Genomic DNA, 56522 nt, shown 5'->3' on the forward strand with positions numbered 1-56522 from the left:
CCCTCGCCGCCTGGTGCACCCCCGAGCACCCCGAGGCGTGACCCGCGACGAGGCCGCCCGCCTCCTGGGCGTCGCCCCCGACGCCACCGCGACCGAGGTCCGCACCGCCTTCCGGGTCGGGGTCCGCCAGCAGCACCCGGACCGCTCGGGCCGACCCGGCTCGGTCGCCGTCAGCCGCCTGGTCGAGGCCCGCCGCACCCTCCTGGCCCCGGTCGTGGCCGCCGCGCCCCGGCCGGCGCCGGCCCCGCCCCGTCCGGCCGTGCCCCTGGATGCACGGGTGGAGGGTGACACCCTCCTCGTCCGCGCCGACCTCGACACGGTCGTCGCTCGCCTCGTGGAGGCCGGGCACGCCCTCGGGGAGATCACCTACCTCGATCGCAGCGCCGGGCTGGTCGAGGTCCTGCTCCAGGTCCAGGAGGAGGGCGACCTCGCGCCGGCGGCGTGCTCGCTCGTCGTCTCGCTCCAGAGCCGCCTCGACGGGGTCGAGGTCTTCGCCACCGTCGAGCGCCTCGACGGCCACCTGCCGCCGCCGGTCGCCCCGATCGTCGCCGCCCTGGCCACCGCCATGGGCGTCGCCCCGACCTGACCCGGAGGCGGGGTCAGCAGGCGCCGATGGGCTCGGTGGTCGTGGTGGTGGTGGCGAGGCCCGGACGCTCGACCTCCTCGGGCGGCGGCGGGCCGGGGAGGCCGGTGCCCCCCTCGCTCGGGAGGAGGAAGTTGCGGGGGTTGACCGGGACGCCCTTGAGGCGGGTCTCGAAGTGGACGTGGGGCCCGGTCGAGAGCCCGGTGCTGCCGGCCAGGGCCACGACGTCGCCCCGCTTGACCTGCTGTCCGGGCTGGACGAGCAGCTCGGAGCTGTGGGCGTAGACGGTGCCCAGGGACGAGCCGTGGGCGATGACGACCGTGTTCCCGTACCCGCCCCGGGGGCCGGCGATCAGCACGATGCCGTCGGCCGCCGCCTCCACCGGCTCGCCCGTCGAGGCCCCGATGTCGACGCCGGCGTGGAGGCGGGTGATGTTCAGGATCGGATGGGCCCTCTGCCCGAACTCCGACGAGATGGGCGTGCACGGCACCGGGCTCTGGAAGTGGAGGGCGCCGGGGGTCCACGGGGGGTCGTCGGCCTGGAACGACGCCAGGGCCTGCGCCACGCCGTCGGCGGCCAGGTCGAGGCTGACGATCCGGGCCTCGATGGCGACCCGGCGGGACTGGATGTCGAGGATGAGCTGGGCCTGGCGGTCACGCTCCTCGGCCGCCTCCCGGGCGAGGCGCGCGGCCTCGGCCAGGGCCTCAGTGGCCTCGGCCCGCAGGGCCTCGACGTCGTCGCGCTGGCGGGCCGCGTCGGCCGTGGCCGCCTCGGCCTCGTCCTCGAGGCGCGCCTGCTCGCTGCGGGCCTCGACCAGCAGGTCGATGGCCCGACCCTGCTGGTCGTCCACGGACTGCCGGTACCCCGAGCGCACCAGCGAGTCGTCCTCGCCCTCGAGCACGGCGAGGATGTCGTTCAGGTCCCCGACCGCCCCCTCGGTCATGTAGGCGCCGACGGCGAACCGCCGCAGGGTGTCCTCGGCGTCGGCCACGTCCTCCTCCGCCGCTTCGAGGGCCCGCTCGGCCGCCGCCTCCTCCTCCCGCCGGGTGGCCAGGTCGGTCTCGGCGTCGACCAGGGCCGCCTCGGCCGCCTCGGTGGCGGCCTGGGCCTCCACCACGTCGGCCATCAGCTCCTCGAGCCGGGCCGTGGAGAGGTCGTAGGCGACGAGGAGGTCGGCCTCGGCCCCCACCAGCTCCTCGTACTCCTCGCGCAGCTCGTCCGGGTCGATGGCCCCGGGATCCTCCTGCGCCGGCGCCGGCGGGGCCACGGCCAGCGCGAGACCCAGGACGAGCGCGATGGCGACGGCCGTGGCGGCGGGCCTCCGGGGGGCGCGCCCGGGTCGTGGTGAGCGGTCGGTCGTCATGTGCATGGTCCCCCCCAACCCGTCGGCAGCATACGGCCCGACCTGCAGGGATCGCCCTCGCGCCCGGGCCCCGGGGGCGACTCCGGTTCGCCCGCTCCCCGGGGGGGTACCGTCGCGTGGTCCCCGACTCCCCCATCGATCCTCCGTGCGCACCCATCCTCTGCCGCTCTCCGCCGCCCTCGCCTCACCCGCCGCCCTCCTCGAGGTGCTCCCCCACGGCGTCGCCGTCCTCGACGCCTCGGGCATCGTCGTGGCGACCAACCGTCTCTGGGACCAGGGCCTCGGCGAGGACGACCCGCTGGTCCACCCGATCGGCCAGCCCCTGGTCCAGGCCCTCCACCGGCCCGGTCGGGCCCCGTCCGCGGTGGCCGAGCACATGGCCGACGGCCTGGGTCGCCTGCTCGACGGCCGGGGGCGGAGCTTCCAGGTCCAGTACCAGCTGGCACCGATCGACGAGCTGGCCGAGCCCCGGTGGTTCCTCATGGCCGCCGAGACCCTGCCCGACGGCGGCGTGGTCGTGACCCGCACCGAGACGACGGTCCACCACGGCGTCAACGAGGTGCTGGCCGAGCTGGCGTTCCACGACGATCTGACCGGCCTCCCCAACCGGGGCCTCCTGCTCGACCGCATGCGGATGGCCCTGATCCGGGCCCAGCGCCTGGCGCTGCGCCCCCTGGTCGTCTTCATGGACCTCAACGGGTTCAAGGCGATCAACGACAACCACGGCCACGAGGCCGGCGACGGAGTCCTGGTCGAGGTCGCCCGCCGCCTGACCGGCGCCGTGCGCGACGGCGACACCTGCGGGCGCTGGGGGGGCGACGAGTTCGTGCTGGTGGTCGAGCTGGGCGACGCCGACGCCGCCCGCAAGGTGATCCAGCGCGTCGTCGACGCCATGGCCGACCCGTTCGTCCTGCGCGACGGCTCGGCCCACGCCATCGGGCTCAGCATCGGCGCCGTCGTCGCCGACGGCCACGAGCGCGTCGAGTCCCTCATCGCCACCGCCGACCGGGCCATGTACGAGGCCAAGCGCGACGGGCGGGGCCCGGTGGTGGTGCTCCCGGCGCCCTAGGCCGTCGCAGCGTCGGCGCCGAAGGCGAGGGCGGCCACCAGGGCCAGCACGAGCAGGGCGCCGATCACCAGCAGGATGATGAGGCGCACCCGTCGGGCCTCGACGGCGGGCGTGGCGGGCGTCGCCGGGTCGGTGGCCGGCGTCGCCCCCGGGGCCTCGGCCGGCGATCCCTCGCTCTCCTGGTCCCCGACGCCCACGTTGGCCAGCGCCGTCTCCAGCGCCGAGGGCTCGGCCACCGCCGCGGCCGGGGCCGAGCGACGGCCCGGGCGCGTCGGCAGCGGGGCGGGGGGCTCGGGCCGTCGGGGGGCCAGCGGCGGGTCGACGCGGGCGGCCTCGCCCGTGGTGTCGGGGACGGCGCTGCCGTCGTGGGCTTCCGTCGGGTCGGGTTCCTCGGGGGCGACGTCGGGCACCGGGTCGGGCTCGGGCGGCGCGGCGGAGGCCGGCGCCGGGGCCGGGGCCGTCGATGACCCGAGGTTGTCGAGGGCCAGGTTCTCGACCACCATGCGGTCGGCGGCCAGCTCGGCGGCCGAGAGGGCGTCGGGGTCGGTGAAGGTCCCGTCGAGGGTGAGGGTGACGGCCTGCCCGGCCATCACGCTGCGGGGAAGGGGTGAGACGCCCTTGACCGCGGCCCGCCCCGAGGCGACGACGAGGAGGGCCTCGAGGTCGTGGACCTCGAGCAGCCCGGCCCCGGCCCGCACCTGGACGCTGGCCGCCCCGTGGGTCACGGTGACGCCCGGGCCGTCCTCGCCGGCCCGGATCCACAGCGCCCCCCGCCGGAGCTCGATGCGGGGCCCGGAGCGGTCCACGGCGACCACGTCGAGCTCGGCGTCACGGTGGCGCAGCAGGACCGACGGCGCCGGTCGCAGCTCGACCAGCTCGCTCGTCCCGTCGTCGCTTCCCATCGGGTGTGGCCTCCGTCCCTGGTCCCGCCCCCGGAGGCTACCCGGCGACCACACCGGGTAGCAGCCATCCCCAGCCGGCGCACGGTGCGTGCCTCACCGGTCGGGGACCTCGTGCCTGACCACCTCGAGGTCGGTCGTCGACCCCGGCGTCGCCGTGCGGGCCATCGAGCGGTACCGGCGCGCCGCGATGCGCCACCCCTCGGAGGTGCGGACGTAGCGGTCGTGGTAGCAGCCGTAGGCCACCGATGCCCGCCCGTCGTGGTCCTGGCGGACCTCGGCCAGGTACAGGCGGCCGGTGGCCCCGTCACCGTCGGGCGCCACCACCTGGTTGAGGATGGTGAAGAGGAACAGCTCGAAGCGGCTGACGGCCTGCTCGACGAACGCCACCAGCTCCACCGGTCCGAGCACCCGGGGCTCGCCCCGCCCCAGCTCGAGGGTCACGGTGGCCTCGGGGACGAAGAGGGCGACCACCGCGGGCCAGTCCTGGCGGGTGACGGCGTCGCCGTAGGCCGACTGCAGCGCCCTCAGGGCGACCTGGTCGGCGGCCGAGTCGGTGTCCACGGCGGCGACCCTACCGAGCGGCCTACCCTCGATGTCCGTGCACGACATCGTGATCCGCAACGGCACCGTCGTCGACGGGAGCGGGTCGCCGCCGGGGGTGGCCGACGTCGCCCTCGACGGGGACCGCATCGCCGCGGTCGGTGGCGAGGTGGGCGCCGGCCGCCGGGAGATCGACGCCGACGGTGCGCTGGTCACGCCGGGGTGGGTCGACATGCACACCCACTACGACGCCCAGGCGACGTGGGACCCGGACCTCACCCCGTCGGGCTGGCACGGCGTCACCACCGTCGTGATGGGCAACTGCGGGGTCGGCTTCGCCCCGGCGGCGCCGGACCGGCGGGACTGGCTCATCCGCCTGATGGAGGGTGTCGAGGACATCCCCGGCGCCGCCCTCACCGAGGGCATCCAGTGGGAGTGGGAGTCCTTCGAGGAGTACCTCGACGCCCTCGACCGGCGCCGGTGGGTGATGGACGTCGGCACCCAGGTGCCCCACGGCGCCCTGCGGGCCTACGTCATGGGCGACCGCGGGGCGGCCAACGAGACCGCCACCGCCGCCGACCGGGCCGAGATGCAGCGCCTGGCCACCGCCGCCCTGCGGGCCGGCGCCCTGGGGGTGTCGACCTCGCGCACACCGCTGCACCGATCGGTCGACGGCGAGCTGGTCCCCGGGACCGAGGCCGACGAGGACGAGATCATGGCCCTGGGCGACGCCCTCCGCGCCGCCGGCCACGGCGTGTTCCAGGGCGCCCTCCACCACCCCGACGTGCCGGCCTCGTTCGGGTGGATGCGCCGCCTGGCCGAGCGCTCGGGCCGGCGGGTCACCTTCAACTTCCAGCAGACCGACGCCGCCCCCGACCTGTGGCGCGACGTCGTGGTCCTGCTCGACCAGGCCCGGGCCGACGGGGTCGAGGTCTACGGCCAGGTCCACGGTCGGCCCGTCGGCATCTTGATGGGCTGGTCGGCGACCATCCACCCGTTCTCGACCTCGGCCGGGTGGGGGCCGGTCGCCTTCCTCTCCCCCGCCGAGCGGGTCGCCCGGCTGCGCCAGGACGCCGAGGCCCGGGCCGCCCTGGTGCACGGCGAGCGGGCCGACCTGGGTCCCTTCGTGGCCTCGCTGACCTCGTCGTGGCACAAGATGTTCCCGTTCCGGGGCGAGACCGACTACGAGCCGCCGGCCGACCAGTCCGTCGCCGCCATCGCCGAGCGCGAGGGGCGGGACCCGGCCGAGGTGGCCTTCGACGTGCTCATGGAGGACGAGGGCCAGGGCCTCCTGTACTACCCGCTGTTCAACTACAGCGACGGCAACCTCGACGCCCTGTGGGAGCTCCACCAGCACCCCCGCACCCGGATGGGGCTGGCCGACGGCGGCGCCCACGTCGGGTCGATCTGCGACGGCTCCACGCCCAGCTTCATGGTCGCCTTCTGGACCCGGGACCGGCTCCGGGGCCCGCGCCTCCCGCTCGAGCTGGTGGTCCGCCGCCAGACCCGCGAGACGGCCGAGCACTACGGGCTCCTCGACCGCGGCCTGCTGGCCCCCGGGCTCCGGGCCGACGTCAACGTCATCGACCACGAGGCCCTCGCCATCGACCGGCCCCGCATGGCGTGGGACCTGCCCACCGGCGCCCGCCGGTTCGTCCAGGGGTCCACCGGCTACCGGTTCACCATCGCCGGTGGCGAGGTGGTGCGCGAGGACGACGCCTTCACCGGCGCCCGCCCCGGCCGTCTCCTCCGCGGCCCGCAGGGCGTGTGACCAGCCGCCTGTGCGCGGCGAACGGTCCGGCTGTGCGCGGCGAACGGTCCGGCGAGCCCTAGCCCCGGAGGACGGCCTGGGTCTGGGTCGTCAGGCTGACCCGCCGGCCCTCGGCGTCGCGGACGTCGGTCTGGACGACGATCGTGGTCCGCCCGGCGTGGAGGACGGTCGTCGTCGCCGTGGCCGACCCCTCCCGGAGGGCCCGGAACAGGTTCGTCTTGGTCTCGATCGTCGTGGTGCCGACCGCCCCCTCGGGCAGGTTCAGGTAGGCGAGGATCGCCCCCAGGCTGTCGGCCAGGGTCAAGAGCGCGCCCCCGTGCAGCACGCCCCCGACGGTGCAGCGGTCGGGGGCCCAGGCGAGCGTGCCCACCACCTCGTCGACGGAGGCGGAGGTGAGCTCCACCCCGTTGGCCACGGCGAACGGCATGGAGGAGATCAGCGCGTCGAGGTCCACCCCCGCAGCATCACGCGCCGACCGATCCCGCGCCACTACCCCGGAGGTCATGTCCCCGCTTCCCGGAGCGTGGGTACCGTCGGGCCATGGACGACCGCACCCCACCCCTCGGGGTCCTGCTCCGCACCTGGCGGGGCCGCCGCCGCATCAGCCAGATGGACCTGGCCCACCGGGCGGGCGTCTCGCCCCGCCACCTGAGCTTCGTGGAGACGGGGCGGGCCAAGCCCAGCCGGGAGATGGTCCTCCACCTGGCCGAGCACCTCGAGGTCCCCCTGCGCGACCGCAACGGCATGCTGTTGGCCGCCGGCTTCGCCCCCGCCTTCCGGGAGACCGACCTCACGTCGTCGTCGATGGCCCCGGTGCGGGACGCCCTCGAGCTGGTGCTGGCCGGGCACGAGCCGTACCCGGCGGTCGTGGCCGACCGGCGCTGGGAGCTGGTGATGGCCAACGCCGCCGCCGGGCTGTTCCTGGAGGGCGTCGACCCCCAGCTGCTCGAGCCGCCGGTCAACGTCCTGCGCCTCACGTTCCACCCCGACGGGCTGGGGTCGCGGCTCGTCAACCTGGGCGAGTGGGCCGACCACACCTTGGGCCGCCTCGGCCGCGAGGCCATGGTCACCGGTCGCCAGGAGCTGGTGGACCTGGAGGCCGAGCTCCGCGACCTGGTCGCCGCCCAGGGCGCCTACACGCCGGTGCCCGAGCACGACCCGCTGCCCGCCATCACCCTGCGGCTGGCCACCGACGAGGGCGAGCTGGCGTTCATCGCCACGGTCGCGACCTTCGGCACCCCGGTGGACGTCACCCTCGACGAGCTGGTCATCGAGGCCTTCCTGCCCGCCGACCGGCGCACCGCCGAGGTCCTCGCCGAGCGGTCCCGAGCCCTCCAGCCCTGACCGGCCGGGGCCCAGTCCTCAGGCCGGGGCCGGGGCGGCCGATGAGGGCGGGGTGACCGCCGTGCTCGAGACGACCGCGACCGCCCCCACGGTGCGGCGCCTGCGCTTCGAGTGGCCCGAGGACCTCGAGCCCGACTGGTCGCCGCAGACGCCGGAGCTGGCGTGCGTGGCCAACGCCGTGTCCATGCTCATGCCCCACGTCGAGCCCTACGTCGTCCGGTCGGTGCGGACCGCCATCGACGACCTCGACGACGGGCTGCGGGCCGAGGCCGAGGCGTGGGTCGGCCAGGAGACCGCCCACCACGGCGCCCACGCCCGCTTCAATCGCATCCTCCTGGCCCGCCGGCCCGCCCTCCGCCGGGTCGACCGGTGGATGGCCCTCACCTACCGGTGGCTCGGCCGCCGCTCGGACCGCTTCGGACTGGCCTACGCGGCCGGTGCCGAGACCGTCGCCTTCATGGTCGCCCGCTGGGTCGACCGCCGCTCGTCGACGCTCTTCCGCGGGGCCGACCCCACCGCGACCACCTTGTTCCTCTGGCACCTGGCCGAGGAGGTCGAGCACAAGAACGTGGCCTTCGACGTCCACCGGGCCAAGGGCGGCGGCCGGCCCTCGTTCGCCCTCGGCATGGTCACGGCCATGGTGGTGATGGCCTGGTTCACGACCCTCGGGACCCTCGTCGGCCTGGCGTCGTCGCGCCGCATCCTCCACCCCGCCGCCCACCTCCGGATGCTGGGCTGGACGCTCGGCTTCTGGTTCGAGCTGGGCCCGGCCATGGCCGGCGCCGTGCTCGCCGGCCACCACCCAAGCGCCATGGCCGACCCGGTCTTCCTGCCCTCCTGGCTGCGCTGCTACGACCCCGAGACCCGCACCATGCCCGAGTGGTCGATGGACGTCGCCCGCCCCTGACCGACCCGGACCGATGCTGATCGCATCACGTGGTGGGACGGGCCCATGCGCCCCACCGGCACGACCAGCGACGTCGGCGGGCAGATCGGGGTCTCCCGCACCTTCCCGTCGCCCCCGGACGAGGCGTGGGTCGTGATCACCGACGGGCCGGGCCGGGCTCGGCGGCTGAGCGGTCGCTACTGGCCGGGGTGCCAGAGGCCCACCTCGTAGTCGGCCTCCAACGACGCCTCGATCTCCTCGGCGGTGGCCTCGGTGATGCCGGCGTGGGACCTGAAGATGGCACCGGGCGACGGGCGGTCGTCGGGGTCGGGCCAGCTCGCGGGATCCCAGAGCTGGGAGCGGCGGAAGGCCTTGGCGCAGTGGAGGTACACCTCCTCGACGTCGATCCCCAGGGCGGCGGTGGCCCGCACCCCGGGGAACGACACCGCGTCCAGCACGTCGGGGGCGGTGGTGAGCGACGCCGTCCCGTTCACCCGCAGGGTCTCCCCCAGCCCCGGCACCAGGAAGAGCAGGCCGACCCGGCCGTCCTCGATGACGTTGGTGTAGCTGTCGAGCCGCCGGTTGCCGATCAGGTCGCCCAGGGCGATGCGCTTGGGGTCGAGGACCGCCACGAACCCGGGTGGCCCGCCCCGGGGGGACACGTCGCCCCCGCCGGACCCGTAGGTGCCGAGGGCGACGAACGGTGACCGGGCGATGAAGTCGGCGGCGGTCTCGTCGACGTGGTCGATCGCCTTGTCGACCACGATCGGGTGGGGCTCCGGGTAGATCGCCCGGAGCCCGGCGAGGTCGGTGATCACGTCGTCGAAGGGCATCGGGCGAGCCTAACGACGGGCGTTCGCGGCCTCGGCCGTGCACCGGGCAGAGTGGCTCGGTGACGGAGCTGGTCGAACCCGCCGAGGCGTCCGCGCCGGTCCGCCCGCCGGGCGACGGGCTGTGGGCTCCCCACCGCCGCCGGCTGACGGTCGGGCTGGTGATGACCATCACCCTCGTCGCCTTCGAGTCCCTCGCCATCGCCACGGTCATGCCCACCGTCGAGGACGACCTCGGCGGGCGGGCCCTCTACGGCTGGGTCTTCAGCGGCTTCTTCCTGGCCAGCCTGGCCGGGATCGTCGTCACCGGCATCCTCACCGACCGACGGGGGCCGATGCTGCCCTTCGGCGCCGGGCTGGCGCTGTTCTCGGTCGGCCTGGTCGTGGGCGGGCTCGCCCCGTCGATGCCGATCCTGGTCGCCGCCCGGCTGGCCCAGGGGTTCGGGGCCGGCGCCATCCCGGCGTCGGCCTACGCCAGCGTGGCCCGGGGCTACCCGCCCGCCCTCCGGCCCCGCGTCTTCGCCGTGTTCTCCACCGCCTGGGTGATCCCGGGCATCACCGGCCCGTCCATCGCCTCCTTCGTCGAGGGGGCGGCGTCGTGGCACTGGGTCTTCCTCGGTCTGCTGCCCCTCGTCGGCGTGGCCGGGATCATCGCCGTCCCCGCGCTGGGCCGCCTGGCCGCCGGCGAGGCCCGGGCCGTCACCGACGCCGCGACCCGGCGGGCCGACCGCACCCGCCTGGCGCGGGTGGCGATGCTGGTCGCCGGGGTGGGGCTGGTGCTGGCCGGGGGGACGGCCGGTCGCCCCGTCGCCACGCTCGTCCTCGTCGCCCTGGGGCTGCCGCTGGCCGTCCCCGCCTTCGTCCACCTGGTCCCCGTCGGCACGACCCGCCTCCGACCCGGGCTCCCGGCCATCGTCGCCGTGCGGGGCATCTTGACCTGGGCGTTCTTCGGGGTCGACGCCTACGTGTCGCTGACCGCCACCGAGGGCCCGGGCGGCTCGACCTGGCTGGCGGGCCTGGCCCTCTCCGTCACCGCGGTGCTGTGGACCGCCGGGTCGTGGTGGCAGGAGCGGATGGTGGGTCGGCTCGGGCCGCGGCGGCTCGACCGCGCCGCCTTCGCCCTCATCGCCACCGGGTCGACCGGCATGCTCGTCGCCGCCCTGTGGCTGCCGGCGTGGGCCACCGTGCCGGCCTGGGGGGTGGCCGGCATCGGCATGGGCCTGGGCTACGCCCCGCTGTCGGTCAGCGCCCTGGGGTCTGCCGAGCCCGGTCGGGAGGGGCAGGCCACGGCGTCGCTCCAGCTCTGCGACACCCTCGGCGTGTCCCTGGGCACCGGAGCCGGCGGTGCGCTGATCGCCCTGGCCGACAGCCGGGGGTGGGCGGCCTCGACCGGCGTGGCCCTGGCCTTCGCCCTGGGGATCGCCGCCGCCCTGGCCGGCCTGGTGGCCGCCGGCCGCCTCCCTGCGTCCGTCCCCGGCCTCGAGGTCGACGCCGGCTGACGGGACGGCCGCTACCGTCCGGCCCGATGGACCTGCGGGGCGCGACCGACGAGGGGTTGGTCGACCGGGGGTGGTGGCGGCGCCGCCAGGACGACTACCTGGCCGCGGCCACGGCGGTGCGCCACCCGGGGTCGGTGCTGAACGTGCTCGACCACCTCGAGCGGGCCCGGCGCGACGGCCGCCGGCCCGACCTGGCCGACGTCACCCCCTCCGTGGTGGCGGGCTGGTGCCGGCGCATCGACGGCTGGCTCGACTGCGCCGACTTCGACGTCCTCCGCCTGCTCCTGCTCTGGTCCGCCGACCGCGACGCCCTGCCCGACCACGTCGTCGAGGCCCTGCGGGCCCGGTTCATCGGCTTCCGCTACTGGTACACCGACCCCGGACCGGCCCCGGGCGAGGCGGTCGACGCCCGCTGGTACTGGTCCGAGAACCACCGGCTGATCTTCCACACCGTCGAGCACCTCGCCGGCCAGGCCCTGCCCGACGAGCTGTTCACCGCCGCCGGCCTGACCGGAGCCGAGCACCGGGAGCGGGCGGCCGTCGCCCTGGCCGCCTGGTTCGACGAGAAGGCCGCCGACGGGTTCAGCGAGTGGCACTCCGACGCCTACTCCGAGAAGGACCTCGTCCCGCTGCTCGCCCTGGCCGAGGGGGCCGACGACGCCGCCCTCGCCGAGCGGGCCGCCACCTTCGCCGACCTCGTGCTGGTCGACCTGGCCCTCCACTCGCACCGCGACAACCTGGGGTCGACCCACGGCCGCTCCTACATGCGGTTCAAGGCCACGGGCCCCACGCAGACGACGTTCTCGGCCCTGAAGCTGTGCTTCGACCGCACCGACGCCGCCTGGCCCCTCGACGACGGCGACGACGGCGAGCTCCTGCCGGCCACCGAGGGGGCGTCGTTCCTCGCCCGGTGCCACCGGTACCGGCCCCCGGCCATCGTGCGGCGGATCGCCACCAGCACCGACGAGCTCCTCGACCGCGAGGGCATGGGGACCGAGCTCGACCCGGCCGAGGCGCCGGGGCCTTCGTGGGAGGTGCCCGCCCGGGCCGACGGCCTCTCCTACACCGACCCGGCGATGGTCCCGTTCTGGTGGGACCGCGGCGCCCTCACGCCGTGGCAGCTGGTCCCCCTCACCCTCGACGCCCTCGACCGCCACCACCTGTGGGACGGCCACCTGTTCGCCCACATCCGGTCGGTGCGCGACGCCCTGGGCGACGACCGCCCCACCCTCCAGGCGCTCGCCTACGGGCTGCACCGGATGGTCAACGCCGGCCTCCTCACGCGGGTCGACACGTGCACGTGGCGCAACGGTGACGGGATGCTCTCGACGGCGCAGGGCTACCGGCCCGGGTGCACGGGCTACCAGCACCACGTCTGGCAGGCCACCCTCGACGAGCGCGCCGTGGTGTTCACGACGCACCCCGCCCACGGTCCGACCGCCCGGGCCGGCGACTACCTCGACGGGGACCGCTACTGGACCGGCAGCGCCACCCTCCCCCGCGCCGTCCAGCACGGGCGGGCCGTCGTCGTGCAGTACGCACCCGGGTTCGCGGCGCCGGACCTCGACGTCCTGGCCGGGTTCGGCTACGCCGACGAGACCCACGCCTACCTCCCGACCGAGCGCTTCGACGAGGTGGTGCGGGACGGCCCCTGGACGCTGGCCCGCCGGCGCGACGGCTACGTCGCCCTCTGGTCGTGGCGGCCGGTGGCGTGGCGGGTCCACGACCCGGCGACCACCTTCACCAACGGCCTGGTCGAGCCGTTCGACCTGGTCGCGACGGGTGGCCCCGACGACGTGTGGGTCTGCGAGGTCGGCGACGCCGACCGGTGGGGCTCGTTCGCCGCCTTCGCCGCCGCCGTCACGACCGCTGCGGTCGAGGTCGAGGATCACGGCTGGGGCGACGACGGCGCCCATCGCGGCTTCGCCGTGGCCTACACCTCCCCCGCCGAGGGCCACATCGAGGTCGGCTGGGAGGGCCCCCTGCGCGTCGACGGCCGGGAGGTGGCGATCACCGGCTACCCCCGCATGCAGAACCGCTACGTCGAGGTCCCGACCGGCGGCACCACCTTCGCCCTGGCCGACGAGCACGGGTCCTGGACCCTCGACCTCATGGCCGGCACCCGCCGCCCGGCGGGGCGGGGACCACCGCCACCCCGTTCTGACGCGCCCAGGCGTCATCGGTGACGCCTCACCGCGACAGAACGGCGGAGGCGCCCACCCGGTCGTCGGCCGACCCCGCCGGTGGAGGCCCTACATGCGCTCCGGGGCCTGGATGCCGAGGAGGCCGAGACCGGTGGCGAGGGTGCGGGCGGTGAGGTCGCACAGGACCAGGCGGCTGGCCCGGGTGGCCTCGTCGTCGGCCTTGAGGACGGGGCAGGCCTCGTAGAACGCGGTGAACGTGTGGGCCAGGTCGAAGAGGTACCCGCACAGGCGGTGCGGCTGGCAGGTCTCGGCCGTCTGGCGCACGATCGGCTCGAAGCCGAGGAGGGCCACGGCCAGGGCCCGCTCCTGCGGCTCGGCGAGGGCGAGGGCCGAGGGGTCGAGGGTGGCCGGGTCGATCTCCCCGCGGCGGAAGATCGACCGGATGCGGGCGTGGGCGTACTGCATGTACGGCCCGGTGTTGCCCTCGAAGGCGAGCATCCGGTCGAAGTCGAGGACGTAGTCCTTGACCCGGTCGCTCGACAGGTCGGCGTACTTGATGGCCCCGATGCCGACCGCCTGGGCCACCGCCGCCCGCTCGTCGCCGACGAGGTCGGGGTTGCGCTCGGCGATGGTCGCCTCGGCCCGCTCGACGGCCTCGTCGAGCAGGTCGACCAGGCGCACCGACGTGCCCGACCGGGTCTTGAACATCTTGCGGTCGGCCCCCAGCAGGTTGCCGAAGGGGATGTGCTCGGCCTGGACCTCGTCGGGCAGCCACCCCGCCATGCGGGCCACGGCGAACACCATCTCGAGGTGGTCGCGCTGCGGGGCGCCCACGACGTAGAGGATCCGCGCCGCGTGGGTGTCCTCGACCCGGTGACGGATGGTGGCCAGGTCGGTGGCGGCGTAGCCGTAGCCGCCGTTGCGGTTGCGCACGATCATGGGCTGGGGCTGGCCGTCGCGCCCGGTGAACCCGGGGGGGAACACGCACTCGGCCCCGTCGTCGAGCACCAGCAGGCCCTGGGCGTCGAGGTCCTCGACGATGCCGGCGAGGGCGTCGTTGTAGGAGCTCTCGCCGACGATGTCGTCCGGCGTGAGCAGGACGCCGAGACGGTCGTAGACCAGCTGGAAGTACGCCGCCGACTGGTCGACCAGCAGCTGCCAGAGGCGCAGCGTCTCGGGGTCGCCCGACTGGAGCAGGACGACCCGCTCGCGGGCCCGCTCCTTCATGTCGTCGGAGGCGTCGAAGCTCTGGCGGGCCTCCTGGTAGAAGCGGTTGAGGTCGCCGACGGACAGCTCGGCGACGGCCTCGTCCTCGCCCACGTCGACCAGGTGCTCGATGAGCATCCCGAACGGCGCGCCCCAGTCGCCCACGTGGTTCTCGCGGACGACGGTGTGGCCGAGGTGCTCGAGGACCCGGACGATGGCGTCGCCGATCACCGTCGAGCGGAGGTGGCCGACGTGCATCTCCTTGGCCACGTTGGGCGCCGAGTAGTCGACCACGGCGGTCCCGGCGTCGGGGTCGGGGGCGACGCCGAGGCGGTCGTCGCCGGCGGCGGTGCGGGTCAGGGCGGCGATGGCACCGTCGGAGAGGGTCAGGTTCAAGAACCCGGGGCCGGCGATCTCGACCTCGTCGACCAGGTCGGCCACGTCGACCCGGTCGAGGACGGCCTGGGCGACCTCGCGGGGGTTGCGGCCCAGCCGCTTGGCCAGGGCGAGGGCCCCGTTGGCCTGGAGGTCGGCCCGGTCGCTCCTGCTCACGGTGGGCGGCGCCGGCACCTCGGCGGGGTCGGTGCCGGCGGCGGCGCAGACCTCGTCGCGCACGGAGGCGAAGGCCGGCGCGAGCCGGTCGGTCAGGAGAGCGACGAGATCGGCCACGCCGCATCGTCCAGGGTGGGCCGACGCCCGGTCAAGACGGTCCGGACCGGCCGGGGCGGTCAGGCGGGGACGGGATCGCCGAGCGCGGCCTTGACGTGCTCCGGCACCGGCGCCTTGGTGGTGGTGTGCGGGGCCACGCAGACGTAGGTGATGAGGGCGGTGAACACGGGTCGCTCCCCCACGGCGCCCCGGTAGCGGAAGGCGAACGAGGTGGTGCCCCACCGGGCCACCTCGGCCGCGACGGTGATCGTGTCGCCGTAGGTGGCCGAGCCGTGCCAGTCGATCTCGGCGCGCACGAGCATCCAGTCGAAGTCGTCATCGGCGCCGGTCCACCCGAACACCTCGCCCATCCACGCCGCCGACGTCTCGTCGCAGTACGCCAGGTAGTGGGCGTTGAACACCACCCGCTGCATGTCGCACTCCTGGTACCGCACCCGGATGTCGTGGGTGAAGGCGTGCGGGCCGGGTCGCTCGCGGCGCTCGCTCATGACGCCGGGAGGCGGGCCTGGTCCGCGTGCACGCGGGACGTGAACCGCTCCCGCTGGGCGGCGACGGCGGCGGGGCCACCGCCGCCCCGGGTGGTGCGCCGGGTGACGGGGACGCCGGGGGCGATGAGGGCGGCGGCCTCGGGGCCCAGGCGGTCGTCGGCGGCGGCCAGGTCGGCCAGGGCGCCGTCGCCCGCCAGGGACCGGCGGACGAGCTCGCCCACCACGGCGTGGGCGTCGCGGAAGGGCGTCCCCCGGGCGACGAGCCACTCGGCCAGGTCCGTCGCCGCCGCCGCCGGGGTGTCGGCCGCGGCGGCCATGCGGTCGAGGCGGAACGTGGCCGTGGCGATCATCCCCTGGAGGGCCGAGAGGGCGAGGGTCACCTGCTCGACCGAGTCGAACAGCGGCTCCTTGTCCTCCTGGAGGTCCCGGTTGTAGGCCAGGGGCAGGCCCTTGAGCGTCACCAGCAGGGCGGTGAGGTTGCCGACGAGGCGGCCCGTCTTGCCCCGGGCCAGCTCGGCGATGTCGGGGTTCTTCTTCTGGGGGAGCATCGAGCTGCCGGTGGCGTAGGCGTCGTCGAGGGTGACGAAGCCGACCTCCTCGCTCGACCACAGCACCCACTCCTCGCCGATGCGGCTGAGGTGCACCCCGACGAGCGCGAGGACGAACAGCGCCTCGGCCACGAAGTCGCGGTCGCTGACGGCGTCGAGGCTGTTGTCGAACACCGACGCGAAGCCGAGGTCGAGGGCCGTGCCCTCGGGGTCGAGCGGGAGCGACGACCCGGCCAGGGCCCCGGCGCCGAGGGGCGAGACGTCCCCCCGCTCGCGGGCGGCCAGCAACCGGTCGTAGTCGCGGGCCAGGGCCCAACCGTGGGCCAGCAGGTGGTGGGCCAGGAGGACGGGCTGGGCCTGCTGCAGGTGCGTGTAGCCCGGGAGGTAGGCGTCGCCGACCTCGTCGGCCCGGGCGGCCAGGGCCTCCTGGAGGGCCAGGACGCCGGCGGCCACCGACGCGAGGGCCTGCTTGGTCCACAGGCGCAGGTCGGTGGCGACCTGGTCGTTGCGGCTGCGGCCGGTGTGGAGCTTGGCCCCGGCCGGGCCGGCGATCTCGGTGACCCGGCGCTCGACGGCGGTGTGGATGTCCTCGTCGCTCTCGACGAAGGCGAAGGCGCCGGCGGCGAGCTCCTCCTCGACCTGGTCGAGGGCGGCCAGCACGGCGCCGGCCTCCTCGCCGTCGAGCAGCTCGCTGCGCACCAGGCCCCGGACGTGGGCCCGCGACCCGGCGATGTCGACGGCGGCCAGGCGCTGGTCGAACGGCAGGCTGACGGTGAAGGCCATCAGGGCCTCGCTCGGCCCCCCGGCGAACCGCCCGTGCCACAGAGTTCGAGCCCCAGCCGGCTCGCGGTCGGAGTGGGTCTGACCCACACCGACCGCGGGGTCCTCCGCCATCAGTCCTTCATCCGGTCGGCGCCCTGGCGGGCGGCCCAGGTCTCGATGCCCAGGCCCCACAGGCGCACGAAGCCAGCCGAGTCCTCGTGGCGGAACGAGTCCTCGGAGTCGTAGGTGGCCAGGCCGTAGTCGTAGAGCGAGTGCGGGCTGCGCCGGCCGGTGACGGTGGCGTTGCCCGGGCTCATGCGGATCCGCACCTCGCCGGTGACGAACTCCTGGCTGCTGTCGATGAACGAGTCGAAGGCCTGCTTCAGGGGGCTGAACCAGAGGCCGTCGTAGATGAGCTCGGCGTAGCGGGGCTCGATGCGGGCCTTCTCCCGGTCGAGGTCGCGCTCGAGGCAGATCGACTCCAGGTCCTTGTGGGCCATGATCAGGGCCAGGGCGGCCGGGCACTCGTAGGTCTCCCGGCTCTTGATGCCGACCCGCCGGTTCTCGACCATGTCGATCCGGCCCCAGCCGTAGCTGCCGACGACGGTGTTGAGCCGCTCGATCACCTCGAGCATCCCGAGCCGGTCGCCGTCGATCGAGACCGGCATGCCGTGCTCGAACCCGATGACGATGTCCCGGGGCTCGGTCTCGGTCGGCTTGGTGAGCAGCCACACCCCGGGCGGGGGCACCGCCCACGGGTCCTCCATCTCGCCGCACTCGATGGCCCGGCCCCAGAGGTTGTCGTCGATCGAGTACACCTTCTCCTTGGTCGCCACGATCGGGATGTCGTGGTCGTAGGCGTAGTGGATCGAGTCCTCGCGGGTCATGCCCCACCCCCGCACCGGGGCGATCACCTCGAGGTCGGGCGCCAGAGCCCGGGTCGACACCTCGAAGCGGACCTGGTCGTTGCCCTTGCCGGTGCAGCCGTGGGCGACGGCCTGGGCACCGTGGTAGCGGGCCGTCTCGACCAGGTGCTTGACGATCACGGGCCGCGACAGGGCCGACACCAGCGGGTAGCGGCCCTCGTACATGGCGTTGGCCTTGAGGGCGGGGGCCACGAACTCCTCGGCGAACTCCTGGCGGGCGTCGACGACGATGGCCTCGACGGCGCCGGCGGCGCGGGCGCGCTCGCGGACGACGTCCCAGTCGTCGGACGCCTGGCCGACGTCGACGGCGAGGCAGACGACCTCGACGCCGAGCTCCTCGATCATCCACTTGACGGCCACGGAGGTGTCGAGTCCCCCGCTGTAGGCCAGGACGACGCGCTTGGGCATGGATCAGCTCTCAGTCTTCGGTGTGCGGGTGGGGTGGACGGGGGTTTCAGCCCGGGTCAGCCCGGGTTGGGGTGGGCCAGCCCGGCCAGGTCCCGCAGCCGCTCGGCGAGAGCGGCGGCGGGGCCGGTGACGGGGCGGTCGGGGTCGGAGACCACGACGAAGAGGGTGTCGTCGCCGGCCACGGTGCCGGCGACCTCGGGGAGGTCGGCCCGGTCGAGGGCGGACCCGACGACGTGGGCCGAGCCCGGCGGCGTGCGCAGCACGACGATGTTGTCGGTGGTGTTCACCTCGACCACCCAGTCGCCGAAGATCCGGCGGAGGTGGTCGTCGGGCGCCTTCTGGGCGTGGGGCTGCTCGGGGATGGCGTAGGTCGAGTCGCCGTCGCCGGCGCGGACCTTGATCGCCCCCAGGTCGACGAGGTCCCGGGACACGGTCGCCTGGGTCGAGGAGACGCCCTCGGCGGCGAGCAGGTCGACCAGCTGCTCCTGGCTCGTGACCCGGTGGGCGGCCAGGAGGCGGGTGACGATGTGCTGGCGCTGGGTCCGGCCCATCTTCGAGCTGCCGTCCCTGGCCGGGGTCGGCCGGGGCCCGCCGTTCACGGCCGCACCCCCAGGAGGAAGGCCAGCACGGCGCGGGCGGCGTGGAGGCGGTTGGCGGCCTGGGGCCAGACCCGCGAGGCCGGTCCGTCGAGCACCTCGTCGGTGACCTCCTCGCCCCGGTGGGCGGGGAGGCAGTGGAGGAAGATGGCGTCGGGCGCGGCGGCGGCCATGAGGGCGGCGTCGACCTGGTACGGCGCGAACAGGGGGCGACGGGTCGCGGCCTCGGCCTCCTGGCCCATCGAGTACCAGGCGTCGGTCGACACGGCGACGACACCGTCGACGGCGGCGGTCGGCGTGTCGGCCACGTCGATCGTCCCCCCCAGGGCCCGCACCCGGGCCAGGTCGGCGTCGGTGGGGCCGTAGCCCTCGGGCGAGGCGACCCGCACCTCGATGCCGACCAGGGCCGAGGCGATGGCGAGCGAGCGGGCGACGTTGGAGAAGTCTCCGACCCAGGCCAGCGCCGCCCCCGAGAGGCCGACGTGGGACCCGATCGTCAGCAGGTCGGCGACGGCCTGCAGTGGGTGGGCGGCATCCGACAGCAGGTTGACGACGGGGACGTCGCCGGCCCCGGCCATCCGCTCGAGCACGGCGTGGTCGAAGACCCGGGCGCAGATGGCGGCGTGGAACTGGGACAGCGTGCGAGCCAGGTCCTCGGCCGTCTCCCGGGTGTCGATGCCGACCTCGTCGGGCCGCACGTACACGGGGTGCCCGCCCAGCTGCACGACGGCCATCTCGGTCGAGTGCCGGGTCCGGGCCGACGGCTTCTCGAACAGCAGCGCCGCACCGCGGCCCTCCATCACCCGGTGCAGGGTCTGGCCCTGGCCGAGGACGAGGACCTCCTCCAGCTCGGCGGGCGTGAGGTCGTCGACCTCGAGGAAGCTGCGGGCGCTCATCCGACGACCTCCAGGGTCTGGGCCAGCACGCCCCGGAGGACGGCGACGGCCTGGTCGATCTCGGCGTCGGAGACCGTGAGGGGCGGGGCGAACCGCAGGGCGGTGGGGGTGACCGGGTTGACGATCAGCCCGGCGTCCAGGCAGGCCCGGGCGACCTCGCCCGAGGCGATCCCCGGGTCGAGCTCGGCGGCCAGGAGGAGGCCCAGGCCCCGCACCGAGGCGACGCCGGGCAGGTCGGCCAGGGCGTCGGCCAGCCGCGCACCCCTCTCGGCCGCGAGCCGCGGGGCGTCGATGGCCTCCAGCTCGGCCAGGACGGCCCGCGCCGCAGCGGTGGCGAAGGGCTGGCCGCCGTAGGTCGAGCCGTGGTCGCCGGGGACGAAGACCTCGGCCACCTCGGCCCGGGCCCAGCACGCCCCGATGGGGACGCCGTTGCCGAGGGCCTTGGCGAAGGTGACGACGTCGGGCACCACACCGAGGTGGTGGTGCCCGAACCAGCGCCCGGTGCGGCCCAGGCCGGTCTGGACCTCGTCGACCATGAAGAGGATGCCCCGCTCGTCGCACAGTCGCCGCACGCCCTGGAAGAAGGCGGCCGGGGCCGGGTTCACGCCGCCCTCGCCCTGGAGGGGCTCGAGCAGGACGGCGGCCACGGACGGGTCGAGGGCGGCCTCGAGGGCGTCGAGGTCGTCCCACGCCACGTGGCGGAACCCCTCGGGCATGGGGTGGAAGGGCTCGTGCTTGGCCGGCTGGCCGGTGGCCGCGAGCGAGGCGAGGGTCCGGCCGTGGAACGAGCCCAGGGCGGACACGACGACGTGGCGTCCCCGGCCCCCGAACCTCCGGGCCAGCTTGATGGCGCACTCGTTGGCCTCGGCGCCGGAGTTGGTGAAGAAGACCCGACCCCGGGGGGCCTCGCCGGTCCAGCCGTCGGCCCAGGCGGGCGTGCCGAGCAGGCGGTCGAGCGTGGTGGCGACCTGCGGGCCGATCTCGTTCCCGTAGAGGTTGGAGACGTGGAGGAGGGTGCGGGCCTGGGCGCTCACGGCGTCGGCCACGGCCGGGTGGCTGTGCCCCAGCGAGCACACCGCCAGCCCGGTGAGGAAGTCGAGGTACTCGGTGCCGTCGGCGTCCCACACCCGGGTGCCCTCGCCCCGCACCAGGGTGATGGACGGCACCGGGTAGGTGGGCATGAGCGGGCTGGGGCTCGGGGGCGCGTCGGGGCTCACGACGGGCCACCGGCGTTCCGGGTGACCATGGTGCCGACGCCCTCGTCGGTGAGCAGCTCGAGCAGCACGACGTGGGGGATGCGCCCGTCGAGGATGTGCGACGAGCCGACCCCGCCCTCGACGGCGGCGAGCGTGGCCTCGACCTTGGGGATCATGCCGCCGGCGATGACGCCCTCGGCGATGAGGAGGCGGGCCCGGGCCACCGACAGCCGGGAGATCAGCGAGCCGGGGGCGTCGACGTCGGTGAGGACGCCGGGCACGTCGGTGAGGTAGATGAGCTTCTCGGCGTCGAGCGACTCGGCCACCGCGATCGCCGCGCTGTCGGCGTTGATGTTGAACGCCTGGCCGGTGGCGTCGGCCCCGATGGTGGAGATCACCGGGATGAAGGACCGGTCGAGCAGCGTGTCGAGGATCGTGCGGTCGACGCCGACGACGTCGCCCACGTAGCCCAGCGCCGGGTCCCGCTGGACGGCGGTGATCAGCCCGGCGTCCTCGCCCGAGAGCCCGACGGCGACGGTCTGGTGCTGGTTGACGGCGCTGACGATCGACCGGCCGACCTGGCCGGCGAGGACCATGCGGGCCACGTCGAGGGTCTCGGCGTCGGTGACCCGCAGGCCCTCGCGGAACTCGCTGTCCTTGCCCAGTCGGGCCAGGTGGGCGCCGATCTGGGGCCCGCCGCCGTGGACGACCACGGGCTTGATCCCCACGGCCCGCAGGAGCACGACGTCGGCGGCGAAGGTCCGGGCCAGGGCGGGGTCGACGAGGGCGCTGCCCCCGAGCTTGATGACCACGGTGCGCCCGGCGAAGGCCTGGATGTACGGCAGGGCCTCGACCAGGATCCCGGCGCGCGTGGCGGCGTCGATGCCGTCCAGGTCGAGCGGGGGCTTCGGTTCAGCCATCCGCCGAGTCTATGCACGCGCGTGCATGCCCATGCAATACCACCCGAGACCAGGCCCGATCACCTCACGGGGATCCAGACGAGGGCCAGGTCGACGACGGTGATGTCGGTGCGCTCGAGGGGGACCTCGAGGGCCGTGGTGGCCGCCTCCTTGGCGTCCCACTCCTCGGTGATGGCGGCCAGGGCGTCGGCCACCTCGGCCTCCAGGTCGGCCAGCGCCTCGGCCTTCTCCCCCACCCGGTTCCGGGCCGCGTCGGCCCGGGAGGCGGCCTCGCCGGCCCGGCCGTGGCGGGCGACCGCCCCGCCGGCGGCGCGGATGATCGAGCGCACCCCGCCCCGGCCGCCGAGCAGGCCACCGAGGACGGCCGTCGCCCCCCGGGCCAGCTCGTCCTGGCGGCGGTTCTCGGCCGCCTGGTCGGCCTGGCGGACCTTGTCCTCGGCCGTGGCCACCGCGGCCCGGGCCCGCTGGATGCGCCCGGCGTACCGGGCTGCCACCTTGGCCCCCTCGGCATCGGCCCCGGTGTCGGCGGCGGCCGCCACCCGGGCCCGCACCTCCGCCTCGGCCTCACCGGGGCGGCCGTACACCTTCAGCTCCGGGTTGGCCCAGATCGTCACCGTCCGGGTGGCCCGGAGGTGGTCGACGAGCCCCCTGCGCAGCGTGGTGAAGAGCGCCTTGGTCCGGATGGCGGCCTCGGGCGCCTCGTAGGTCGCCCCGCTCGGCGGCTCGGCGCGCAGGTCCCGGGGGTCGTGGTCGACGGCGACGGCGGTCGCCGGGTCGGGGTGGGCGGTGTCCAGCACCAGGACGCACTCGAAGCGCTCGGTGTGGCGGAGGTCGGCCTTGGTGTCGTCGTACAGGAGGTCGACGGTGGCGGCGACGGCGGCCCGGTGCCGGGTCCCCGTGGGCGAGGCCCCGACCGCGGCCGCCCAGGGCGCCGCCGGGTCGAGCCAGCGGACCGGGATGCCCTCGGCCACCGTCGGCACGACCGGCGTGGCGTCGTCGCCCTCGGCGGCGGCGGCGGGGGCCGTCGCTGCGTCGGCGGGCGGGGCGGCGGAGGGCGCGGTCGGGGCGGGGGGCGCCGGTGGGACGGTGGCGGCCTTCTGGTCGGCCATCACGGTGGCGATCTGCTCGCGGGTCAGGGGCCCCCGCAGGTACGACATCGCCCACCGGCTGGTCAGCAGCGTGGGGTCGGGCCGCCCCGCCTGGCGCAGGACGAACTCCCGCTTCTCCAGACCGGCGATGGTGGCCCCGACGGCGGCGGTGTCGACGCCCCCGTCGGCCGAGGACAGGCCGTCGAGCAGGCGGGCCTTGTCCTGCTCGGTCTGGAGCCGGCCGATGAGCCACGTCCCGGCGTTGGACAGCGCCTTGTAGTCCATGTCGACCGGGTTCTGGGTGGCCAGCACCACACCGACGCCGAAGGCCCGGGCCTGCTTGAACAGGGTGAGGATCGGCGCCTTGGCCGGCGGGGCGGCCACCGGCGGGACGTACCCGGCGACCTCGTCGAAGTAGACGAGCACGCGCAGCTCGTCGGTGCCGGGCTGGCTCCGCATCCAGGTGACGAGCTTCGAGAGCACGAGGGTGACGACCATCTGGCGCTCGTCGTCGGCGAGGTGGGCCATCGACACCACGGCGCACGCCGGTCGCCCGCCGGGGCGCAGGAGGGCGTCGATGTCGAGGGCGACGCCCTGGCCCCAGGCCGCGAAGGCGGGCGAGGCGAGGAGGCCGTTGAGCCGGAGGGCGAGGGCGGTGCGGTCGGCCGGCGGGAAGAACTCGTCGAGCTCGAACACGCCGAGCTTCCGGATCGGGGGGCGCTGGACCTGGCCGACCAGGCCGGCGAGGTCGAGGTCCTGCCCGGCGGCCCACGCCGCCTGGACCAGGGTGGTGAGGAGGATGTGCTCGCGGCTGGCGAGCGGATCGGCCTCGATGCCCACCAGCGCCAGCAGCCCCGACACGTAGCCCGAGGCCTCGTCGACGACGGACTCGGGGTCGGCCCCCTCGGCCGGGCGGGTCATGCGCCCGACCACGTCGAGCCCGACCCCGCTCGTCGACCCCGGCGTGTAGATGGTGACGGGGGCGGCGTCGCGGAGCGCCTGCAGCCGGGCGCCGTCGATCCCCCAGCCGGCGAGGCCCTCCTTCCACCGCCCGGCCACCTCGGCCGGGTCGTCGCCGCCCTCGACCCACGGGGCGAACGAGGCGGCGTCGAGGTCGGGGAAGGTGAGGGCCAGGTTGCCGAGGTCGCCCTTGGGGTCGAGCACGAGGACGGGCACCCCCTCGAGCAGCGCCTCCTCGACCAGGGCCACGCCGAGGCCGGTCTTGCCCGACCCGGTCATGCCCACGATCAGCCCGTGGGTGGTGAGCGAGGAGGCGTCGATCCGCACGTCCTCGCCCGTCCGCTGGTGGTCGGCCCCCACGACCCCGCCGATGTGCAGGCTGCCGTCCGGTCCGTCGCTCACCGGGCGGACAGTAGGCCCGTCAGGACGTCCCCATGTTCTCGTCGAGGTACGCGTGGGTCAGGTCGTTGGTGAGGACCGTCGCGGTGCCCGGCCCCAGGCCCAGGTCGCAGGTGATCTCCAGGTACCGGCCGTCCATGTGGGCGGCGACGGCCGCGGCGTCGTGGTCGATGGTGACCCCGCCGGCGGCGACGGTGACGCCGCCGTAGGCGACCGCGACCCGCTCCTGGTCGAAGCCGATGCCGGCCGACCCCAGCTCGCTGGCGAGACGGCCCCAGTACGGGTCGCGCCCGTACCACGAGCACTTGCAGAGCAGGCTGCGGGCGATGCGCTCGGCGCCGGTGCGGGCCTCGGCGTCGGACACGGCGCCGGCGACGGTGAGGCGGACGACCTTGGTGGCCCCCTCGGCGTCGTCGGCCATCTGCTCGGCCAGCGACGTGCACACGCTCGTCACCGCCGCGACCAGCGCGTCCTCGTCGACGGGCCCGGCCCGACCCGAGGCGAGCAGGACGACGGTGTCGTTGGTCGAGGTGCAGCCGTCGGTGAGGAGGTTGTCGAAGCTGCCGGCCACGCCGGCGGCCAGCACCCGATGGAGCACCTCGGGCTCGGCCTCGGCGTCGGTGGTGAGCACGGCGAGCATGGTGGCCATCGACGGGGCCAGCATGGCCGCCCCCTTGGCCATGCCGCCGACCGTCGCCGCCCCGGCCCGGGCCACGGCCTCCTTGCGGCGGGTGTCGGTGGTGCGCAGGGCCTCGGCCGCCGCCGCCCCGCCCTCGGCGTCGCCGGAGAGCACGGCGACCACGTCGGGGATCCCCGCGACCAGGGGCTCGACGGGGAGCGGGATGCCGATCAGCCCGGTCGAGCCGACGAGGACCTCGTCCTCGGCGCAGCCCAGCTCGGCGGCCACCGCCGCGCACGTGCGCTCGCTGTCGGCCCGGCCCGGCGCACCGGTGGCGGCGTTGGCGTTGCCGCTGTTGAGCACGACCGCCGCCGCTCGCCCGCCGGTGGCGGCGAGGTGGGCCCGGGAGACCTGCACCGGTGCCGCCGTCATCAGGTTGGCGGTGAAGACCCCCGCGGCGGCGACGGCGGTGCCGTCGGCCGTGGCGACGAGGGCGAGGTCGGGGTCGCCGGACTCCTTGATGCCGCAGGCCACCCCCCCGGCCACGAAGCCGGCGGGTGCGGTCACGCTCATCGAACGACCTCCATCGCCACCCTCGCTTCTGTTCGCGCCAGGCGACACGCCTGGCCGAGAGCGGTGTCAGAACGGCGATGGCCGCCTCGCCCGCCGTCCTGGTCGCGCCTGGCGACATCGATGTCCGGTCGCGGTGTCAGGACGGTGCCGGCGCTCACGGGTAGACGCCGATCGCGCTGAGGCCGAGCTCCTCGGGGAGGCCGAGGGCGAGGTTGGCGCACTGCACGGCCGCACCCGACGCCCCCTTGCCCAGGTTGTCCAGGGCGCAGAACGACAGGACCCAGCCGGTGCGCTCGTCGAGGACGGCCGCCACGTGGGCGGCGTTGGAGCCCTGGGTGGCCTTGGTCGACGGCGAGCCGGGCACGACCGAGACGAAGCGCTCGGCGCGGTAGGCGTCGGCGAAGGCGGCCTCGACGTCGGCGGCGGTGGTCCCGGCGACGGGCCGGGAGTAGCAGGTGGCCAGCATCCCCCGGCTCATCGGCACCAGGTGCGGGGTGAACACGACCTGCGCCGGCGCCCCGCCCACCCGGGTGAGGGTCTGCTCGATCTCTGGGGTGTGGCGGTGGCGGAGCAGCCCGTAGGCGGTGACGTCGCCGTCGGCGGTGCAGAACGTGGTGGTCGGCTTGGGTGCCCGCCCGGCGCCGGACACGCCGCTCACGGCGTCGACCACGATGCCGGTGGGCTCGACCAGCCCGGCCCGCAGGAGCGGGGCCAGGGCGAGGGCGGCAGCCGTCGGGTAGCAGCCGGGGCCGGCGACGAGGGCGGCGCCGTGGAGGTCGGCGCGGAAGAGCTCGGGCAGGCCGTAGACGGCCTCGGCCAGCAGCTCGGGCACCGTGTGCTCCTCGCCGTACCACTCCGGGTACAGGGCGGCGTCGGCCAGCCGGAAGTCGGCGGCCAGGTCGACCACGTGGCCGACCCGGCCCCGGAGCTCGGGCACCACCGCCTGGCTGGCCCCGTGGGGCAGCCCGCAGAACGCCAGGTCGACCCCGTCGACGGCGTCGGCCGACCAGGTGTCGAACACCCGGTCGCCGTAGACGCCGACCAGGCTGGGGTACAGCCCGGCGATGGGCTGGCCGGCCTGCGAGTCACCGGTGGCGACCACGACCTCCAGCTCGGGGTGCCCGGCGAGCAGGCGCAGCAGCTCGGCGCCCGTGTACCCCGAGGCTCCGACGATCGCGACCTTGGCCATCCCGCCACTCTATGCAGACCCACGCATCACTATGCAACCGGCCGGGGCGCAGGCCCGGGGTCAGCCCCGCAGCGTGGCCCCGTGGGCCGTGGTCACGGCGTCGATCAGGGCCTGGCGGGCCACGCCGACCTCGGCGTCGGTGAGGGTGCGGTCCAGGCTCACGAAGCGGACCCGGTAGGCGAGCGACCGGGCGCCCTCGGCGACCCCGCTCCCCCGGTAGGTGTCGAACAGGTCGACCGACCACACCAGGTCCGAGGCCGCCGCCAGGGTGGCCTCGACGGCGCGGGCCGACACCTCGGCCGGCACCTCGAAGGCCAGGTCGACGTCGCTCGACGGGAACCGGGACACGGGCCGGTAGGGCTCGTCCTCGGGCACGGCGGCCAGCAGCCGCCCCAGGTCGAGCTCGACCCAGGCGACGCGCTCGTCGATGCCGTGGGCGCCCAGGACCCCGGGATCGACCTCGCCGGCCACGCCGACCTCGTCCCCGGCCACCAGGACGGTGGCACCCCGCGTGGGGTGGAGGCCGGGGCGCTCGGCGTTGGCGATGTCGACGTCGTCGATGCCCAGGCGGTCGAGCACGGCCAGGGCCAGGCGCACCGCCTCGGGTGCCTCGACGCCGGCGAGGGCGACGCCCAGGTGCTCGCGCTCGTCGGGCAGCAGGTCGGGCCGACCGGGCCCGTCCACGGCGTCGTCGATCGTCCGCCCATCGGCCTCGTCGGGCTTCGGCAGGAAGACGTGGCCGATCTCGAACAGGCGCACGCCGAGGCTCCGGCGGGCGGCGTTGGTGGCGACGGCCTGGACCAGTCCGGGCATCAGGGTGGTGCGGAGGATCGACTCCTCGGCGACGAGGGAGTTGCGCAGCTCGATCCCGTCGGGCGGGAAGCCGCACGCGGCCAGGGCCCCGGGGGCGAGGAACGGCAGGGGCATGACCTCGGTCAGACCCCGGCCGACCATGAGGCGGCGGACCTCCCGTCGCCGCCGCTGGACCGGCGTGAGCCGCCCGGGCAGGGCCACGGCCAGCTCGCGGCGCGGGATGCGGTCGTAGCCGTGGTGGCGGGCCACCTCCTCGACGACGTCGACCTCCGACTCGGAGTCGTACCGCCACGACGGGACGGTGACGTCGAGGTCGCCGTCGCCGACCGGGGTCGAGGCGAAGCCGATGGGGTCGAGGAGGGCGACCACCTCGTCGGGCGCCAGCGAGGTGCCCAGCACGTGGTTCACGCGGGCGGTGCGCACCCGGATGGGGTCGCGCGCCGGCAGCTCGCCCCGCCCGTCGACGGCGCCGGGCGCCAGCTCGGTGCCGCAGATCTCGGCGGCCAGCTGGGCGAAGCGGGCCGCCGCCCCGTCGATGCCCTCGGGGTCGCACCCCCGCTCGAACCGGGCCGCGGCCTCGGTGCGGAGGCCGAGGCGGCGGGCCGTCGTGCCGACCGACCGGGGGAGGAACCAGGCCATCTCCAGGGCCACGTCGGTGGTCGTGGCGGTGATCTCGGCCGAGGCCCCGCCCATGACGCCGGCGATGCCGAGGGGGACGTCGTCGCCGCCGCAGATCAGCAGGTCGTCGCCGCGCAGCTCCCGCTGGACGTCGTCGAGGGTGGTGAGGCGCTCTCCGGGGCGGGCCCGCCGCACCCGGAACGTCCCGCCGGGGACGCCGGCCAGGTCGTAGGGGTGGTTGGGCTGGCCCCGCTCGAGCATCACGTAGTTGGAGATGTCGACCAGGGCGCTGATGGGCCGCATGCCGAGGTGGGTGAGCCGCTGCTGCATCCACTCGGGCGAGGTGGCCGTCGGGTCGAGGCCGCGGAGCAGCCAGGCGCCGAAGCGGCCGCACAGGTCGGGGTCGAGGATCTCGACGGCCAGGGCGTCACCCGCCGGGGCACCGGCGGTGGGCACGACGGGGACGTCGAGCGCGAAGGGGACGCCGAAGCGGGCGGCCAGGTCGCGGGCCAGGCCGGCGACGCTCAGGGCGTCGGGCCGGTTGGCGTTGACCTCGAGGTCCCACAGCACGTCGGCCTCGATGCCGAGGGCCTCGACCAGCGGCGTCCCCGGCGTCAGGCCGGCGGGCAGGACCTTGATCCCACCGTGGTCGGTGCCCAGGCCGATCTCGCGGGAGGAGCACAGCATCCCGTTGGACCACTCGCCCCGCATCTTGCGGCGGGCGATCTCCATGCCGTCGGGCATCGTCGTGCCCAGGGTCGCCAGGGGGACGAGGTCGCCGACGGCCATGTTGAAGGCGCCGCAGGCGATCTGGAGGGCCTCGCCGTCGCCGGCGTCGACGTCGACCAGCTGGATGCGGTCGGCCTTGGGGTGGGGGCGCAGCTCGAGCACCCGGGCCACGACGATGCCGTCGAGGCCCTCGCCCAGGCGCGTCTCCTCCTCGACCGGGGTGCCCAGGTCGTTGAACGCGTCGGCGATGGCCTCGGGGCTCTGGTCGAACGGGGCCAGCTCGCGCAGCCAGGACAGGAGCACCTTCATCAGAACTGCTCCAGGAAGCGCACGTCGACCGAGAGGATCTCGCGCAGGTCGGGCACGCCGTGGCGGGCCAGGGCCAGCCGGTCGATGCCGAACCCGAAGGCGAACCCGGTGTAGCGCTCGGGGTCGATGCCGCCGTTGCGCAGCACGTTGGGGTGGACCATCCCGCAGCCGCCCAGCTCCAGCCAGGTGCCGTCGGGGCGGCGGATGTCGAACTCGGCCGACGGCTCGGTGAAGGGGAAGTACGACGGCCGCAGCCGCGACGTGAAGCCCTCGCCGAAGTAGGCGGCGGTGAAGGCCTCGATGGTCCCGGCCAGGTGGCCGAAGGTGATCCCCTCGTCGACGACCAGGGCCTCGAGCTGGTGGAACGTGGCCAGGTGGGTGGCGTCGCGGGCCTCGTTCCGGTGCACCCGGCCGGGGACGACGATGTAGATCGGCGGGCCCTGCTGCTCCATCACCCGCAGCTGGACCGGTGAGGTGTGGGTGCGGAGCACCACGTCTCCGGGCTCGCCCCGGTCGACGAAGAAGGTGTCCTGCATGTCCCGGGCCGGGTGGTACGCGGGGATGTTGAGCCCGGTGAAGTTGTGCCAGTCGTCCTCGACCTCGGGGCCCTCGGCGACGGCGAACCCCAGCCCGGTGAAGACGTCCTCCAGCTCCTCCATGGTCTGGGTCACCAGGTGGAGGTGGCCGGCGCCGGTGGTGGGGCGGACCTCGGTCAGGTCGAGCCGCTCGGCCTCGAGCCGGACCCGGCGGGCCGCGGCCTCGAGCTCGGCCCGGCGCTCGGCCGCGGCCCGGCCCACGTCGCCGTTGACCCGGTTGAGGGTCTGGCCCAGCTGCTTGCGGGCCTCGGCGTCGAGCTGGCCCATCCCCCGCTTCACGGCGCCGAGGTCCGACCCCTTGCCGGTCACCTCGGCGAGCACCGCGGTGAGGGCGTCGAGGTCCGGCGCGGCGCGCAGCCGCTCGACCGCTGCCGCGCCCATGCGCTCGATGTCGTCGGGCGTCGTCATAGGTCGGCCCAGGGTGCCCGGTCCCCGCCTCCCCCGCCAAGCCCGTTCGGGCCACGGATGGTGCCAGGCACCATCCGTGGCGTCAGGCCGGAGGTCCGGCGATCGGGAGGGTGAAGGTGAAGGTGCTGCCCTCGCCCTCGACGGACTCGGCCACGAGGCGGCCGCCGTGCGCCTCGACCAGGCCCCGGCTGATCCACAGGCCGAGGCCGGTGCCGGTGGGCCGGCCCTCCTCACGCCGGTAGAACCGGGCGAACACGCGGTCGAGGTCCTCGGCCGGGATCCCGGCGCCCCGGTCGGCCACGGCGACGGAGACCTCGTCGCCGTCGGCCCGGGCGGCGATCCGCAGCCCGACGGGGCTGCCGTACTTGGCCGCGTTCTCGACCAGGTTGGTGAGGACCTGCTCGACCTTGTCGGCATCGGCCACGACCTCGGGGAGGTCGTCGGCCAGGTCGATGGTGACGTCGAGGTCGGGCTCGACCATGGCGACCTTGTCGACGATCGACCGGATCAGCGGACCGATCTCGAGGGGGCGGGGGCTCAGGTGGAGCCGCCCCGCCTCCAGACGGGAGATGTCGAGCAGCTCGGTGAGCATCCGGGTGACCCGGTCGGCGTCGTGGCGGACGGCCTCGAGCATCTCCTTCTTGCGGTCGTCGGCGATCCCGTCCCAGCGCGACAGCAGGAGGCTGGTGAACCCCTTGATGCTGGTCAGGGGGCTGCGCAGCTCGTGGCTGACGGTGGCGATGATCTCGACGGCGGTCAGCTCGTCGGCCGTGGGGCCGTCGTCGGCGGGGCCGTCGTCGGTCACGGCGCCGCCTCCACGGCGCGCTGGCGCACCACCTCGAAGGCCAGCACCGAGCCGGCCACGGCGACGTTCAAGGACTCCACGGCCCCCTCCATCGGCAGCGTCGCCCAGGAGTCGATGCCCGGCGCCACGGCCGCGGGCAGGCCGTGGGCCTCGTTCCCCAGGACCAGGGCGACCGGCCCCCGGAGGTCGAGGAGGTGGGGCGCGACGCCGTCGCCGCCGGAGGTCCCGACCCGGGCCACGCCCTCGGCGGCCAGGCGCTCGAGGGCCTCGCCGACGGGCTCGGCGCGCAGCGGCACCCGCCACACCGACCCGGCCGAGGCCCGGACGACCTTGGGCGCCCACGGATCGGCCGTGCCCTCGCCGACGACGAGCGACGCCGCCCCCACCGCCTCCGCCGTGCGCAGCAGGGTGCCGACGTTGCCGGGATCAGCCACCCCCACCAGTACGACGTGGAGCGGCGCGGTCCCCCTCCCCGGACGGGTGACGCCCTCCGGGCGGCGGGCGACGGCAGCCACGCCGTGGGGGGTGGCCACCTCGACGTGGGGGCGCAGCCCGCCGGTGACGGTCCAGGCCCGGCCGCCGGCGGCGACGGCGGCGGCCACGGCCGCCTCGACCTCGGGCCGGTCGGCGGCCTCGGGGTCGACGAAGACGTCCTCCACCACGACCCCGTCGCGCACGGCGTCGCCCAGCAGGACCGGCCCGTCGACGACGAAGCGATCCTCGGCGTCGCGGGCCCGCCGCTGGCGCGCCAACCGCCCCAGCCCCACGACCCGGGGGTTCCGGGGCGACAGGGGCTCGGGCGGCGGTGGGGTTCGGCTCGGGGCGCTCACGACGGGGCCCCGGGACCGGATCAGGCGGCGGGCTGGGCCTCGGCCGCCACCTTCACCAGGGCGGCGAACGCCTTCGGGTCGGTGACGGCGAGGTCGGCCAGCACCTTGCGGTCGACCTCGACCTGGGCCAGGCGCAGGCCGCTGATGAAGCGGCTGTAGGACATGCCGTTCTCCCGGCAGGCCGCGTTGATGCGCTGGATCCAGAGCTTGCGGAACTCGCCCTTCTTGGCCCTGCGGTCGCGGTAGGCGTACTGCAGGGAGTGCATCACCTGCTCGTTGGCGGCGCGGTACGAGCGGCTCTTGTTGCCGTAGTACCCCTTGGCGCGCTCGAGCGTGGCCTTGCGGTGCTTCTTGCTGTGGACGGATCGCTTGACGCGGGCCATGGTTCAGATCCTCTTCTGTGTGCTCGATCTCGGGTGGGTGGGGCGGCGGGCTAGCGGTCGCCGAGCATCCGGCTGATGCGGTCCGCGTCGCCCTTGGCCACGTCGACGTCGCCGGTGAGGCGGCGGGTGCGCTTCGAGGGCTTCTTCTCGAGGATGTGGTTCATCCCGGCCTGGCCGCGCCGGAGCTTGCCGGTGCCGGTGCGCTTGAAGCGCTTGGCCGCGCCGGAGTGGGTCTTCATCTTGGGCATGTGTCTGTCCTCGGGGTTCGGGCCGGGCGGCCCGGCGGGAGAGGTGGTGGTCAGGCCTCGGTGGAGGCGGTGGCGTCGGCGGGGGCCTCGGCCGGTGCCGGGCGGTGGCCTCGGGCTCGGTGGCGGCCGTGGTGGCCTGGGGGTCGGGGGTGGCGGGACCGGTGCCGGGGGCGGCGGCCCCGTTGCTGCTGGCGTCGGCGGCCGGGGCGGCGCCGCCGGCGGCGACCCGAGCCTCCTCCTGGGCGGCGGCGGCCTCTTCCTCCTCCTCGCGGAGCTTGGCGGCGTGGGCCGCCTGGGCCTTCTTGTCGGGAGCCAGCACCATGATCATGTTCCGCCCGTCGAGCTTGGGGAACACCTCGACGCGAGCCAGGTGGACGACCTCCTCGGCCACGTGGTCGAGGATCTTCTTGCCCAGCTCGGGGTGGGCCATCTCGCGGCCCCGGAACATGATCGTCACCTTCACCTTGTGACCCTCGCCGAGGAACTTCTCGACCTTCTTGGTCTTGGTGTCGAAGTCGCCGGCGCCGATCTTGGGCCGGTACTTCATTTCCTTGATGACGACGTTGGTGCTCTTCTTGCGGGACTCCTTGGCCTTCTGGGCTGCCTCGTACTTGTACTTGCCGTAGTCCATGATCCGGCAGACGGGCGGGTTCGCCTTGTCCGCCACCTCGACGAGGTCGAGGTCCAGGTCACGGGCGATCGCCAGGGCCTGGGGCAGGGGTCGGATCCCGATCTGGGCCCCGTCGGGGCCCACCAGCCGGACCTCGCGGGCCCGGATGCGATCGTTGATGCGCGGCTCGTCGTTGTGCGGCGCAGCTATGGCCGGTCTTCCTTCATGCGGTGAGGGTGTCCTCGGTTGGTGGGTGGGGCACCGGAGGCCGCTCGGCGAAAACGCAGAGCGGACGTCGGAAAGCCGACGTCCGCGAACGCGCCCCGGATGGGCGCTGCATCGATCGACCCGGCGCACCGACCGCAACGGGTGGTGGCCAGGTGGAGACCCGAGGGCCCCGCTTTCCGTCTTCGGTTGTGCGCCTAGGGTACGGGCGTTCCGCGCGGGGAAGCAACCGCGTGCCCCTCCGACCGTACGAAGGTGACCGACGATGAGCAGCCTGTGGACCCCCGGCGGCGAGCACGAGGTGCCCCGCGACCGCCCCTCCGACACCGGTCCGCCCGCCGGCGGGTCGGAGCCCGGGACACCGATCGACCTCGACCCCGAGACCGCCGCCGCCCTCGAGGCCATGTCGCCCGAGGAGCGGGCCCAGGCCGAGCAGATGATCGCCGAGATGGCCCAGGCCCGGGCCGAGATCGCCAGCACCCCGGCCGCGGTGGTGGTGTCCAACCACGCCATGGGCCTCTACGAGCTGGCCGCCATCCACCTGTCCCAGCAGCCGCCGAACCTCCCCGAGGCCAGCGTGGCCGTCGACGCCCTCGCCGCCCTGACCAAGGCGCTGGAGGGCCGGCTGGGCGACAACGAGGCGACCCTCGTCCAGGCCCTCAACCAGCTCCAGATGGCGTTCGTCGAGCTGACCCGCCGCGCCGAGGGCGGCGCCGCGGGTGACGATCCCTCCGCCGGATGACCGTCCTCGTCACCGGCGGCGCCGGCTACATCGGATCCCACACGGCTCGCCTGCTCCGCCAGCGGGGCCGCGACATCGTCATCCTCGACTCGCTCGAGGGCGGGCACCGCGAGGCCACCCTCGGGGCGCCCCTCGTGGTCGGCGACATCGCCGACGCCGACCTGGTGCGCCGCACCATCACCGACCACGGCGTCGACAGCATCGTCCACTTCGCCGCCTACAAGGCGGCCGGCGAGTCGATGGAGGACCCGGGCAAGTACTTCGGCAACAACGTGGCCAAGACCAGCGCCCTGGTCGACGCGGCCCGCACCGTCGGCGTCGACAAGGTCGTCTTCTCGTCGTCGTGCTCGGTCTACGGCACCCCGACCGTGCTGCCCGTCGACGAGACCCACCCGTTCCACCCCGAGAGCCCCTACGCCGAGAGCAAGCGCATCGTCGAGGACATGCTGCGCTGGTACGACGTCGCCCACGGCACCCGGTCGGTCAGCCTCCGGTACTTCAACGCCGCCGGCGCGTCCTTCGACGCCGCCATCGGCGAGGACTGGACGGTCACGCTCAACCTGGTGCCCCTCGTCATGAAGGCGGCCCTCGGTCGGATCCCCCACCTCACCGTGTTCGGGACCGACTACCCCACCCGCGACGGCACCGCCGTGCGCGACTACGTCCACGTCGACGACCTGGCCGACGCCCACGTGCGGGCCCTCGAGTACCTGGAGTCCGGTGGCGAGACCACGGCGATCAACCTCGGGACCGGCGTCGGCTCGACCGTGCGGGAGGTCATCGAGACGGCCCGCGAGGTGAGCGAGGCCGACATCCCCTCGGTCGACGCCGGGCGCCGCGCCGGAGACCCGACGGAGGTGTACGGCGACCTGCGCCGGGCCCGCGAGGTCCTGGGCTGGGAGCCGACCCACGACCTCCGGGCCATCCTCCGCACCGCCTACGCCTGGCACTCCACCCACCCCGACGGCTACGCCACCACCGCGCCCCCCGACCTCTGAGCCCGCGTTCCCGCGACAGTGGCAGGAGGCCTCCTCCGGTCAGCGTCGCCAGGACGCGGGGGTGGCACCCCCCGGCCGGTGACGTGGACGCCGGACGGCGCGGTCGTAGGGTCCCAGGGTGACCCGCGGCGCCCGCACCACCCTCGCCGGGCTGCTCGCGGTGGCCGCCGGGCTGGCCACCACCGAGCTGGTGAACCTGGCCGGCCCCACCCGACCGTCGCTGCTCCTCGCCGTCCAGGTCTGGTTCATCAACACCTTCGGGGGCGCCCTGAAGGACCTGGCCGTGGCCCTGTTCGGCCGGCAGGACAAGGTGGCGCTCGAGATCGGCGCCTGGCTCGTCGCCCTGGCCCTGGGCCCGGCGACGGCCCGGCTCGAGGTCCGGCGCCGGGGGGCCGGGGCCGCGGTCATCGGCGTGGTGTCCCTGCTCGGCGTCCTCGCCGCCCTGGACCACCCGCAGACCGCGACGTCGGTCGCCGTCCTCGCCGGGTTCCTCGGGGCCGCCGCCGCCCTGGCCACCCTGTGGGTCCTCCTCGACCGCTTCGGCCTGCGGGTGGCCCCCGGGGCGGGGCTCGTGCTCCGCACCCGGCGGCCCCGGTCGGGTGCCGGCACGGGCGGCGCCGTGGGGCAGGTGACGGGCACCCGGCGCGAGGTCGTGCTGTGGGGGCTCGGGACGGGGGCCGTCATCGTCACCGCCGGGGCCGTGGCCAAGGGCCTGGGCGACAGCGTGCGCCGGTCGCGGGCGGTCATCCCCGAGACCATCCCGGCCCCCGCCTCCCCCGCATCGGTGCCACCGGCGCCGCCGTTCGCCACCCCCGGGCTGTCCCCGTACATCACCCCGAGCGAGGACTTCTACCTGATCGACACCTCGCCCGACCCGCCCTACGTCGTCACCGACGACTGGACGGTGCGCATCACCGGCATGGTCGACCGGGAGATCGAGCTCAGCTACGCCGACCTCCTGGCCCGCGACCTGGTCGAGGAGGTCGTGACCCTGTCGTGCGTGTCGAACGAGGTCGGCGGCGACCTGGTCGGCAACGCCCGCTGGACCGGCGTCCTGCTGCGCGACCTGCTGGCCGAGGCCGGCGTCCACGCCGACGCCACCCAGCTCGTCGGCGAGGCCGTCGACGGCTTCACCGCCGGGTTCCCCACCTCCGTGCTCGACGACCCCGACCGCACCGCCCTGGTCGCCGTGGGGATGAACGGCCGGCCCCTCCCCCGCGCCCACGGGTTCCCGGCCCGGCTGGTCATCTCCGGGCTGTACGGCTACGTGTCGGCCACCAAGTGGCTCTCGGAGATCCGCCTCACGACGCTCGAGGACGAGGACGGCTACTGGATCGACCGGGGCTGGGCCAAGGAGGCGCCGGTCAAGACCCAGAGCCGCATCGACGTGCCCCGGAACCGGGCCAACGTGACCGCCGGGCTGGTGCCCATCGCCGGGGTGGCGTGGGCCCCGAACCGGGGCATCAGCCGGGTCGAGGTGCGGATCGACGGGGGGCGGTGGATCGAGGCCGACCTGGGCCGGGTCGCGTCCGACGACACCTGGGTGCAGTGGCACGTGGGCTGGGAGGCCGAACCCGGTGACCACGAGATCGAGGTCCGGGCCACCGACGGCGACGGCGAGACCCAGGGCGAGGAGCAGGTCGCGCCCATCCCCGACGGCGCCGAGGGCTGGCACTCCCGCACCGTGCGGGTGGCCGCGCCGTAGCTCGACGGGTCCGGCGGCGACGACTGACCGGGTCAGACGGGGCTGACGGCCACCGCCTGCCAGCGGCCGTGGTGGCCGGGCGCCACCGCGAACGTGACCCGGGTCCCCACCGCGGTGGTGCGGGAGCCGTCGGCCAGGTGCGTGCACTGGAGGTCCAGGAGCCGGCCGTCGTCGGCCCGGACCGCCCCGACCCCGCGGGGGTCGTCCCACTCCTCCACCACGCCGGTCGCGTCGCCCACCGGGCCAGTGTGGTCCACTGGCGAGGCGCGGGGCGTCACGCCCGCGGCCGGGCCCGGGCCGCCGTGCGGGCGCTGGCGGCCACCCGGCGGGCCTTGGCCTCGGCGGCCATGCGGGCCTTGGACGCGGCGAACGAGCAGATCGGGCAGGCGGCCATGTCGTGGCGCTGGGCCGGGCAGTGCTCGCGCCCGAAGTAGATGATCTGGAGGTGGCGGTCGTTCCACGTCTCGCGGGGGAAGGCGGCCTTGAGGTCCCGCTCGGTGCGCTCGACGGTCGTGCCGTTCGACAGGCCCCACCGGAACGCCAGCCGGTGGATGTGGGTGTCGACCGGGAAGGCGGGCACGCCGAAGGCCTGGGCCATCACCACGCTGGCGGTCTTGTGACCGACGCCGGCGAGCGACTCGAGGAAGGCGAAGTCGGGCACCAGGTCGCCGCCGGCCGCCATGATCTGGTGGGCGGCGGTCGACAGGTTGCGGGCCTTGGTCGGCGCCAGGCCGACCTCGCGGATCAGCTCGAGGATGCGCTCGGGCGGGAGGGAGGCCATCTCCTCCGGCGTGCCGGCGACGGCGAACAGCGCCGGGGTGACCTGGTTGACCTTCTTGTCCGTGGTCTGGGCGGACAGGGCCACCGCCACCAGCAAGGTGTAAGGGTCGCGGTGGTCGAGGGGGATGGGCGGGTCGGGGTAGAGCTCGTCGAGCACCTGCCCGATCCGCTCGACCTTCTCGGCGCGGCGCACGGCTGCGGGATCCGGCGGGTCAGCCGACCCCGAGGAGGTCGACGACGAAGACGAGCGTCTCGTTGGGGCCGATGACGCCACCGGCGCCTCGGGCGCCGTAGCCCATCTGCGGGGGGATGGTGATGCGACGGCGGCCACCGACCTTCATGCCGGCCACGCCGTCGTCCCAGCCCTGGATGACCTGGCCCCGGCCGAGGCGGAACCCGAACGTGTCGCCCCGGTCCCAGGACGCGTCGAACTGCTGGCCGGTCGACCAGGACACGCCCACGTAGTGGACGTCGACGTTGTGGCCGGCGGTGGCCTCGTCGCCGTCGCCGACCGTGAGGTCCTCGACCACCAGGTCGGTGGGAGGGGGGCCGTCGGGGATGGTCACATCAGGCTTGGGCATCCTGCGAGGGTAACGCCGGCCACCGGGGCGGCCACCGTGCGGTGCGGGGGGCTCAAACCTCACCACGGGGTCCACGGCACCGTCGACGTCGACAGCCAGGTCAGCACCTCGCGACGGGTCAGCGGGCCGCGCGGCCGCCACGGCGCGGGCAGCTCACCGGTGGCGACGAGCTGGCGGACCTCGGCCCGGGCGGCGTCGAGACCGTCGCGGTCGAGGGCGCACCGGGTGGCCTCGGGGTCGATCCCGAAGAGGGCGGCGGCGTTGCCCCCGAAGACCTTGGCCTTCACCTCGGGCGTCAGGCGCGGGTAGCCGTGGGCGGCGGCCGTCGCCTCGTCGATCTGGAAGGCCCGGAACGCCATGATCTGCGGCTGCGGGGAGCCGTACCAGATGCCGTCGGTGCCCCACATGACCCGGTCCTCGCCCACGTGCTTGAGCAGCTTCCCCAGGGCGTGGGCGGCCTGGCCGGGGTCGTTCATCGTCTCCCGCCACGTCGTGCCCAGCTCGGCCCACAGGTTCGTGTCGGGGGCCACGCCGTGGTCCTCCATGGCTCGCACCAGCGAGTCGATCCCGGCGTCCGCCGAGGCCGGGTCGTAGGGGCCCTCGACGGTCTGGATCTCGTAGGCGCCGTGGTAGACGACGAAGTCCATGTCCGGGTAGCGGGCGGCCAGGGCGACGATGTCGCGGGGCCCGTTCTGGCTCCGATCGAACTCCAGCAACGGCAGCCCCTTGTGGGCGCACATGACCCGCACCCCGAGCGACCGGGCCTTCTCGACCACGGGGATGCCGATGGCCGGGTCGTCGAGGGCGTAGCCGACGCCGTCGGGGCCCCAGGCGGTGTACACCTTGAAGGCGGCCACCCGGCCCGAGGCGACGCGGTCCTCCATGTCGTCGAGGCGGGCCTCGAGGGGGCCGAAGTTGGGGGCGATCACGTTGTGGACGAGCACCCGGCTGGCGCCGCCGGCGGTGAGGGCGTCGGCCAGGGCCTGGGTGCCGAGGGCGTCGTCGAAGGGCAGGGGGGCGTCGTCGGGGCCGCTGTTGGGCACGTCCGACAGCAGGGCGATCGTGGTGTCGCTGGCCAGGAACAGGTCGTGGAGGTAGGCGACCCGGTCGAGGCAGTGCAGAGGCTCGGCCTCGACGCAGCCGGCGGGCACGAGGCCCTGGACCATGTCGAGGATGCGAGGGGCGTTCTGCTCCCAGGGCCGGCCGGGCATGACGTGGTGGGTGTGCACGTCGAAGATGAAGTCGGTGCCGCCGAGGGCCGCCTCGCAGGCGGGACCGTCCTCGGGGTCGGGGACGACGTAGCTGCCGGCCGGCTCCGTGGCGGGGCGCGGCGCGGTCGTCTGGGGGGCCGAGCCCGCCGTCCGCGGGGTCGCCGACCGGTCCGACCCGCAGGCGGCGAGGTTCAAGACGCCGAGGGTGAGGGCCATGCCCGAGGCGCCCTGGAGGAACCGACGGCGGTCCACACCCATCCTCCGGGCGGCGGCGTCGGCCCCGGCCACGATCCGCCGGGCCACCTCCCGGTCCCGGGCCGTCGGCTCCGGGGGGAGGAACTCGCCGTTCGACACCGTCCCGGGCCGGAACGGCAGCGGAGCCGGCCGGTGCTCGTCGTCCCTGTCCCAGGTCCCCATGCCCCCCCAACCCCCGGGCGGCACCGGATGTTGGACGGCACGTCCGATCGGGGCGGGGCCGTTCGTCGTCGTGGTAGGAGGGGGGCGATCGGCGCCTCCCCCGACACCGAGGAGACCCTCATGGAGTACCTGGTCCTGCTCTACGGCGACGAGAGCGCCGCCACCGAGCCCGGCACCCCCGAGTTCGACGCCGAGATGGCCGGCTACGTCGCCTTCGGCGAGCTGGCCGAGAAGGCGATCCGCGGCGGCGCCGCCCTCCACCTGACGAACACGGCGCGGACGATCCGCCACGACGGCGGGACGGTCACCGTCACCGACGGGCCCTTCGCCGAGACGACCGAGGCGCTCGGCGGGTACTACGTCCTCGAGGCCGACAACCTCGACGACGTCATCGACCTCGTCCGCCACATCCCGGCCACGGCCGGCGGGGCGTCGGAGATCCGCCCGCTCGTCATGGTCCAGTCCTCGCTCGAGGACGCCGCCGACCAGAGGGACTGCTGGCTGGCCACCATGCACGGGCCCGAGACCGCCGCCGACGTCCCCGGCACCCCCGAGTGGGAGGCGGGGGCCGCCGAGCACGGGGCCTTCGCCGAGGCCGCCGGCCCCGCCCTCAAGGAGGGCGGAGCCGTCCAGCCCGCGGCGTCGGCGACGACGGTGCGGGTCCGGGACGGGGAGGTCGTCGTGTCCGACGGGCCGTTCTCCGAGACGATCGAGGTCGTCGGCGGGTTCTACGTGCTGAAGGGCTCCCCCGAGGAGGTGCTGGAGCTGGCCCGGCAGATCCCCGTCGGCGACGGCGGCGCCGTCGAGCTGCGTCCGATCATGGACCTCAGCGAGATGTGAGCGGCGCCCCGAGGACCGATGCGGCCGGCCTGGTGGCGGAGGTGTTCCGCCACGAGGCCGGCCCGGCCGTGGCCACCGTCGCCCGGCTGACCGGCGACATCGGTCGCGCCGAGGACGCCGTCCAGGAGGCCTTCGCCGTGGCGCTCCGTCGCTGGCCCACCCAGGGCGTGCCCGACCGGCCCGGGGCGTGGATCACCACCACGGCCCGCAACCGGGCCCTCGACGTCCTCCGGCGCGAGGCGACCCGACCCCGGCGCGAGGAGGCCGCGGCCCGGGACGCGGTCACCTCACTCGAGGCCACGCCGCCGATCCTCCACCCGGTGGTCGACGACCAGCTCCGCCTGGTGTTCACCTGCTGCCACCCCGCCCTCCCCCGCGACGCCCACGTCGAGCTGACCCTGCGGCTCGTGTGCGGGCTCCGCGTCCCCGAGATCGCCCGGGCCCTGCTCCGCGGCGAGGAGGCGGTCGGCAAGCGCATCCAGCGGGCCAAGGCCAAGATCCGCGACGCCGCCATCCCCCTGCGGGTGCCCCCGCCCGAGCTGCTGACCGAGCGGCTCCCGTCGGTGCTGGCGTGCACCTACCTGACCTTCACCGAGGGCTACGCCGCCACCGCCGGCGACGACCTCATCCGCCACGAGCTGTGCGACGAGGGCGTGCGCCTGGCCCGCCTCCTGGTGGACCTCCTGCCCGGCCGGCCCGGCGCCGAGGCCCTGCTGGCCCTGCTCCTGCTCCAGGACGCCCGGCGTCCCGCCCGGCTCGACGCCGCCGGCGAGGTGGTCGTCCTCGCCGACCAGGATCGGTCGGCCTGGGACCGGGGCCGGATCGACGAGGGCATGCGCTGGATGGAGCGGGCCGCGGACCATCCCGAGCTGTCGGCCGGGGACGCCGCGTACCTCTTCCAGGCCGCCGTCGCCGCCGAGCACTCGTCCGCCCCCACGTGGGAGGCGACCGACTGGCCGGCGATCGTCGGCCACTACGACCGGCTGGCCGAGGTTAGCCCGTCGCCGGCGGTGCGGCTCAACCGGGCGGTGGCGGTGTCCTACGCCGACGGCCCGGCGGTGGCCCTCCCGCTGCTCGACGCCCTGGCCGACGACGCCCGCCTCGCCCGCTCGCACCGCCTCGCCCTGGCCCGGGCCGACGTCCACCGCCGGCTGGGCGCCGCCGCCGAGGCCCGGGCCGCCTACCGCGAGGCCCTCGCCCTCGGCCCGACCGCCCCCGAGGCCCGGCTGATCCGGCGCCACCTGGCCGACCTCTAGGGCCGATCAGTCGCCCTCGGGCTGCGGGGCCTGCTCCGGGTGCTGCTCGGGGCGCTCGCCGACGGGCAGGAGGTCGTGGACGCTGCTGATCCGGTGGGCGCCGGGGCCGACGTCGAGGTCGGCGTGGAGGTCGTGCGGGTCGAGGAGCAGGGGCACCAGCCCGGCGGCGCGGGCCCCGGCCACGTCGTAGCGGAGGCTGTCGCCGACGTAGCCGATCCGCCCGCGGTCGACGCCCAGGCGCTCCATGACGGCGACGGCCGGGGCGAAGACGGCCGGGTCGGGCTTCTCCACGCCGACGACGCCGCTGTCGACCAGCACGTCGATCTCGACGCCGCCGCCCGGGCCCACCTGGCAGCACGAGGTGTGGCGGAGGAGGTCCTCGACCTGGCCGACGGCGTTGCTCACCACGCCGAGCGGCGTCCCGTGCTCGCGGAGCCGCTCCATGGCCACGACCGTCTCGACCAGGGGGAACCGCCACGTGCGGTGGCCGAACACCCGCACGAGGGCGGCCAGGCCGGCGTCGGCCTGCTCGGCGGGCACGCCGCAGGCCCCCACGTGGGCCCGGAGGTAGTCGAGCCACACGTCCTCACCGGCCGAGGCCGACCCGGCGTGGGCCCGGATGGCGACGTAGTGGGCCCGGATGAGCGTCGCCAGGTCGGAGGTGGCCCCGAAGGGGGCCAGCGCCGGGCCGATCGTCAGCGGGTCGGGCACGACGATGACGCCGCCGGCGTCGAACAGCACGGCGTCGAGGTCCCGCCCCACCCGCGGTCCGTCGGTCGTCGCCGTCGCCTCCACCACGGCCGAGGCGGTCCTCGTGAGGAGGTCGGCGTCGGAGCGGTCGGTCGGGTCGGCCATCGGTCGAACATAGGCCCGCCGTCGGGCGGCCCCGGCCGCGGCGACGGGACCCGGCGCCCCGCCCGATCCGACGGGGCTCGACAACCACCGCGAACTGCGACTAGTAAGCCGCCCTAACATCCTCCGTCGCAGATCTCGAGGTCCCGTGAAGCGTCCACCCCTGCCGGCAGCGGCCCTCGCCGTCGCCCTGGTCGTCGGTGCGGCCGTCGCCCCCGCCAGCCCCACCGCCGCCGCCCCGCCCGATGCCACCGGAGGCGGCCCGGCCGAGCTCCTCCGCTTCGTCGGCGACCCCAGCAGCGCCCACCGGTGCCGCGCTCGCCAGCGGCCCGTGCGACGTCGACGGGGACGGCTACGACGACGTCGTCACGGGCGCCTGGTTCTGGGACAAGTCCCCGACGAGCAACATCGGGGCCACCTACGTGATCCTCGGCGGGCCCGAGATCGACGGCTCCTCGCTGGCCGACCCGGCCGAGGCCGGCGCCGTGCGCATCGACGGTCCGGCCACGGCCGGCGCCGTCACCGGCTTCGCGGTCGGGTGCGTCGGCGACGTCAACGGCGACCACCTCGACGACATCGCCATCAGCCACTACTCCGCCCAGCGCACCTACGTGCTGTTCGGCGCCGTGGACTTCACCGGCCTCGCCCTCGACTCGATGGGCGACCGCGGCTTCACCGTCCACGGCGGGCCCGCCAGCGGGAACGTCGGCTTCTCCCTCGCCCCCGTCGGCGACCTCGACGCCGATGGGCTGGACGACTTCGCCGTCGCCGAGGTCGCGGCCGACACCCGGGGCCGCACCAACAACGGCCGGGTGTGGGTCGTGGCCGGGCGCGACGACATCGGCGACGTCGACCTCGACGCGCCGGCCGACGGCGACGTCGTGATGACCGTCGACGGCGCTCTCAGCCAGGAGCGCCTCGGGACCATCGCCCCGGCCGGAGACGTCGACGGTGACGGCATCGACGACCTCGTCCTCGGCGCCTACACCTCCACCTCGTGGGGCCCGGACGTGGCCGTGCCCGGCGCCGCCTACGTGGTCTTCGGCGAGACCGTCGGGGAGATCGACGCCGCCGCCCTGGGCGACGACGGCTTCACCATCGTGGGCCCGACCCGCCAGCGCGACCGACTGGGCATCTCGGTGGCCGGCGCCGGCGACGTCGACGGCGACGGTCGGGACGACCTGCTGATCGGGGCCGACGGCGTCTCCAACGCCACGACCGGACCCCGGGCCGGCGGCGCCGCCGTCGTCTTCGGGTCCGACCGCTCCGCCCCCGTCTACACCGACCCGTCGGCCGCGACGGGCCAGTCGGTGTTCACCTGCGCCGACGCCGGCCCCGTCACCGACCCCGCGGCCTGCACCACGCCGGCCCGCCGCGGCTACTGGATCGACGGGGCGGCGGCGGCGGACTCCGCCGGCTACTCGGTCGCCGGCATCGGCGACGTCGACGGCGACGAGATCCCCGACCTCGTACTCGGCGCCTGGGGCCACGACCCGGTCGACCCCCAGGCGCCCGAGGGCCCGCTCCTCACGGGTGCCGGCGCGACCTACGTCGTCTTCGGCGACCCGGCCGCGGTCACCGTGCCCCTGGCGTCGCTCGTCGGGGACGGCGGCTACCGGCTCGATGGCAGCGCCGCCGGCGACCGCTTCGGCCGCCAGGTCGGCGCCCTGGGCGACGTCGACGGCAACGGCGCCGCCGACCTCGCCGTCGGGGCGGACTTCGCGGCCCGCCCCGACGCTCAGATGGGCGAGGTGACCGTGGCCCTCATGGGCCCGCTGGCGTCGGCCGTGACGGTCGACGGGCCCGCCTCGGCCGCGGTCGGCGACGAGGTCACCTTCACCGCCACGGTCACCAAGCGGGCCGGCGCCGAGACCGAGGTCGCCGCCGGCACCGTGGCCTTCACCGCCGGCGGTGCCCCCGTCGAGGGGTGCGAGGGCGTCGCCGTGATCGCCGGCCAGGCCGCGTGCACGACCGTCTTCACCGGCGCCATGAGCGGGGAGGTGCGGGCCGCCTACTCCGGCACCGCGACCCTCCAGCCCGGCGCCGCCGCCATCCCGTTCGCGGTCGCCGCCCCCCGGACCGCCGACGAGGCCTGGGTCCTGGCCACCCACGAGGACCTCCTCGGGAGGGCCCCCGCCGACCCGGAGCTGGCCGCCGCCGTGGCCCGCCTCGGCGCCGGGACCTCCCGGGCCACGGTGGCCCGCGAGCTGTCGACGACGCGGGAGTGGATCGAGGTCTCGATCCGCCGCTTCTACCTCGACACCCTCGACCGCGAGCCCGACGCCGCCGGCCTGGCCTTCTGGGTCGGCGAGGTCCAGGGCCGGCGCCGGACCCTGGCCGCGGTGGCCGCCCGGTTCTACTCCTCGACCGAGTACCACCGGAACGCCGGAGGGACCGACGCCGATTGGGTGGCCGACGTGTACGAGAAGGTGCTCGGGCGCAGCCCGAGCCCGGGCGACCTCGTGTTCTGGGTCGATCAGGCCCGGGCCAGGGGCCGGACCTGGGTGGCCACCCGCATCGACGCCTCGATCGAGTCCCGCCGGGCGCGGGTCCAGCTCCTCTACACCGCGCTGCTCGACCGGGAGGCCGACCCCGACGGCCTCGCCTTCTGGGCCGACCGCATCCGCACCTCCGGCGACCTGGCCCTCGCCGTCCACCTCGTCGTCTCCGCCGAGTACGCCGAGCGCGCCCTGGTCCGGTTCCCGTGAGGCGGGCCCGCGCCCTCGCCCTCGCCGGGCTCCTCGTCGCCACCCTGGCGGCGTGCAACGTCGTCGACCTCGGGGGGTCGACCGCCCTCACCGTGGCGGCCGACGGGTCCGTCCCCGTCGTCGTGCGGTGCACCGGCGGCACGGCCTGCTCCGGCACCGTCCGGGTCCGCGTCGGCGGGCGCGACAGCCCGTTCCGCTCCTTCTCGGCCCCAGCGGGTGGCAGCCGGTCCGTCGTGGTCCGGCTCACCTCCGACCAGCAGGCAGCCGTCGCCCCGGGCGCCACCGTCACCGGCGAGGTCCGGATCAAGGAGAACGCGCCGGCCGACCTCCCCGTCCGCGGCCTCGCGGTGACCCTCACCCGGGCGGCACCTCCGGAGCCCCCGACGTCGAAGGCCTACCGCGAGCGCAACTGGACGCCGACCGCACGCGACACCTGCAGCGCGGACCTCCACCGGTCCTTCTCGGTCGTCGGCCCCGACGGCAAGCTGTACCCCACCTGGCACCCGCCTGCGGTCGTCGACCCGGCCACGGGCCAGGAGTGCACCTTCGGCCACGAGCACGGTGACGACCCGAGCAGCTCGGACATCTACACCTGGGTGACCGACTTCCTCGACGCCGACCCGGCCCGCGGCCGGGGGATCCCCTTCGGCTACGTGAGCGAGGCCCTCGACACCTGGTCGGCGACGACCGGCGCCGTCACCCGCCACGAGGACAACGTCGGCCACAAGGTCGTCGTCGCCGACGACGTGCGGATGGTCACCGCGTCACCCCGCGGCTACGTCCGCGACGACGCCGGCCAGATCGTGACCTGCGACGTCCTGATGAAGGTCCACCAGGGCTCGCACTCGGGCGACGCCCTGGTCAACAACGCCCACGAGCTGCTGTACGCGGCACGCTGCACCGACGGCACCGAGGTCATCTCCTCGACGATGACCCGCTTCGGCGACGCCAACGAGTTCAACCGCTCGTGCGACGGCCAGCTGGTGACGACCGCCGGCAGCGACCTGCCCGACGGCGACGGTGGGCTCCGACTCATCCCGGACCAGCACTGCATCGACCGGGACGTCCTCGTCCCCCCCGACCGGACCAGCTCGATCTGGGCGCTGTACGAGGTGTGGCAGTCGGCCAACACCCTCACCACCGCCGACGGGGCCCCGCTGGCGTCGTTCGACCCGTGGTTCGGAGTGCGCAACCCGGCCCGGGCCCACGCCGGCGGCGTGAACAACCTGATCTGCTCGCTCGTCGACGTCACCGACATGACGGACGCCGCCGACGGGGGGACGGCGCGGGGCTACCCGTTCGACGAGGTGGCCCGCCACGAGGCGTCGACCGGGGCGCAGCTGGACCGGACCGACCCGGCCTCGCCGTTCGACGGGGCCCAGCGGGACTTCTACCTGCACACCACCGAGGTCACCAACGCCGGCGGGCCGACGACGTGGTTCACCGACCCCTACGGGGGCGATGCCGTCACGGCCGCGACGCCGGGCCGGGTCCGCCAGCACGTGAGCAGCACCAGCAACGATCACTGGCCCGACCTCGAGCGCCGCAGCTTCGACCTCCAGCGCGACCACGGCCACGCCAACGGCGTCCACGCCCCGAACTGACGGATCAGGGGGTCCAGGCGGGGTCCCGGCCGGCGACGCCGAGCAGACGGTCGAGGACCGGGGCGTCCTCGGCGACGGCGACCTCGGGGCCGAAGGCGCCCATCCGCCGGCCCACCTCGGCCATGGCGGACAGCTCGGCGTGGGCGACCTCGAGCAGCGGGTCGGGCCAGCTCGGCTGCTGGCCCGTCGCCCGGGCCAGGTCCCAGCCGTGCACCACCAGCTCGGCCAGCACGATGCCGCCGACGGTCGCCGCCGGCATCTCCATCGGTCCGCCCATCCGGGTGGTCCCCTCCCACGCCCCAGGGGCGGACCAGGCCGCCGTCAGGGCGGCGACGTGGGCCTCCAGCCCGGCCCGCCACGAGCCCTCGGCGGGGACCTCGTCGCCCTCCGGCGGCGGCACGACCTCCTTGCGCCCGGCGCCGACCAGCGACGGGCCCCAGTGGAGGAGGTGGCCGACGAGCGCGGCCACGTCGTAGTCGGCGCACGGCGTGGCCGCGTCGAGCTGGTCGTCGCCGATGCCCTCGACGATGGCGGTGAAGGTGGCCGCGGCGGCGGGGACGAGGGTCTCGGGGCTGGGTCGGGCGTCGTCCATGGGCGTGACGGTACGACGACCCGCTCGGCCGGTCTTGGACGAACACGACGTACCCTCGCCGGGGTGGAGCGCGACCCCCGTGGCCTGGGCGGTGCCTGGGCCGAGCACCAGAGCCTGTCGTTCCCGGACCCGCCCCCCGACCTGGCGCCGTGGGTCGAGCGGCTCTGGGCCGTGTCGTGGTCGTACAACGCCCCCTACCGCCAGGTGCTCCTCCCCCACGCCCAGGTCCACCTGACGTTCCCGTCCGACACCGTCCCGACGATCACCGGCGCCGCCACGCGCGCCCGGCAACGCGTCCTCGACGGCGACGGCGCGGTGGTGGGCGTGGCCTTCCGACCCGGTGTGGTCCGCCCCCTCGTGGGTCGCTCGGTGTCGAGCCTGACCGACCTCTCGATCCCCGCCGCCGACGTGCTCGGACCCGGCCTGCCGTCGGACCCCGACCCGGACGAGGTCGTCGCCCTCCTCCGCCGGGTGCTCCCCGCTCCCGACCCCGTCGGGCTGTGGTGCGCCGAGGTCGTGGACCGCATCCACGCCGACACGGACCTCCGACGGGTGGGCGACCTGGCGGCCTCGGTCGGGACCTCGGTCCGCCAGCTCCAGCGACGCTTCGCCGAGCACGTCGGCGTCGGGCCCAAGTGGATCATCCGGCGCCGCCGCCTCCACGAGGTGACCGAGCGGCTCGCCGCCGGCGAGCGGGTCGACTGGGCCGGGCTGGCCGCCGAGCTGGGCTACGCCGACCAGGCCCACCTCACCCGCGACGTCACCTCGCTGTTCGGTGAGCCGCCGACCGCCCACGCCGCCCGGTACTGACGGCACGGGGGCGGTCGACGGCTACCCGGCGATCCGCTCCAGGAGGCGGACCATCTCGACGGCGGTGTGGGCGCCCTCCTCGCCGACGTTGTGGCCCCCGGGGCCCTCGGAGCGCTCCAGCGCCTGGTCCATGTCCTCGGTGGTGAGGACGCCGAAGATGATCGGCACCCCGGTGGCCAGGCCGGCCCGGAGGATGCCGGCGGCGCACTCCCCCGCCACCGCCTCGTAGTGGGTCGTCGCCCCCCGGATCACGCAGCCCAGGCCGATCACGGCGTCGACCGAGCCCGACTCGGCGAACGCCTTGGCGGCCAGGGGGATCTCGAACGCGCCCGGCACCCACTCGACGATCGGCTCGGGGGCCCCGAGGGCCTCCAGGCCCCGGGTGACCCCGTCGAGCAGCCGGAAGGTGATGGCGTCGTTGAAGCGGCCGGCCACGACCGCGACCCGCACGCCGGCGCCGTCGAGGGCGGGCTGGACCCGCCGGTCCGAGACGGCGTCGCCGGCCATCAGCCCTCCTCGCCGCTGGCGGTGTCGAGCTGCGCCGGCGAGCCTGCGAGTGGCGAGGGGAGGCTCGCCGGAGGGGTCGGGGCCGCCCCCTCGGCGACCTCGTCGAGCCCCTCGAGCAGGTGGCCCATGCGGTCGCGCTTGGTCCGCAGGTAGGCGATGTTCTCGGCGTTGGGGGCGACGATCGACGGCACCCGGGCGGTGATGTCGAGGCCGAAGCCCTCGAGGCCGCCGTACTTGGCCGGGTTGTTGGTGATGACCCGCATGGTCGTGACGCCCAGCTCGTTCAGGATCTGGGCACCGATGCCGTACTCGCGGCTGTCGACGGGCAGGCCGAGGTCGGTGTTGGCGTCGACGGTGTCGCGGCCCTCGTCCTGGAGGGTGTAGGCGCGGATCTTGTGCCCGATGCCGATGCCGCGGCCCTCGTGGCCGCGCAGGTAGACGATGACGCCCTTGCCCTCGGCGGCGATCATCTCCATGGCCGCGTCGAGCTGCACCCCGCAGTCGCAGCGCATCGACCCGAACACGTCGCCGGTGAGGCACTCGCTGTGCACCCGGACGAGGACGTCGTCGGCGCCGTTGACCGAGCCCTTGACCATGGCGACGTGCTGCTCACCGTCGAGGACGGACTCGAACACGTAGCTGGTGAAGTCACCCCAGCGGGTGGGGATGCGGGCCTCCGCCACCCGGCGCACCAGCTTCTCGGTGCGGCGCCGGTAGCGGATCAGGTCGGCGATGGAGATGAAGAGGAGGCCGTGCTCCTCGGCGAAGCGCGCCAGCTCCGGCACCCGGGCCATGTCCATCTTGTCCTCGTCGACGATCTCGCAGAGGACCCCGGCGGGGGCCAGCCCGGCGAGGCGGGCCAGGTCGATGGCCGCCTCGGTGTGGCCGGCCCGCTTGAGCACGCCGCCCTCGCGCCCCACGAGCGGGAAGATGTGGCCGGGTCGGGCCAGGTCCCCCGGCCGGGTCGCCGGGTCGACGAGCGAGGCGATGGTCTTGGCCCGGTCGTGGGCCGAGATGCCGGTGCTGGTGTCGTGGCGGTAGTCGATGGTGACGGTGAAGGCCGTCCGCATGCTCTCGGTGTTCTGCTCCACCATGGGCCGCAGGTCGAGCTCGGCCGCCCGCTCGGGGGTGACCGGTGCGCAGATGACCCCCGAGCTGTGCTTCAGGAAGAAGGCGATCTTCTCGGGGGTGACGGCCTCGGCCGCCATGATGAGGTCGCCCTCGTTCTCGCGGTCCTCGTCGTCGACGACGACCACGATCTCGCCCCGCCCGATGGCGGCGATGGCCTCGTCGATCCGGGCGAAGCCGGCGCCGGCCCCGTCAGGGTGGCGGGTGGGGTCGGTGGACGTGAAGGGGGTGTCGGTCACGGTGTCCTCCAGGGGACGGTGGTGGTCCGGCCCGCGGGGCGGTGCCGGCCGATGGGGGTCACGAGGCGTCCTCGACCAGGGCGGCAGCCTCGGCGGGGTGGGCCAGGTAGTGGGCGACGAGGCGCTCGACGTGCTTGGCGGTCACGTCGACCTCGAGGTTGACGCCGTCGCCGGGGCGGCGGACGCCGAGGGTGGTCACGGCGATGGTGTGGGGGATCAGGGCGACGCTGAGGCCGTCGTCGTGCACGGCGGCGACGGTGAGGCTCACGCCGTCGATGGCGATCGAGCCCTTGTGCACCACGTAGCGGCGCAGGGCGTCGGGGACGCGGACGCGCAGGTCGGGGGCGGCCGTCACCACGGTCCCCACACCGTCGACGTGGCCCTGGACGACGTGGCCGCCCAGCCGGTCGGCGGCGCGGACCGGGCGCTCGAGGTTCACCCGGTCGCCCGCGCCGAGACGGCCGAGGGTGGTGCGGGCGAAGGTCTCGTCGACCACGTCGGCCTCCCACCACCCGTCGCCGAGGGTGACGACGGTGAGGCAGGTCCCGTCGACGGCGATGGAGTCGCCGATGGCGGCGTCGGAGGTGACCAGGTCGGCGGCCACCCGCAGGCGGGGTCCGGCCACGGACACGATCGTGCCCATCTCCTCCACGATGCCGGTGAACATCAGCGCGGGCCTCCTGCGGTGACGGCGGGTCGGAGGTCGACCCGGATGTCGGTCCCGACGGCGCGGACCGAGGTGAGCTCGCCCCGCCAGATGTCGGCGACGGTGGCGGCACCGGGGCCCCGGAACAGCCCGGGCCCGTCCTCGCCCCCGCTGAGCGCCGGAGCGAGGTAGGTGACGTACTCGTCGACGAGGCCGGCCCGGTGGAAGGCGCCGGCCACGGTGGCCCCGCCCTCGACCAGCGCCTGGAGGACGCCGTCCTCCCCCAGCCGCTCCAGCAGGTCGTCGAGGTCGCCGTCGGCGGCCGTCCACTCGGTGCAGGGGTGGACCCTGGCCCCCTCGGGGGCCCGCCCGAGTACCACGCGGTGGGGGTCGGGCCCCTCGACCAGGCGGGTCGTGAGCGACGGGTCGTCGGTCGCCACCGTGCCCGCGCCGACGATGATCGCCTGGCTCTCGGCGCGGAGGCGGTGGGCGTCGGTCCGGGCCTCGGTGCCGGTGATCCACTGCGAGCTGCCGTCGGCGGCCGCCGTGCGGCCGTCGAGCGTGGCCGCCAGCTTGAGGATCACCCACGGTCGGCCGGTGCGCCGGTGGTGCAGGTAGGGCTCGAGCTGCTCGGCGACCTCGGTGGCCCGGCACCCGATCTCGACGGCGACGCCGGCGTCGCGGAGGAGGGCCAGCCCGGCCCCGGCGACCAGCGGGTCGGGGTCGGACACGCCCACCACGACCCGACGCACCCCCGCCTGCACCAGGGCCTCGGCGCACGGCCCGGTGCGGCCGGTGTGGGCGCAGGGCTCGAGGGTGGCGTAGACGACGGCCCCCCGGGTCTTGGCCTCGCCCCCGGCGGCCCGGGCGGCGTCGAGGGCGACGATCTCGGCGTGGCGCCCGCCGGGCGGCTCGGTGGCCCCGGTGTGGACCGAGCCGTCGGCCGACACGACGAGGGCGCCGACCCACGGGTTGGGGGCGGTGGAGGTCCGGACGGACGCGCCGAGCTCGATGGCCATCGCCATGCGCTGCTCGTCGGTCGTCTGGGGCACTGGCCCTCCCTGGGCGCGTGAGGCTCGCAGGGGGGACGTCGACACCAGGCGCGCGGACGATCCGAGCGCCGTGGGTGACCTCGCTTCCATCCGGACTGTGACCGTCGGCCCCGGGTTTCCACCGGGTCAGCCCCACCGGCCGAGGCCGGAGGGGGTCGTGGGCTCTCACCACCGGTCGGGACTTCCACCCAACCCCGCGAGGTGCGGTTATGCAGTTGTGGCCCGCAGCATAGGACGAGAACGCGTTCCATCTCCCCTGCCGAGACGGACGTCACTGAAGCCATGTCGTCGCCGACCGGCGAGACCACCGCGTCCGGCGCGCGTCTCTGGGTGCCTCCCGATGGCGACGACGCTCGCTGTGGGCCTGGCGGCAGCCCCGGAGGCTCGGGAGCGAAGCCCCAGCCCGAGCCGGCGAGCTCGCGAGCTTCGGCGGGGATGGGCCCGGCCGCACCCCGGTGCCGCAGACGAGCCCGCCTGCGACATTGCTTCAGTGGGGTCGGTGGCCCGCCATGAGGTCGAGGGCGTGGGGGATGACGTCCAGGACGGCATCCAGGCACTCGACCGATCCCGAGGGCGAGCCGGGCGTGTTGAGCACGAGGGCGTGGCCCACGGTGCCGGCGACGCCCCGCGACAGGCGGCCGAGCGGGCTCACGAGGCGCATGGCCTCGGCCAGCCCGGGGGCCTCGCGCTCGACGACCCGACGGGTGCCCTCGGGGGTGAGGTCGCGGGGGCCGAAGCCGGTGCCGCCGGTGGTGACGACCAGGCCGGCGAAGCCGGCGGTGGCCCGGCGGAGGGCGTCGGCCACCTCGGCCACCCCGTCGGGGGTGACCATCCGGTCGACGACGTCGAAGCCGGCGGCGGTGAGCCGCTCCTCGAGGGCGGCGCCGGAGCGGTCCTCGCGCACCCCGTCGACGACGCCGTCGGACACGGTCACGACCTTGGCGGAGAACATGCCCCCACCCTGCCACGTCACCGCAGGTCCGCCGTCTCCCGGGCGCGGAGCAGCCGTCGCCAGCCGGTGCCCGGGGTGGCGAGCCCGGTGACCTGGTCGCTGTGCTCGCAGCGGGCGCCGTAGGCGACGACGTATCCGTGGGCGGCGTCGGCCAGCTCCCGCTCGGCGGCGGTGAGCGCCGCCCCCCGGGCCTCGCCGTACGCGGCCAGGAAGGCCCGGCCCTCGGCGATCGTCGGGTGGGGGTCGGGGGTGCCCCAGACCACGGTGAACCCGGCGGCGGCCTGCCCGACGAGGACCGCCTCGGGCGCCCGGACGAGGGCGTCCCAGTCGAACACGGCGAGGACCCGGCCGGTGGCGTCGACGTGGATGTGCTCGGCCCGCCAGTCGACGTGGCCCACGACCCGGGGGGCGCCGGCGGCCGCCCGCACCAACCGGCGCCGGAGCCCCACGGCCAGGTCGTCGATCCACTCCCCTCCCGCGAGGGTGAGGTCGAACCGGGGGTCGTGGGGCGGGTCGGGCCACAGGGCGGCGGCCGGGAGGGCGATCCCCCACGGCTCGTGGAGGGCGACGCGGGCCGGGGCCACCTCGGTGGCGGCCACGACCAGCTCCCGCAGCAGCCGGGCCGTCGTCGCCCGCCCCTCGGCGGTGCGGGCATCGATCGGCGCACCGCCGTCGACGCGGACCTCGGCCCCGGCGACGGCCGATCCCCACGGGTGCAGCGCCCCCACCGGGCGGGGCACGGGGAAGCCGGCGTCGGCCAGCGCCGCCTGCACCGCCCGGGACTCGGCGACGCGGGCGGCCTGCTCGCCGGGCCGCACCTTGACGACCACGGCCCGGCCGTCGGCCAGGTCGACGGCGACCACCAGCCCCGAGCTCTCCTCGGACCAGAGGACGGTGGCCACCTCGGCCCCGAGGTGCTCCCGGCACCAGGTCGCCGCGTCGGCCCCCGCGAACCGGGGCTCGGGCGGGCTCAACCGGGCAGGCGGTAGCGGTGGAGGGCCATGCCGTCGGTGCCCTCGGCCTGCGGCAGGAGCAGCGCCCCCCTCCCCCACGGCACCCACGGGTCGCCCGGGGGCGGGAGGGGCTCCAGGTCGGGCCGGACCTCGGCGACGACGGTGTCGACCCCGGTGGTCTCGCGGGCGGTCAGCGTGCACACGGACACCACGAGGAGACCACCGGGGCGCACCAGGTCGGCGGCCGCCCGCACCAGGTCGACCTGGAGCCGGGCCAGCCGGTCGATCGACTCGGGCACCATGCGCCAGCGGGCGTCGGCCCGCCGGTGGAGGACGCCGAGCCCCGAGCAGGGTGCGTCGACGAGGACCCGGTCGAACGCCGCCGCCGGGAACGGGGTCGACCGGCCGTCGGCGACGACGGGGTGGACGCGGTCGGACGTGCCCGTGCGCGCCGCGTTGCCGGCGATGAGGCCGACCCGCCCGGGGCGGACGTCGGCCGCGACCACGTCGGCCCCGGTGCCGGCCAGGGCGGTGGCCTTGCCACCGGGGGCGGCGCAGAGGTCGAGCACCCGGTCACCCGGGCCGGCGTCCACCAGCTCGGCGACCCACTGCGACGCCAGGTCCTGGGTGTAGCCGTCGTCGCGGACCGTCACGGTGGCCGAGGCGTTCATGGCCTCCAGCGCCGCCAGGGCCCGCTCGGGGCCCAGGTCCTCGGTCAGCCGCTCGACGATCCAGTCCGGGTAGCTGAGGGCGGTGGCCGGGTCGGGGAAGCAGCGGCCGTGCTCGTCGTGCTCGGCCGCGACCTTGCGCAGGACGGCGTTGACGAGGCCGCGGGACCGCTTGGGCGCGGCGCTGACCGCGGTGGTGACGGCGGCGTGCGGGGGCATGCCCAGGATCACCAGCTGGTAGGCGCCGAGGCGGAGGGCGCTGCGGGTCCGGGCGTCGAGGGGGCGGTCGCCGGTGACGAAGCGATCGACGAGCCAGTCGCAGGCCCGGCGCATCCGGGTCGTGCCGTAGACCAGCTCGGTGGCCAGGCCCCGGTCGCGGGCGTCGAGCGTCGAGCGCTCCAGAGCCGGGCCGAGGGCGAGGTTGGCGAAGGCCCCGCCCTCCTCGATCCGCACCAGGGCCTCGACCGCGACCCGGCGGGCGTCGGGCGGTCGCTCGTCGGAGCCGGCGTCGCCCGAGGCGTCCCGGGGCGGGCCCCGCCGGGCCGGACGGCGGTCTCCGCCCGCGGCGGCCGAGGCCCCCCGGGCGGCGGCCTGCTCGGCCCGGGCCTTGCGCACCTTCTTGGCCTTGCGCCGGGCGGCCCCGCTGGCCCGCTCGAGGTGCACGTCGTCGGGAGCGCGGGGTCCGTCCCAGTCCGTCATCGTCGGGCTCGCTCGCCGTACCCGCTCATGCGCCGAGGACCTCGTCGTCGGCCAGGCGGGCGCCGTTGGCCCAGGCCGGGCCCAGGACGCGGCCCCGCCCCTCGGGCTGGACCTCGTCGAGGACGAGGTGGCCGTCGCCGGCGGCGACCACGACGGCACCGTCGACGAGCCGCACCGCGCCGGGCTCGGCCCCGCTCGCGGCCCGGTCGACGTGCGCCTCCCAGACGCGCAGGCGCGCCCCGCGGAAGGTCGTCCACGCCCCCCCGACGCGCACCACGCGGTGCAGCTCGGCGGCGGGGCGGGACCAGTCGAGGAACAGGTCGCCGGGGCGGATCTTCTTGGCGTAGGTCGGCTCGCCGTCCTGCGGGGTCGGCTCGCCCAGACCCGCGGTCAGGGTCTCGACGAGGAGGCGGGCGCCGACCTCGGACAGCTCCTCGCGCAGCTCGGCCGCGGTGGCGTCGGGCCCGATCGGGATCTCGGCGACGGCGTGCACGCCCCCGGCGTCGAGGGCCTCGACCACCTCCATGATGCAGACGCCCGTCGTCTCGTCGCCGGCGAGGAGGGCGCGCTCGACCGGCGCGGCGCCGCGCCACCGTGGCAGGAGCGAGAAGTGGATGTTGACCATGGGCAGGGCGGCGAGGAGGTCGGCCCGCAGGATCTCGCCGTAGGCCACGACCACGCCCAGGTCGGCCCCGGCGGCGGCGGCGTCCTCGACGCGGTCGGTCACCGCCAGACCCAGCTCGAGGGCGGCGGCCTTCACCGGCGACGGGCTCGTCGCCCCGCCCCGGCCCCGGCGCCGGTCGGGCTGCGAGATCACCAGGACGATGTCGAACCCGGCCGCGACCAGCGCCCGGAGGGCGGGGACCGACGCCGCCGGGGTGCCGAGGAACACGAGCCGGCGCGGGTGGCGCGGGGGGACGGCGGGCGGAGCGCTCATCGGTGCGCGATCTCGGGAGGGGTCAGGGGAGGAGCGACGAGGGGCCGGCGTCGGTCCCGACGCGGTCGGCCCGGGCCAGCATGAGCTCGCGGACGGCCCGCTTGGCCTCGACCCGCTGGTCGTCGTCGAGGCGCTCGGTCATGAGGACGCCGTCGAGGTGGTCGATCTCGTGCTGGTACATGCGGGCGGCCAGCTCGTCGGCCTCGATCGACACGTCGTTGCCGTCGAGGTCGAGCCCGACGACGTGGACCGTCTTGGGCCGGGCGATCTCCCAGTAGAGCCCCGGGATCGACAGGCAGCCCTCGCTGTAGAGCCACTCGTCGTCGCCGTACTCCTCGATGCGGGGGTTGACGATGGTGACGGGCTCGGGGTCGTCGGGCAGGTGGTACACGACCAGGCGCTTGCGCACCCCCACCTGGGGGGCGGCCACGGCCAGCCCGTCGGCCTCGTACATGGCGTCGACCATCCCCTCGACCACCTGCACCAGGGCACCGTCGATGTCGGTGACGTCGGCCGCGACCTCCCGCAGGACCGGGTCCCCGATGATCCGGATGTCGTAGGCGGCCATGGCGTCCCACGCTATCGGGTCGCCTACCGTCCACAGGTGCCCGAGGGACCGCCGAACCACTACTTCTCGGCCCGACCGACGGCTCGCTCCAAGCCGGGGCGGGCCCGGCTCGAGCTCCCCGAGGACGAC

54 protein-coding genes, 1 pseudogene and 1 riboswitch (2 of these 56 cut by a window edge) are annotated in these 56522 nt (G+C 75.3%); of the genes and pseudogenes, 17 read left to right on the forward strand and 38 right to left on the reverse strand.

Annotation, left to right across the window (positions count from 1 at the left end; all coding sequences use genetic code 11):
• Together HC251_RS11710 and HC251_RS11715 are read left to right on the forward strand one after the other, a co-directional pair.
• Window positions 1–41 carry the 3' portion of a M18 family aminopeptidase gene (locus HC251_RS11710; RefSeq protein WP_219945461.1) on the forward strand. It extends 1258 nt beyond the left edge of the window, so the window shows 41 of its 1299 coding nt (coding positions 1259–1299); its start codon lies beyond the left edge, outside the window; it ends in the stop codon at window positions 39–41.
• Entirely contained in the window at window positions 38–586 is a 549-nt protein-coding gene (locus HC251_RS11715) for a J domain-containing protein (RefSeq protein ID WP_219945462.1), read from the forward strand. The genes HC251_RS11710 and HC251_RS11715 overlap by 4 nt, the downstream gene beginning before the upstream one ends.
• Before the next feature lie 13 nt (window positions 587–599).
• On the opposite strand, the gene HC251_RS11720 is transcribed toward HC251_RS11715, so the two are convergent.
• Complete coding sequence (locus HC251_RS11720; protein ID WP_219945463.1) at window positions 600–1946, reverse strand: M23 family metallopeptidase; 1347 nt, start codon at window positions 1944–1946, stop codon at window positions 600–602.
• Window positions 1947–2091: 145 nt separating this feature from the next.
• Between HC251_RS11720 and HC251_RS11725 the strand changes: the two genes are divergently transcribed.
• Entirely contained in the window at window positions 2092–3015 is a 924-nt protein-coding gene (locus HC251_RS11725; RefSeq protein ID WP_219945464.1) for a GGDEF domain-containing protein, read from the forward strand.
• Here the strand turns inward: HC251_RS11725 and HC251_RS11730 are convergent.
• Window positions 3012–3917, reverse strand: a complete 906-nt coding sequence (locus HC251_RS11730; RefSeq protein ID WP_219945465.1) for a hypothetical protein — start codon at window positions 3915–3917, stop codon at window positions 3012–3014. The two genes, HC251_RS11725 and HC251_RS11730, sit on opposite strands and share 4 nt — an antisense overlap.
• 93 nt (window positions 3918–4010) lie before the next feature.
• Window positions 4011–4478, reverse strand: coding sequence for a nuclear transport factor 2 family protein (locus HC251_RS11735; RefSeq protein WP_219945466.1), 468 nt, complete (start codon window positions 4476–4478; stop codon window positions 4011–4013).
• Window positions 4479–4509: 31 nt separating this feature from the next.
• Here HC251_RS11735 and HC251_RS11740 point away from each other — a divergent pair, with 31 nt between their 5' ends.
• A complete protein-coding gene (locus HC251_RS11740) occupies window positions 4510–6228 on the forward strand; it encodes an amidohydrolase family protein (RefSeq protein WP_370651281.1) in 1719 nt (572 codons plus the stop codon).
• A 58-nt stretch (window positions 6229–6286) separates the two neighbouring features.
• Here the strand turns inward: HC251_RS11740 and HC251_RS11745 are convergent, their stop codons facing one another.
• Window positions 6287–6655: a PaaI family thioesterase gene (locus HC251_RS11745; RefSeq protein ID WP_219945683.1), complete on the reverse strand. Its 369-nt coding sequence runs from the start codon at window positions 6653–6655 to the stop codon at window positions 6287–6289.
• Window positions 6656–6768: 113 nt separating this feature from the next.
• On the opposite strand from HC251_RS11745, the gene HC251_RS11750 reads away from it, so the two are divergent.
• On the forward strand, window positions 6769–7572 hold the full coding sequence (locus HC251_RS11750) for a helix-turn-helix domain-containing protein (RefSeq protein ID WP_219945468.1): 804 nt from the start codon (window positions 6769–6771) through the stop codon (window positions 7570–7572).
• 52 nt (window positions 7573–7624) lie between these two features.
• Window positions 7625–8479, forward strand: a complete 855-nt coding sequence (locus HC251_RS11755) for a metal-dependent hydrolase (protein WP_219945469.1) — start codon at window positions 7625–7627, stop codon at window positions 8477–8479.
• 176 nt (window positions 8480–8655) lie between these two features.
• On the opposite strand, the gene HC251_RS11760 is transcribed toward HC251_RS11755, so the two are convergent.
• Complete coding sequence (locus tag HC251_RS11760) at window positions 8656–9291, reverse strand: MSMEG_1061 family FMN-dependent PPOX-type flavoprotein (RefSeq protein ID WP_219945470.1); 636 nt, start codon at window positions 9289–9291, stop codon at window positions 8656–8658.
• 59 nt (window positions 9292–9350) lie between these two features.
• Here HC251_RS11760 and HC251_RS11765 point away from each other — a divergent pair, with 59 nt between their 5' ends.
• Window positions 9351–10787: an MFS transporter gene (locus tag HC251_RS11765; protein WP_219945471.1), complete on the forward strand. Its 1437-nt coding sequence runs from the start codon at window positions 9351–9353 to the stop codon at window positions 10785–10787.
• Between the two features lie 26 nt (window positions 10788–10813).
• The gene (locus HC251_RS11770; RefSeq protein ID WP_219945472.1) at window positions 10814–12973 is read left to right on the forward strand and encodes a hypothetical protein; all 2160 of its coding nucleotides are present in this window, start codon (window positions 10814–10816) and stop codon (window positions 12971–12973) included.
• A gap of 66 nt (window positions 12974–13039) precedes the next feature.
• On the opposite strand, the gene argS is transcribed toward HC251_RS11770, so the two are convergent.
• The 18 genes and pseudogenes from argS to infC all read right to left on the reverse strand — a co-directional run.
• A complete protein-coding gene (gene argS, locus HC251_RS11775; protein WP_219945473.1) occupies window positions 13040–14806 on the reverse strand; it encodes an arginine--tRNA ligase in 1767 nt (588 codons plus the stop codon).
• 59 nt (window positions 14807–14865) lie between these two features.
• Window positions 14866–15294 (reverse strand): thioesterase family protein, encoded by a 429-nt coding sequence (locus tag HC251_RS11780; protein ID WP_219945474.1) that lies wholly within the window; start codon window positions 15292–15294, stop codon window positions 14866–14868.
• Complete coding sequence (gene argH / locus HC251_RS11785; protein WP_219945475.1) at window positions 15291–16736, reverse strand: argininosuccinate lyase; 1446 nt, start codon at window positions 16734–16736, stop codon at window positions 15291–15293. The genes HC251_RS11780 and argH overlap by 4 nt, the downstream gene beginning before the upstream one ends.
• Window positions 16736–17938 (reverse strand): argininosuccinate synthase, encoded by a 1203-nt coding sequence (locus HC251_RS11790; RefSeq protein ID WP_219945476.1) that lies wholly within the window; start codon window positions 17936–17938, stop codon window positions 16736–16738. The genes argH and HC251_RS11790 overlap by 1 nt, the downstream gene beginning before the upstream one ends.
• Before the next feature lie 56 nt (window positions 17939–17994).
• Window positions 17995–18489 (reverse strand): arginine repressor, encoded by a 495-nt coding sequence (gene argR, locus HC251_RS11795; protein WP_219945477.1) that lies wholly within the window; start codon window positions 18487–18489, stop codon window positions 17995–17997.
• A 44-nt stretch (window positions 18490–18533) separates the two neighbouring features.
• Entirely contained in the window at window positions 18534–19430 is an 897-nt protein-coding gene (gene argF, locus HC251_RS11800) for an ornithine carbamoyltransferase (RefSeq protein ID WP_219945478.1), read from the reverse strand.
• On the reverse strand, window positions 19427–20647 hold the full coding sequence (locus HC251_RS11805; RefSeq protein ID WP_255566696.1) for an acetylornithine transaminase: 1221 nt from the start codon (window positions 20645–20647) through the stop codon (window positions 19427–19429). Before HC251_RS11805 ends, argF begins: the two co-directional genes overlap by 4 nt.
• Window positions 20644–21546 carry an acetylglutamate kinase gene (gene argB / locus HC251_RS11810; RefSeq protein WP_219945479.1) on the reverse strand — a complete coding sequence of 301 codons (903 nt, stop codon included), beginning with the start codon at window positions 21544–21546 and terminating at the stop codon, window positions 20644–20646. Before argB ends, HC251_RS11805 begins: the two co-directional genes overlap by 4 nt.
• A 59-nt stretch (window positions 21547–21605) precedes the next feature.
• Window positions 21606–23996 carry a helicase HerA-like domain-containing protein gene (locus HC251_RS11815; RefSeq protein WP_219945480.1) on the reverse strand — a complete coding sequence of 797 codons (2391 nt, stop codon included), beginning with the start codon at window positions 23994–23996 and terminating at the stop codon, window positions 21606–21608.
• Window positions 23997–24015: 19 nt separating this feature from the next.
• Window positions 24016–25185 (reverse strand): bifunctional glutamate N-acetyltransferase/amino-acid acetyltransferase ArgJ, encoded by a 1170-nt coding sequence (gene argJ / locus HC251_RS11820; RefSeq protein ID WP_219945481.1) that lies wholly within the window; start codon window positions 25183–25185, stop codon window positions 24016–24018.
• A 154-nt stretch (window positions 25186–25339) separates the two neighbouring features.
• Entirely contained in the window at window positions 25340–26374 is a 1035-nt protein-coding gene (argC, locus tag HC251_RS11825; RefSeq protein WP_219945482.1) for an N-acetyl-gamma-glutamyl-phosphate reductase, read from the reverse strand.
• Between the two features lie 60 nt (window positions 26375–26434).
• Window positions 26435–28843, reverse strand: a complete 2409-nt coding sequence (pheT, locus tag HC251_RS11830; protein WP_219945483.1) for a phenylalanine--tRNA ligase subunit beta — start codon at window positions 28841–28843, stop codon at window positions 26435–26437.
• Window positions 28843–29847 (reverse strand): phenylalanine--tRNA ligase subunit alpha, encoded by a 1005-nt coding sequence (gene pheS, locus HC251_RS11835; protein ID WP_219945484.1) that lies wholly within the window; start codon window positions 29845–29847, stop codon window positions 28843–28845. The genes pheT and pheS overlap by 1 nt, the downstream gene beginning before the upstream one ends.
• Before the next feature lie 82 nt (window positions 29848–29929).
• Entirely contained in the window at window positions 29930–30652 is a 723-nt protein-coding gene (locus HC251_RS11840; protein WP_219945485.1) for a sensor histidine kinase KdpD, read from the reverse strand.
• Window positions 30649–31482 carry an RNA methyltransferase gene (locus HC251_RS11845; protein WP_219945486.1) on the reverse strand — a complete coding sequence of 278 codons (834 nt, stop codon included), beginning with the start codon at window positions 31480–31482 and terminating at the stop codon, window positions 30649–30651. Before HC251_RS11845 ends, HC251_RS11840 begins: the two co-directional genes overlap by 4 nt.
• 20 nt (window positions 31483–31502) lie before the next feature.
• Window positions 31503–31865: a 50S ribosomal protein L20 gene (gene rplT, locus HC251_RS11850; RefSeq protein ID WP_219945487.1), complete on the reverse strand. Its 363-nt coding sequence runs from the start codon at window positions 31863–31865 to the stop codon at window positions 31503–31505.
• A 50-nt stretch (window positions 31866–31915) separates the two neighbouring features.
• Window positions 31916–32113, reverse strand: a complete 198-nt coding sequence (rpmI, locus tag HC251_RS11855; protein WP_219945488.1) for a 50S ribosomal protein L35 — start codon at window positions 32111–32113, stop codon at window positions 31916–31918.
• 193 nt (window positions 32114–32306) lie between these two features.
• Window positions 32307–32903, reverse strand: a pseudogene (infC, locus tag HC251_RS26220) (translation initiation factor IF-3); the annotation flags it as partial.
• A gap of 310 nt (window positions 32904–33213) precedes the next feature.
• Between infC and HC251_RS25610 the strand changes: the two are divergent.
• The 3 genes from HC251_RS25610 to HC251_RS11870 all read left to right on the forward strand — a co-directional run bounded on the left by HC251_RS25610 (window position 33214) and on the right by HC251_RS11870 (window position 36393).
• Complete coding sequence (locus tag HC251_RS25610) at window positions 33214–33690, forward strand: DUF1844 domain-containing protein (RefSeq protein WP_255566697.1); 477 nt, start codon at window positions 33214–33216, stop codon at window positions 33688–33690.
• Window positions 33687–34688, forward strand: a complete 1002-nt coding sequence (galE, locus tag HC251_RS11865; RefSeq protein WP_219945489.1) for a UDP-glucose 4-epimerase GalE — start codon at window positions 33687–33689, stop codon at window positions 34686–34688. Before HC251_RS25610 ends, galE begins: the two co-directional genes overlap by 4 nt.
• A gap of 118 nt (window positions 34689–34806) precedes the next feature.
• Window positions 34807–36393: a molybdopterin-dependent oxidoreductase gene (locus HC251_RS11870; RefSeq protein ID WP_219945490.1), complete on the forward strand. Its 1587-nt coding sequence runs from the start codon at window positions 34807–34809 to the stop codon at window positions 36391–36393.
• Window positions 36394–36425: 32 nt separating this feature from the next.
• Here HC251_RS11870 and HC251_RS11875 read toward each other — a convergent pair whose 3' ends face one another.
• Genes HC251_RS11875 through HC251_RS11890 form a run of 4 tightly spaced genes read right to left on the reverse strand, consistent with a single transcriptional unit; the run spans window position 36426 to window position 39382 of the window.
• The gene (locus HC251_RS11875; protein ID WP_219945491.1) at window positions 36426–36632 is read right to left on the reverse strand and encodes a hypothetical protein; all 207 of its coding nucleotides are present in this window, start codon (window positions 36630–36632) and stop codon (window positions 36426–36428) included.
• A 35-nt stretch (window positions 36633–36667) separates the two neighbouring features.
• Window positions 36668–37366 (reverse strand): endonuclease III, encoded by a 699-nt coding sequence (nth, locus tag HC251_RS11880; protein ID WP_219945492.1) that lies wholly within the window; start codon window positions 37364–37366, stop codon window positions 36668–36670.
• A 19-nt stretch (window positions 37367–37385) separates the two neighbouring features.
• Window positions 37386–37754, reverse strand: a complete 369-nt coding sequence (locus HC251_RS11885; protein ID WP_219945493.1) for an FKBP-type peptidyl-prolyl cis-trans isomerase — start codon at window positions 37752–37754, stop codon at window positions 37386–37388.
• A 59-nt stretch (window positions 37755–37813) separates the two neighbouring features.
• Window positions 37814–39382 carry an amidohydrolase family protein gene (locus HC251_RS11890; RefSeq protein WP_219945494.1) on the reverse strand — a complete coding sequence of 523 codons (1569 nt, stop codon included), beginning with the start codon at window positions 39380–39382 and terminating at the stop codon, window positions 37814–37816.
• A gap of 120 nt (window positions 39383–39502) precedes the next feature.
• On the opposite strand from HC251_RS11890, the gene HC251_RS11895 reads away from it, so the two are divergent.
• Both HC251_RS11895 and HC251_RS11900 read left to right on the forward strand, forming a co-directional pair.
• A complete protein-coding gene (locus tag HC251_RS11895) occupies window positions 39503–40222 on the forward strand; it encodes a YciI family protein (protein ID WP_219945495.1) in 720 nt (239 codons plus the stop codon).
• 32 nt (window positions 40223–40254) lie between these two features.
• On the forward strand, window positions 40255–41478 hold the full coding sequence (locus tag HC251_RS11900) for an RNA polymerase sigma factor (protein WP_219945496.1): 1224 nt from the start codon (window positions 40255–40257) through the stop codon (window positions 41476–41478).
• Window positions 41479–41484: 6 nt separating this feature from the next.
• Here the strand turns inward: HC251_RS11900 and HC251_RS11905 are convergent, their stop codons facing one another.
• Entirely contained in the window at window positions 41485–42333 is an 849-nt protein-coding gene (locus HC251_RS11905; protein WP_219945497.1) for an HAD family hydrolase, read from the reverse strand.
• 242 nt (window positions 42334–42575) lie between these two features.
• Between HC251_RS11905 and HC251_RS11910 the strand changes: the two genes are divergently transcribed.
• Both HC251_RS11910 and HC251_RS11915 read left to right on the forward strand, forming a co-directional pair.
• Window positions 42576–45038, forward strand: coding sequence for a DUF4214 domain-containing protein (locus tag HC251_RS11910; RefSeq protein WP_219945498.1), 2463 nt, complete (start codon window positions 42576–42578; stop codon window positions 45036–45038).
• Window positions 45035–46642, forward strand: coding sequence for a hypothetical protein (locus HC251_RS11915; RefSeq protein ID WP_219945499.1), 1608 nt, complete (start codon window positions 45035–45037; stop codon window positions 46640–46642). Before HC251_RS11910 ends, HC251_RS11915 begins: the two co-directional genes overlap by 4 nt.
• Window positions 46643–46646: 4 nt before the next feature.
• Here the strand turns inward: HC251_RS11915 and HC251_RS11920 are convergent, their stop codons facing one another.
• Complete coding sequence (locus HC251_RS11920; protein ID WP_219945500.1) at window positions 46647–47234, reverse strand: TIGR03086 family metal-binding protein; 588 nt, start codon at window positions 47232–47234, stop codon at window positions 46647–46649.
• A 63-nt stretch (window positions 47235–47297) separates the two neighbouring features.
• Between HC251_RS11920 and HC251_RS11925 the strand changes: the two genes are divergently transcribed.
• Window positions 47298–48044, forward strand: a complete 747-nt coding sequence (locus HC251_RS11925; RefSeq protein WP_219945501.1) for an AraC family transcriptional regulator — start codon at window positions 47298–47300, stop codon at window positions 48042–48044.
• A 21-nt stretch (window positions 48045–48065) separates the two neighbouring features.
• Here the strand turns inward: HC251_RS11925 and ribH are convergent, their stop codons facing one another.
• From ribH to def, 9 genes are all read right to left on the reverse strand, one after another.
• Window positions 48066–48551: a 6,7-dimethyl-8-ribityllumazine synthase gene (gene ribH / locus HC251_RS11930; protein WP_219945502.1), complete on the reverse strand. Its 486-nt coding sequence runs from the start codon at window positions 48549–48551 to the stop codon at window positions 48066–48068.
• Window positions 48551–49918 carry a bifunctional 3,4-dihydroxy-2-butanone-4-phosphate synthase/GTP cyclohydrolase II gene (locus HC251_RS11935; protein WP_219945503.1) on the reverse strand — a complete coding sequence of 456 codons (1368 nt, stop codon included), beginning with the start codon at window positions 49916–49918 and terminating at the stop codon, window positions 48551–48553. The genes ribH and HC251_RS11935 overlap by 1 nt, the downstream gene beginning before the upstream one ends.
• A gap of 58 nt (window positions 49919–49976) precedes the next feature.
• Window positions 49977–50585 carry a riboflavin synthase gene (locus HC251_RS11940; protein WP_219945504.1) on the reverse strand — a complete coding sequence of 203 codons (609 nt, stop codon included), beginning with the start codon at window positions 50583–50585 and terminating at the stop codon, window positions 49977–49979.
• Window positions 50585–51616: a bifunctional diaminohydroxyphosphoribosylaminopyrimidine deaminase/5-amino-6-(5-phosphoribosylamino)uracil reductase RibD gene (ribD, locus tag HC251_RS11945; RefSeq protein WP_255566698.1), complete on the reverse strand. Its 1032-nt coding sequence runs from the start codon at window positions 51614–51616 to the stop codon at window positions 50585–50587. Before ribD ends, HC251_RS11940 begins: the two co-directional genes overlap by 1 nt.
• A 74-nt stretch (window positions 51617–51690) precedes the next feature.
• A riboswitch (FMN riboswitch) is annotated at window positions 51691–51822 on the reverse strand.
• A 281-nt stretch (window positions 51823–52103) separates the two neighbouring features.
• Window positions 52104–52568, reverse strand: coding sequence for a molybdenum cofactor biosynthesis protein B (locus tag HC251_RS11950; RefSeq protein ID WP_219945505.1), 465 nt, complete (start codon window positions 52566–52568; stop codon window positions 52104–52106).
• A 17-nt stretch (window positions 52569–52585) separates the two neighbouring features.
• Window positions 52586–53542, reverse strand: coding sequence for a phosphotransferase (locus HC251_RS11955; protein ID WP_219945506.1), 957 nt, complete (start codon window positions 53540–53542; stop codon window positions 52586–52588).
• Window positions 53539–54888: a transcription antitermination factor NusB gene (locus HC251_RS11960; protein ID WP_219945507.1), complete on the reverse strand. Its 1350-nt coding sequence runs from the start codon at window positions 54886–54888 to the stop codon at window positions 53539–53541. Before HC251_RS11960 ends, HC251_RS11955 begins: the two co-directional genes overlap by 4 nt.
• Window positions 54889–54913: 25 nt before the next feature.
• Entirely contained in the window at window positions 54914–55825 is a 912-nt protein-coding gene (fmt, locus tag HC251_RS11965; protein WP_219945508.1) for a methionyl-tRNA formyltransferase, read from the reverse strand.
• A 22-nt stretch (window positions 55826–55847) separates the two neighbouring features.
• Complete coding sequence (gene def / locus HC251_RS11970) at window positions 55848–56393, reverse strand: peptide deformylase (RefSeq protein ID WP_219945509.1); 546 nt, start codon at window positions 56391–56393, stop codon at window positions 55848–55850.
• 36 nt (window positions 56394–56429) lie between these two features.
• On the opposite strand from def, the gene HC251_RS11975 reads away from it, so the two are divergent.
• Window positions 56430–56522, forward strand: partial view of a class I SAM-dependent methyltransferase gene (locus tag HC251_RS11975; protein WP_219945510.1) — the start only. 531 nt of this gene lie beyond the right edge of the window; 93 of the gene's 624 nt are visible here — the first part of the coding sequence; the start codon lies at window positions 56430–56432; its stop codon lies beyond the right edge, outside the window.

This window comes from Iamia sp. SCSIO 61187 (assembly GCF_019443745.1).
Taxonomy (GTDB): Bacteria; Actinomycetota; Acidimicrobiia; order Acidimicrobiales; family Iamiaceae; genus Iamia.

Excerpts from the sequence above, each read along its gene's own strand:
- def (WP_219945509.1), bottom strand. The coding sequence starts at position 56,393 with ATGGCCGCCTACGACATCCGGATCATCGGGGACCCGGTCCTGCGGGAG.
- argJ (WP_219945481.1), bottom strand. The coding sequence starts at position 25,185 with ATGAGCGTGACCGCACCCGCCGGCTTCGTGGCCGGGGGGGTGGCCTGC.
- HC251_RS11920 (WP_219945500.1), bottom strand. The coding sequence starts at position 47,234 with ATGGACGACGCCCGACCCAGCCCCGAGACCCTCGTCCCCGCCGCCGCG.
- HC251_RS11750 (WP_219945468.1), top strand. The coding sequence starts at position 6,769 with ATGGACGACCGCACCCCACCCCTCGGGGTCCTGCTCCGCACCTGGCGG.
- HC251_RS11720 (WP_219945463.1), bottom strand. The coding sequence starts at position 1,946 with ATGACGACCGACCGCTCACCACGACCCGGGCGCGCCCCCCGGAGGCCC.
- pheT (WP_219945483.1), bottom strand. The coding sequence starts at position 28,843 with ATGAAGGTGCTCCTGTCCTGGCTGCGCGAGCTGGCCCCGTTCGACCAG.
- rplT (WP_219945487.1), bottom strand. The coding sequence starts at position 31,865 with ATGGCCCGCGTCAAGCGATCCGTCCACAGCAAGAAGCACCGCAAGGCC.
- HC251_RS11745 (WP_219945683.1), bottom strand. The coding sequence starts at position 6,655 with ATGCCGTTCGCCGTGGCCAACGGGGTGGAGCTCACCTCCGCCTCCGTC.
- galE (WP_219945489.1), top strand. The coding sequence starts at position 33,687 with ATGACCGTCCTCGTCACCGGCGGCGCCGGCTACATCGGATCCCACACG.
- HC251_RS11940 (WP_219945504.1), bottom strand. The coding sequence starts at position 50,585 with ATGTTCACCGGCATCGTGGAGGAGATGGGCACGATCGTGTCCGTGGCC.
- HC251_RS11780 (WP_219945474.1), bottom strand. The coding sequence starts at position 15,294 with ATGAGCGAGCGCCGCGAGCGACCCGGCCCGCACGCCTTCACCCACGAC.
- pheS (WP_219945484.1), bottom strand. The coding sequence starts at position 29,847 with ATGACGACGCCCGACGACATCGAGCGCATGGGCGCGGCAGCGGTCGAG.
- HC251_RS11910 (WP_219945498.1), top strand. The coding sequence starts at position 42,576 with ATGCCACCGGAGGCGGCCCGGCCGAGCTCCTCCGCTTCGTCGGCGACC.
- argF (WP_219945478.1), bottom strand. The coding sequence starts at position 19,430 with ATGAGCGCCCGCAGCTTCCTCGAGGTCGACGACCTCACGCCCGCCGAG.
- HC251_RS11905 (WP_219945497.1), bottom strand. The coding sequence starts at position 42,333 with ATGGCCGACCCGACCGACCGCTCCGACGCCGACCTCCTCACGAGGACC.
- ribH (WP_219945502.1), bottom strand. The coding sequence starts at position 48,551 with ATGGCCGGCGACGCCGTCTCGGACCGGCGGGTCCAGCCCGCCCTCGAC.
- argC (WP_219945482.1), bottom strand. The coding sequence starts at position 26,374 with ATGGCCAAGGTCGCGATCGTCGGAGCCTCGGGGTACACGGGCGCCGAG.
- HC251_RS11885 (WP_219945493.1), bottom strand. The coding sequence starts at position 37,754 with ATGCCCAAGCCTGATGTGACCATCCCCGACGGCCCCCCTCCCACCGAC.
- HC251_RS11740 (WP_370651281.1), top strand. The coding sequence starts at position 4,510 with ATGTCCGTGCACGACATCGTGATCCGCAACGGCACCGTCGTCGACGGG.
- HC251_RS11890 (WP_219945494.1), bottom strand. The coding sequence starts at position 39,382 with ATGGGGACCTGGGACAGGGACGACGAGCACCGGCCGGCTCCGCTGCCG.
- argH (WP_219945475.1), bottom strand. The coding sequence starts at position 16,736 with ATGGCGGAGGACCCCGCGGTCGGTGTGGGTCAGACCCACTCCGACCGC.
- HC251_RS11770 (WP_219945472.1), top strand. The coding sequence starts at position 10,814 with ATGGACCTGCGGGGCGCGACCGACGAGGGGTTGGTCGACCGGGGGTGG.
- HC251_RS11760 (WP_219945470.1), bottom strand. The coding sequence starts at position 9,291 with ATGCCCTTCGACGACGTGATCACCGACCTCGCCGGGCTCCGGGCGATC.
- HC251_RS11895 (WP_219945495.1), top strand. The coding sequence starts at position 39,503 with ATGGAGTACCTGGTCCTGCTCTACGGCGACGAGAGCGCCGCCACCGAG.
- HC251_RS11730 (WP_219945465.1), bottom strand. The coding sequence starts at position 3,917 with ATGGGAAGCGACGACGGGACGAGCGAGCTGGTCGAGCTGCGACCGGCG.
- HC251_RS11790 (WP_219945476.1), bottom strand. The coding sequence starts at position 17,938 with ATGCCCAAGCGCGTCGTCCTGGCCTACAGCGGGGGACTCGACACCTCC.
- argB (WP_219945479.1), bottom strand. The coding sequence starts at position 21,546 with ATGGCTGAACCGAAGCCCCCGCTCGACCTGGACGGCATCGACGCCGCC.
- HC251_RS25610 (WP_255566697.1), top strand. The coding sequence starts at position 33,214 with ATGAGCAGCCTGTGGACCCCCGGCGGCGAGCACGAGGTGCCCCGCGAC.
- argR (WP_219945477.1), bottom strand. The coding sequence starts at position 18,489 with ATGGGCCGGACCCAGCGCCAGCACATCGTCACCCGCCTCCTGGCCGCC.
- HC251_RS11950 (WP_219945505.1), bottom strand. The coding sequence starts at position 52,568 with ATGTTCTCCGCCAAGGTCGTGACCGTGTCCGACGGCGTCGTCGACGGG.
- rpmI (WP_219945488.1), bottom strand. The coding sequence starts at position 32,113 with ATGCCCAAGATGAAGACCCACTCCGGCGCGGCCAAGCGCTTCAAGCGC.
- HC251_RS11960 (WP_219945507.1), bottom strand. The coding sequence starts at position 54,888 with ATGACGGACTGGGACGGACCCCGCGCTCCCGACGACGTGCACCTCGAG.
- fmt (WP_219945508.1), bottom strand. The coding sequence starts at position 55,825 with ATGAGCGCTCCGCCCGCCGTCCCCCCGCGCCACCCGCGCCGGCTCGTG.